At 53.0% G+C, this 53,388-nt stretch carries 50 protein-coding genes and 1 CRISPR repeat array (1 of these 51 cut by a window edge); of the genes, 10 read left to right on the forward strand and 40 right to left on the reverse strand.

All coding sequences use genetic code 11. From position 1 onward, the window contains the following. The 4 genes from ade to TY09_RS04450 all read right to left on the reverse strand — a co-directional run. A protein-coding gene (gene ade, locus TY09_RS04435) for an adenine deaminase (protein ID WP_042431527.1) crosses the window boundary here: on the reverse strand, positions 1 to 923 show its 5' portion. 784 nt of this gene lie to the left of the window's left edge; only the first 923 of its 1,707 coding nucleotides appear in the window; it begins with the start codon at positions 921 to 923; the stop codon falls past the left edge of the window. A gap of 191 nt (positions 924 to 1,114) precedes the next feature. Next, entirely contained in the window at positions 1,115 to 2,998 is a 1,884-nt protein-coding gene (gene htpG, locus TY09_RS04440; protein WP_042431586.1) for a molecular chaperone HtpG, read from the reverse strand. Between the two features lie 102 nt (positions 2,999 to 3,100). Further along, positions 3,101 to 4,285 carry a cation diffusion facilitator family transporter gene (locus TY09_RS04445; RefSeq protein WP_042431529.1) on the reverse strand — a complete coding sequence of 395 codons (1,185 nt, stop codon included), beginning with the start codon at positions 4,283 to 4,285 and terminating at the stop codon, positions 3,101 to 3,103. A 98-nt stretch (positions 4,286 to 4,383) separates the two neighbouring features. Further along, positions 4,384 to 4,917: a FumA C-terminus/TtdB family hydratase beta subunit gene (locus tag TY09_RS04450; protein WP_042431531.1), complete on the reverse strand. Its 534-nt coding sequence runs from the start codon at positions 4,915 to 4,917 to the stop codon at positions 4,384 to 4,386. Positions 4,918 to 5,230: 313 nt separating this feature from the next. Between TY09_RS04450 and TY09_RS04455 the strand changes: the two genes are divergently transcribed. Continuing rightward, positions 5,231 to 5,875 carry an HAD family hydrolase gene (locus TY09_RS04455; protein WP_009063000.1) on the forward strand — a complete coding sequence of 215 codons (645 nt, stop codon included), beginning with the start codon at positions 5,231 to 5,233 and terminating at the stop codon, positions 5,873 to 5,875. A 105-nt stretch (positions 5,876 to 5,980) separates the two neighbouring features. On the opposite strand, the gene TY09_RS04460 is transcribed toward TY09_RS04455, so the two are convergent. The 17 genes from TY09_RS04460 to TY09_RS04540 all read right to left on the reverse strand — a co-directional run bounded on the left by TY09_RS04460 (position 5,981) and on the right by TY09_RS04540 (position 23,290). After that, on the reverse strand, positions 5,981 to 6,904 hold the full coding sequence (locus TY09_RS04460) for a magnesium transporter CorA family protein (protein ID WP_009063105.1): 924 nt from the start codon (positions 6,902 to 6,904) through the stop codon (positions 5,981 to 5,983). A 290-nt stretch (positions 6,905 to 7,194) separates the two neighbouring features. After that, on the reverse strand, positions 7,195 to 7,635 hold the full coding sequence (locus TY09_RS04465) for a GNAT family N-acetyltransferase (RefSeq protein ID WP_042431534.1): 441 nt from the start codon (positions 7,633 to 7,635) through the stop codon (positions 7,195 to 7,197). 193 nt (positions 7,636 to 7,828) lie between these two features. Then, entirely contained in the window at positions 7,829 to 8,941 is a 1,113-nt protein-coding gene (gene ftsZ / locus TY09_RS04470) for a cell division protein FtsZ (protein ID WP_009062996.1), read from the reverse strand. Between the two features lie 221 nt (positions 8,942 to 9,162). Then, the gene (locus TY09_RS04475; protein WP_042431536.1) at positions 9,163 to 10,083 is read right to left on the reverse strand and encodes a cell division protein FtsQ/DivIB; all 921 of its coding nucleotides are present in this window, start codon (positions 10,081 to 10,083) and stop codon (positions 9,163 to 9,165) included. 42 nt (positions 10,084 to 10,125) lie between these two features. Further along, positions 10,126 to 11,391 (reverse strand): UDP-N-acetylglucosamine 1-carboxyvinyltransferase, encoded by a 1,266-nt coding sequence (gene murA, locus TY09_RS04480; protein ID WP_081759598.1) that lies wholly within the window; start codon positions 11,389 to 11,391, stop codon positions 10,126 to 10,128. Between the two features lie 65 nt (positions 11,392 to 11,456). After that, on the reverse strand, positions 11,457 to 12,578 hold the full coding sequence (gene murG / locus TY09_RS04485) for an undecaprenyldiphospho-muramoylpentapeptide beta-N-acetylglucosaminyltransferase (protein WP_042431538.1): 1,122 nt from the start codon (positions 12,576 to 12,578) through the stop codon (positions 11,457 to 11,459). Between the two features lie 14 nt (positions 12,579 to 12,592). Then, positions 12,593 to 13,855 carry a putative lipid II flippase FtsW gene (ftsW, locus tag TY09_RS04490; RefSeq protein WP_042431540.1) on the reverse strand — a complete coding sequence of 421 codons (1,263 nt, stop codon included), beginning with the start codon at positions 13,853 to 13,855 and terminating at the stop codon, positions 12,593 to 12,595. Positions 13,856 to 13,958: 103 nt separating this feature from the next. Continuing rightward, a complete protein-coding gene (gene mraY / locus TY09_RS04495; RefSeq protein ID WP_035316768.1) occupies positions 13,959 to 14,975 on the reverse strand; it encodes a phospho-N-acetylmuramoyl-pentapeptide-transferase in 1,017 nt (338 codons plus the stop codon). Between the two features lie 44 nt (positions 14,976 to 15,019). Continuing rightward, positions 15,020 to 15,571, reverse strand: a complete 552-nt coding sequence (locus TY09_RS04500) for a hypothetical protein (protein ID WP_042431543.1) — start codon at positions 15,569 to 15,571, stop codon at positions 15,020 to 15,022. 124 nt (positions 15,572 to 15,695) lie between these two features. After that, entirely contained in the window at positions 15,696 to 17,954 is a 2,259-nt protein-coding gene (locus TY09_RS04505; protein WP_009063124.1) for a penicillin-binding transpeptidase domain-containing protein, read from the reverse strand. 146 nt (positions 17,955 to 18,100) lie between these two features. Beyond that, positions 18,101 to 18,589: a hypothetical protein gene (locus TY09_RS04510; RefSeq protein WP_035316767.1), complete on the reverse strand. Its 489-nt coding sequence runs from the start codon at positions 18,587 to 18,589 to the stop codon at positions 18,101 to 18,103. A gap of 49 nt (positions 18,590 to 18,638) precedes the next feature. Then, positions 18,639 to 19,571, reverse strand: coding sequence for a 16S rRNA (cytosine(1402)-N(4))-methyltransferase RsmH (gene rsmH / locus TY09_RS04515; RefSeq protein ID WP_042431545.1), 933 nt, complete (start codon positions 19,569 to 19,571; stop codon positions 18,639 to 18,641). A gap of 77 nt (positions 19,572 to 19,648) precedes the next feature. Then, positions 19,649 to 20,068 carry a division/cell wall cluster transcriptional repressor MraZ gene (mraZ, locus tag TY09_RS04520; protein WP_035316795.1) on the reverse strand — a complete coding sequence of 140 codons (420 nt, stop codon included), beginning with the start codon at positions 20,066 to 20,068 and terminating at the stop codon, positions 19,649 to 19,651. Between the two features lie 287 nt (positions 20,069 to 20,355). Then, on the reverse strand, positions 20,356 to 21,012 hold the full coding sequence (locus tag TY09_RS04525; protein ID WP_009063119.1) for a sigma-70 family RNA polymerase sigma factor: 657 nt from the start codon (positions 21,010 to 21,012) through the stop codon (positions 20,356 to 20,358). Beyond that, on the reverse strand, positions 21,005 to 21,448 hold the full coding sequence (gene spoIIAB, locus TY09_RS04530) for an anti-sigma F factor (RefSeq protein WP_009062902.1): 444 nt from the start codon (positions 21,446 to 21,448) through the stop codon (positions 21,005 to 21,007). Before spoIIAB ends, TY09_RS04525 begins: the two co-directional genes overlap by 8 nt. Next, positions 21,432 to 21,770 (reverse strand): STAS domain-containing protein, encoded by a 339-nt coding sequence (locus tag TY09_RS04535; RefSeq protein WP_009063040.1) that lies wholly within the window; start codon positions 21,768 to 21,770, stop codon positions 21,432 to 21,434. Before TY09_RS04535 ends, spoIIAB begins: the two co-directional genes overlap by 17 nt. A gap of 218 nt (positions 21,771 to 21,988) precedes the next feature. After that, positions 21,989 to 23,290: a bifunctional folylpolyglutamate synthase/dihydrofolate synthase gene (locus tag TY09_RS04540; protein WP_042431547.1), complete on the reverse strand. Its 1,302-nt coding sequence runs from the start codon at positions 23,288 to 23,290 to the stop codon at positions 21,989 to 21,991. Positions 23,291 to 23,369: 79 nt separating this feature from the next. Between TY09_RS04540 and TY09_RS18245 the strand changes: the two genes are divergently transcribed. Continuing rightward, positions 23,370 to 23,528 (forward strand): hypothetical protein, encoded by a 159-nt coding sequence (locus tag TY09_RS18245; protein ID WP_157037044.1) that lies wholly within the window; start codon positions 23,370 to 23,372, stop codon positions 23,526 to 23,528. 13 nt (positions 23,529 to 23,541) lie between these two features. On the opposite strand, the gene TY09_RS04545 is transcribed toward TY09_RS18245, so the two are convergent. From TY09_RS04545 to TY09_RS04555, 3 genes are all read right to left on the reverse strand, one after another. Beyond that, positions 23,542 to 26,175, reverse strand: a complete 2,634-nt coding sequence (locus tag TY09_RS04545; RefSeq protein ID WP_042431550.1) for a valine--tRNA ligase — start codon at positions 26,173 to 26,175, stop codon at positions 23,542 to 23,544. Positions 26,176 to 26,406: 231 nt separating this feature from the next. Next, the gene (locus TY09_RS18550) at positions 26,407 to 26,901 is read right to left on the reverse strand and encodes an LURP-one-related/scramblase family protein (RefSeq protein ID WP_009063058.1); all 495 of its coding nucleotides are present in this window, start codon (positions 26,899 to 26,901) and stop codon (positions 26,407 to 26,409) included. Between the two features lie 39 nt (positions 26,902 to 26,940). After that, positions 26,941 to 28,725, reverse strand: coding sequence for a hypothetical protein (locus TY09_RS04555; RefSeq protein WP_242841434.1), 1,785 nt, complete (start codon positions 28,723 to 28,725; stop codon positions 26,941 to 26,943). Positions 28,726 to 29,224: 499 nt separating this feature from the next. Here TY09_RS04555 and TY09_RS04560 point away from each other — a divergent pair, with 499 nt between their 5' ends. Further along, a complete protein-coding gene (locus TY09_RS04560) occupies positions 29,225 to 29,626 on the forward strand; it encodes an HTH domain-containing protein (protein ID WP_081759600.1) in 402 nt (133 codons plus the stop codon). 45 nt (positions 29,627 to 29,671) lie between these two features. Continuing rightward, entirely contained in the window at positions 29,672 to 30,772 is a 1,101-nt protein-coding gene (locus tag TY09_RS04565; RefSeq protein ID WP_042431552.1) for a DUF3810 domain-containing protein, read from the forward strand. 227 nt (positions 30,773 to 30,999) lie between these two features. On the opposite strand, the gene TY09_RS04570 is transcribed toward TY09_RS04565, so the two are convergent. Beyond that, positions 31,000 to 31,695, reverse strand: a complete 696-nt coding sequence (locus TY09_RS04570; protein ID WP_242824575.1) for a polysaccharide deacetylase family protein — start codon at positions 31,693 to 31,695, stop codon at positions 31,000 to 31,002. Here TY09_RS04570 and TY09_RS04575 point away from each other — a divergent pair. Further along, a complete protein-coding gene (locus tag TY09_RS04575; RefSeq protein ID WP_042431555.1) occupies positions 31,676 to 31,942 on the forward strand; it encodes a hypothetical protein in 267 nt (88 codons plus the stop codon). The two genes, TY09_RS04570 and TY09_RS04575, sit on opposite strands and share 20 nt — an antisense overlap. 397 nt (positions 31,943 to 32,339) lie before the next feature. Here the strand turns inward: TY09_RS04575 and cysK are convergent, their stop codons facing one another. From cysK to TY09_RS04590, 4 genes are all read right to left on the reverse strand, one after another. Further along, positions 32,340 to 33,272 (reverse strand): cysteine synthase A, encoded by a 933-nt coding sequence (cysK, locus tag TY09_RS04580; protein WP_042431557.1) that lies wholly within the window; start codon positions 33,270 to 33,272, stop codon positions 32,340 to 32,342. 254 nt (positions 33,273 to 33,526) lie between these two features. Beyond that, on the reverse strand, positions 33,527 to 33,691 hold the full coding sequence (locus tag TY09_RS18555; RefSeq protein WP_009063017.1) for a hypothetical protein: 165 nt from the start codon (positions 33,689 to 33,691) through the stop codon (positions 33,527 to 33,529). A gap of 530 nt (positions 33,692 to 34,221) precedes the next feature. Continuing rightward, a CRISPR array of direct repeats spans positions 34,222 to 35,376; the repeat unit is 32 nt; unit sequence ATTTCAATCCACGCCCCCGCATGGGGAGCGAC. 523 nt (positions 35,377 to 35,899) lie between these two features. After that, on the reverse strand, positions 35,900 to 36,805 hold the full coding sequence (locus TY09_RS04585) for a fumarylacetoacetate hydrolase family protein (RefSeq protein ID WP_042431558.1): 906 nt from the start codon (positions 36,803 to 36,805) through the stop codon (positions 35,900 to 35,902). 158 nt (positions 36,806 to 36,963) lie between these two features. Beyond that, entirely contained in the window at positions 36,964 to 38,142 is a 1,179-nt protein-coding gene (locus TY09_RS04590; RefSeq protein ID WP_042431560.1) for a pyridoxal phosphate-dependent aminotransferase, read from the reverse strand. Positions 38,143 to 38,377: 235 nt separating this feature from the next. On the opposite strand from TY09_RS04590, the gene TY09_RS04595 reads away from it, so the two are divergent. After that, positions 38,378 to 39,376, forward strand: coding sequence for a LysR family transcriptional regulator (locus TY09_RS04595; protein WP_042431563.1), 999 nt, complete (start codon positions 38,378 to 38,380; stop codon positions 39,374 to 39,376). Here the strand turns inward: TY09_RS04595 and TY09_RS04600 are convergent. From TY09_RS04600 to TY09_RS04610, 3 genes are all read right to left on the reverse strand, one after another. After that, on the reverse strand, positions 39,373 to 40,164 hold the full coding sequence (locus TY09_RS04600; protein ID WP_242841435.1) for an SDR family oxidoreductase: 792 nt from the start codon (positions 40,162 to 40,164) through the stop codon (positions 39,373 to 39,375). The genes TY09_RS04595 and TY09_RS04600 overlap by 4 nt on opposite strands. 491 nt (positions 40,165 to 40,655) lie before the next feature. After that, positions 40,656 to 41,036, reverse strand: a complete 381-nt coding sequence (locus tag TY09_RS04605; RefSeq protein WP_009062995.1) for a DUF4363 family protein — start codon at positions 41,034 to 41,036, stop codon at positions 40,656 to 40,658. Then, complete coding sequence (locus TY09_RS04610; RefSeq protein ID WP_042431566.1) at positions 41,033 to 41,713, reverse strand: DUF421 domain-containing protein; 681 nt, start codon at positions 41,711 to 41,713, stop codon at positions 41,033 to 41,035. The genes TY09_RS04605 and TY09_RS04610 overlap by 4 nt, the downstream gene beginning before the upstream one ends. Before the next feature lie 231 nt (positions 41,714 to 41,944). Here TY09_RS04610 and TY09_RS04615 point away from each other — a divergent pair, with 231 nt between their 5' ends. Next, entirely contained in the window at positions 41,945 to 42,391 is a 447-nt protein-coding gene (locus TY09_RS04615; RefSeq protein ID WP_042431567.1) for a hypothetical protein, read from the forward strand. 102 nt (positions 42,392 to 42,493) lie between these two features. Here the strand turns inward: TY09_RS04615 and asnB are convergent, their stop codons facing one another. Continuing rightward, positions 42,494 to 44,347, reverse strand: a complete 1,854-nt coding sequence (gene asnB, locus TY09_RS04620) for an asparagine synthase (glutamine-hydrolyzing) (RefSeq protein ID WP_042431568.1) — start codon at positions 44,345 to 44,347, stop codon at positions 42,494 to 42,496. A gap of 228 nt (positions 44,348 to 44,575) precedes the next feature. After that, the gene (locus TY09_RS18560; RefSeq protein ID WP_187119578.1) at positions 44,576 to 44,749 is read right to left on the reverse strand and encodes a hypothetical protein; all 174 of its coding nucleotides are present in this window, start codon (positions 44,747 to 44,749) and stop codon (positions 44,576 to 44,578) included. A gap of 124 nt (positions 44,750 to 44,873) precedes the next feature. Here TY09_RS18560 and TY09_RS04625 point away from each other — a divergent pair, with 124 nt between their 5' ends. Then, complete coding sequence (locus TY09_RS04625) at positions 44,874 to 45,050, forward strand: hypothetical protein (RefSeq protein ID WP_009062944.1); 177 nt, start codon at positions 44,874 to 44,876, stop codon at positions 45,048 to 45,050. 402 nt (positions 45,051 to 45,452) lie between these two features. Here TY09_RS04625 and TY09_RS04630 read toward each other — a convergent pair whose 3' ends face one another. The 5 genes from TY09_RS04630 to TY09_RS04650 form a co-directional block, all read right to left on the reverse strand. Continuing rightward, on the reverse strand, positions 45,453 to 46,265 hold the full coding sequence (locus tag TY09_RS04630; protein WP_042431569.1) for an MBL fold metallo-hydrolase: 813 nt from the start codon (positions 46,263 to 46,265) through the stop codon (positions 45,453 to 45,455). Positions 46,266 to 46,397: 132 nt separating this feature from the next. Continuing rightward, on the reverse strand, positions 46,398 to 46,724 hold the full coding sequence (locus TY09_RS04635) for a hypothetical protein (RefSeq protein WP_009063165.1): 327 nt from the start codon (positions 46,722 to 46,724) through the stop codon (positions 46,398 to 46,400). Between the two features lie 67 nt (positions 46,725 to 46,791). Next, on the reverse strand, positions 46,792 to 47,091 hold the full coding sequence (locus TY09_RS04640; RefSeq protein WP_042431570.1) for a hypothetical protein: 300 nt from the start codon (positions 47,089 to 47,091) through the stop codon (positions 46,792 to 46,794). After that, positions 47,088 to 47,642 carry a DUF1836 domain-containing protein gene (locus TY09_RS04645; RefSeq protein ID WP_042431571.1) on the reverse strand — a complete coding sequence of 185 codons (555 nt, stop codon included), beginning with the start codon at positions 47,640 to 47,642 and terminating at the stop codon, positions 47,088 to 47,090. The genes TY09_RS04640 and TY09_RS04645 overlap by 4 nt, the downstream gene beginning before the upstream one ends. A gap of 4 nt (positions 47,643 to 47,646) precedes the next feature. Beyond that, entirely contained in the window at positions 47,647 to 48,495 is an 849-nt protein-coding gene (locus tag TY09_RS04650) for an AraC family transcriptional regulator (RefSeq protein ID WP_009062943.1), read from the reverse strand. Positions 48,496 to 48,768: 273 nt separating this feature from the next. Here TY09_RS04650 and TY09_RS04655 point away from each other — a divergent pair, with 273 nt between their 5' ends. Together TY09_RS04655 and TY09_RS04665 are read left to right on the forward strand one after the other, a co-directional pair. Further along, a complete protein-coding gene (locus TY09_RS04655) occupies positions 48,769 to 49,209 on the forward strand; it encodes a hypothetical protein (protein ID WP_242841436.1) in 441 nt (146 codons plus the stop codon). 698 nt (positions 49,210 to 49,907) lie between these two features. After that, positions 49,908 to 52,142, forward strand: coding sequence for an ATP-dependent helicase (locus tag TY09_RS04665; RefSeq protein WP_074432608.1), 2,235 nt, complete (start codon positions 49,908 to 49,910; stop codon positions 52,140 to 52,142). Positions 52,143 to 52,654: 512 nt separating this feature from the next. On the opposite strand, the gene TY09_RS04670 is transcribed toward TY09_RS04665, so the two are convergent. Then, positions 52,655 to 53,311, reverse strand: coding sequence for an undecaprenyl diphosphate synthase family protein (locus tag TY09_RS04670; RefSeq protein ID WP_035316764.1), 657 nt, complete (start codon positions 53,309 to 53,311; stop codon positions 52,655 to 52,657). Between the last annotated feature and the right edge of the window lie 77 nt (positions 53,312 to 53,388).

A 53,388-nucleotide genomic window follows, 5' to 3' on the forward strand; every position in this document is an offset into this window, starting at 1 on the left:
CGGGCCGGCTGAATGGTCGCGCAGCAAATCGCCGTGACCGGGTCAAGCCCCAGGCGGATGGATTTGCGGATGTTATGGTCAATATGACCCTGGCGCTTGACATCATCCAGATGCAGATCATCGGTGCAGAACGCGAAGCGGTCAAACGGCAGGCCGTCTTTTAACGCACCGGACACGATCGCTTCCAGATTCCGCGCGGCGGAACCTTCCCGAATCTGCACCAGAAATCCGGACTGCACCCGCTCCAGCGCTTCCTCATAGGTGGCGCATTCGTGGTCGGTATGAACCCCAGCCAGACGGTAGGCCTGCAGCTCATTCCCCCGAACCGACGGCGCGTGGCCGTCGATCACGCCGTGCCGCATCAGCTCGATTTTCTCGAGCAGGTCTGCTTTTCCGCTCAGCACGCCGGGGCAGTCCATCACTTCGCCAAGACCAAGCACGCGGGGATGACGGCACAGGCGTTCCATCTGAACGGCGTCGTACACAGCGCCGTTATGTTCCAGACTGTTGATGGGAACGCAGGAGGGCAGCATCAAATAAACGTTGACGGGGACATCCTCGCTCGCGCGAAGCATGTATTCCATTCCCCGCTCCCCCGCAACGTTGACAATTTCGTGCGGGTCGGCGATCACGGTGGTGGTGCCGTGCGGCAGTATCTGCCGCGAAAACAGGCCGGGCGAGGTCATAGAGGATTCGATATGTACATGGGCGTCGATCAAACCCGGGCACACATAGCGCCCGGCAAGGTTCACCTCACGCTTTCCGCGGTACTCCCCTACGCCGACGATCATGCCCTCCTGAATCGCCACATCTGCGATTCGCACGCGCTTGGAAAACACATCCACCACGTTTGCGTTTTTCAGCACCAGCTCCGGCAGCTCTTTTCCCAAAGCATACGAAATCCATTCTTTTTTCCATTTCATCACAGCCTGCCCCCTTTTCCGTTCGCCTGCATTCGTTTTTTATCTGTAAAAGTTTAAAATTTTCCTTCCCCTGCCATTGGCAGAGGAAGGAATTTTATTTTGTGAGATTCCATTTTCTTTTGCCCATGATAGCACAGACAAACAACTTTGACAAGCTGATTTCCCAAAAAACGGGAGAGAAAGAAAGGAGATTATTCGGACATCAGGCTGCAGACCTGATTGGAAAACGCTACAGGGTCTTCGATGCTGATGCCCTCGATCAGCAGGGCCTGCGTATACAGAAGCTGAGCGTATTCCTTGAGCTTGTCCTGATTCGTTTCGTGCAGCTTCTGCAAAACAGCGAACACCGGGTGGGTGGGGTTCAGCTCGAGCACGCGCTGGGCCTGCACACGCTCGGCGTTCGGCATAGCATTGAGCACCTTTTCCATCTCGAGGGAGATAGCCCCCTCGCTGGAGAGGCAGACCGGGTGGGATTTGAGACGCTGAGAAACGATGACGGATTTTACCTTGCCGTCAAGCGCATTCTGCAGGAATTCCAGCAGCTCTTTGTACTCTTCCTTCTGTTGCTCGGCAGCCTTCTTTTCCTCTTCGGTTTCAAGGCCCAGATCGTCAGAGGAGACGTTCTTGAACTCGTGGCCGTCGTAGGCATTCAGGATGCGCAGCGCAAATTCATCCACCTGATCGGTCAGATACAGCATCTCAAGGCCTTTTTCGCGCAGAAGCTCCGTCTGCGGCAGCTGCTCGATGCGCGCGACGCTCTCGCCGCTGATGAAATAAATATCCTTCTGATCTTCCTTCATCCGGCCGACATATTCCTTTAAAGTAACCGGCTTTTTCTCGCTGGACGAGTAGAACAGAAGCAGATCCTGCAATAAATCCTTATGCTGGCCATAATCGGAATACACGCCGTATTTCAGCTGCAGGCCGAAGCTTGCAAAGAACTTTTCGTAATCCTCGCGGCTGTTGTTCAGCATCGCTTCCAGCTCGGACTTGATCTTCTTTTCGAGCCGGCTTTCGATCAGCTTAAGCTGACGGTCGTGCTGCAGCATTTCGCGGGATATATTCAATGACAAGTCCTGAGAATCGACGAGACCGCGCACAAAGCTGAAATAATCCGGCAGCAGGTCGGCGCATTTCTCCATGATCATCACGCCGTTGGAATACAGCTGGAGTCCCTTCTCGAACTCCTTGGTATAGTAATCGTAGGGAGCCTTGGCCGGGATGAACAAAAGCGCGTTATAGGTAGCGGTTCCCTCCGCGCTGGTATGAATGATGCGCAGGGGCGCTTCATAATCGTAGAATTTATCGCGGTAGAACTGCTCGTATTCTTCCTTTGTGATTTCGTTCTTGTTCTTGCGCCACAGCGGAACCATGCTGTTCAGGGTTTCGTCCTCACGGTAGGTTTCCGTCTCGTTTTCGGCGCCTTCTTTCTGGCGGTGCTTTTCCACCTCCATATGGATGGGGTAACGGATGTAATCGGAATATTTCTTTACAATGGAGCGAATGCGGTACTGCTCCAGAAACTCATCGACGTTTTCTTCTTCGGTGGTGGGTTTGAGCTCCAAGACAATCTTTGTGCCGTGGCCCTCTTTCTCGCAGGGCTCGACGGTATAGCCTTCAACACCCTTCGACTGCCAGCGCCAGGCATCTTCGCTGCCATAGGCGCGGCTGTATACGGTCACGCAGTCGCTGACCATGAACGCGGAATAAAAGCCCACGCCGAACTGGCCGATAATCTCTACGTCATCCTTCTGCTCCATCTGCTGCTTAAAATTCAGCGAGCCGCTCTTTGCAATGACGCCCAGGTTATTTTCCAGCTCATCCTTCGTCATGCCGCAGCCGTTATCCTCAATGGTAAGGGTACGCGCCTCTTTGTCCGGCGTGATGCGGATGTAAAAATCGTCGCGGTTCAGGCCCGTGTCGCCGTCCTGCAGGGTTCTGTAATACAGCTTATCAATCGCATCGCTGGAGTTGGACAAAAGCTCGCGCAAAAAAATTTCGCGGTGCGTGTAAATGGAATGAATCATCAATTCCAGCAATCGTTTTGATTCCGCTTTAAATTGCTTCATAACGATTTTCCTTTCCGTACAAAAAAATAAATTTAGCACTCTGATAGCCAAAGTGCTAAATTTATAGTAATACAAAAACGGACAAAAAACAAGTCCAAAATGTAAATTTTACCGCTCGCGCGGGGGCGGCGAATCGTCGTGGTCCACCGTGATGATCGGCTCACACTGCGGCTCCTGCGATTTGATCTTCTCGCTCAGATATTCCGTCAGCCGCTCGTCGCTCCAGGAAAAGCGGTAGGGCACGACGATGTCGAAAATCACACGGGAGTCTTCGGGCTTCCACACCGCTTGAAAATCGTGCATCGTGATTTCATCTGAAACGGCCCGCAGACTTTCTTCCACATAGATTTTCAGCCGGTTGGCCCTCTCATCGCCCGTTACCACCGGGTCGAGATGAATCACCAGGTGAATGTTGCTGTCGGTGAGAAAATCGCGCTCGATCCGGTCAATGATCTCGTGGCTTTCCACAATATTGCGGTCGGCGCACATTTCGCAGTGAACCGAGGCAAAGCAGCGATCCGGCCCATAGTTGTGAATGTTCAGATCGTGCAGGCCGATGATGCCGGGGTAAGACAGAATCCTGCGGTAAATGTCGTCGACCATCTCTTTGCTGGGAGCAAGGCCGAGCAGGGGATTCGCTGTTTCGATCACCAGGCGGAAGCCGGCGACCAAAATGAATACCGCAACGCCAAGGCCGAGCCAGCCGTCGAGCTGCCAGCCAGTAAAATACGAAATCAAAAGACCGATCAGAACCGCGCCGGTAGAAAGCGCGTCGTTGCGGCTGTCTTGAGAGCTGGCAAGCAGCGCGGTGGAATCGATGGTACGGCTGATCTTGCGGTAAAACAGGCCCTGCCATACCTTGAGCAGCACCGACGCGATGAGCGCAATCAGCAGCGCCGTGCCGAATTCCGTGGGACGCGGGTCCAGAATTTTGCCGACAGACGTCTGCGCAAGCTGAAAGCCCACCATCACGACCAGAAAGGAAACCACCATGCCCGCAATGTATTCGATCCGCGCATGACCATAGGGATGCTCGGCATCCGCAGGCTTTGCGGAAAGGTGGAACCCGAACAGGGTCACCAGAGAAGAAGCAGAATCCGTCAGGTTGTTGAACGCATCCGCCATAATCGCGATACTGTGAAATACAAGCCCCGTAAGCAGCTTAATGAAAAACAGCACCAGGTTGGTCGCAACCCCGACCCATCCGGCCAGCTTGCCATACCGTTCCCGCAACTGGGATTGATTTCCGTTTTCCGGATCGCGGAGAAACAGACGGATCAGCAGCTTTGTCATCAAAAGGCCCCTTTCCTTTGTGCTTTAAGAAATTGACTTTACAATAGTATGAGCAGTATCTTCCCCCGCCTGCGGCGGGGGAAGATACTGACAACATTTTATATTCCTGAGAACAGGCTGTTCCCCTTGGAGTCGATCGCCACCACCAGTGGCAGATCGCACAGCTCCAGCCGTTTGACGGATTCACAGCCCAGATCGTCGAACGCCACCACCTGCAGCGACTGCACACACTGGGCGGCCAGCGCTCCGGCGCCGCCGATGGCGCACAGATAAAGCGCCCCGTTGCGGCGGATGGCATCGACGACCTCCTGCGAGCGGTTCCCTTTGCCGACCATCGCGGCAAGACCCATGTCGAGCAGGCGCGGCGCAAACGGGTCCATCCGGCCCGAGGTGGTCGGCCCGCAGGAGCCGATCGCCATACCCTCCGGCGTGGGGGTGGGGCCGGCATAGTAAATCACAGCGCCCTCCATCGAAAACGGCAGAGGTTCGCCCTCCTCCATCAGCGCAAAAATCCGCTTGTGCGCGGCGTCACGCGCCGTATATACCGTGCCGGAAAGCAAAACCTGATCCCCGGCCTTTAAATTCTTCGCCTGTTCCTTGAAGTCCTTTGTATTCAGCCTGATTTTTTCCAAAACAACTCTCTCCTTCTCTATGATGACCCATTCCCGTTACAATAAGTTTTACTGATAGATCTCTTTTTCCTCCGCACGAGGCGTGGGAGAAGACAACCGTTTTATTCAAGTAAACGCATCTGTCTGCGAAAGCACATTCTACGCCAAAGATACGGCAATTATTTTCTGATTTTTTGCGAATACGCCGAATTTGCGAAAGTGGTTTGTTTCCGAAATAAAATGCGGTATAATGACTGTATAAAGCCGCGAATCCGGCGGCACCTTCACATGCAGGCATTCTGCATCATTTCACACAACAGAAAGGACTGCAAGCATGGCAACACCAGAAAAACTGATTGTTTTTGATTTGGACGGCACTCTCCACCGCACCGACGCTTTCGCCGTGAAAATTCACCAGATCGTGCAGGGAGAAATGAAATACCCTGTACAGACACCGGATGAAATTCGGAGCACGTTCGGTATGCCCTCAAAGGAATATATGCCCCTCCTTCTGCCCGGCTCTGACGAAGAGGCGCAAAAACGCTATGGAAGGCGGGTAGTCGAGCTGGAAGATGAATATCTGCATCTGGCCGAAGCCTACGACGGAAGTGCAGAGATGCTCGAGCAGCTCCGCGGGGACGGATGGGTGACAGCGGTATGCTCGAATTCTTCCGTGCGGTATATCAGCGCTGTGCTGAAAGCCATTCACCTGGATGAGCTGATTGACGAAATTCAGCCGCTGGAAGCGAATTCGCGCGGAAAGGACGAAAGCCTTGCCTGTCTGTTGGAACGCGTGCAGCCCCAAAAGGCGCTGATGGTAGGCGACACCATCTTTGATCTGGACGCCGCCCGCAAAAACGACCTTCCGTTCATCGGCTGCCTTTATGGCTTCCGGCCCACAGAAATGGCCGCGGCCGACCGAAAGGTAGCCCTTGTGTCCGAAATCCCGGCCGCAGCGCAGGAGCTGCTGTTTTCCTGAGCCGCCGGCCATCGCGGTTCTGATATCTGAATACCTGATACTATACAAAGGGGAGCCGAAATCGGCTCCCTTCTTTTGTGCTGCCGGGAACACTCCGCGCGGCAACTAAAGCATATTCTTTTTGCGCAGGAAATATGCAGCGACCACCATGCAGACCATCGCCATCGCAACCGGGAACCAGAATTCCGGGATTGGCAGATCGTCGACGTTCATGCCGTACATACTCGAAATAACGGTCGGGATGGAAATAATCAGTGTGATGGAAGCCAGCACCTTCATCACGATGTTCAGGTTATTCGAAATGATCGAGGCAAACGCATCCATGGTACCCGACAGAATGTTCAGGTGGATGTTCGACATTTCAATGGCCTGCTTGACCTCAATCAGCACATCCTCGAGCAGGTCCTGATCCTCTTCGTAAAGGCGCACGGCACGGCCACGCATAATCTTTTCGATCGTGATCTCATTCGCTTTGAGCGAAGAAGAAAAGTAAACCAGCGATTTCTGGATGCTCAGCAAATGGAACAGCTCCGAGTTCTTCATCGATTTGCGAAGCTCCGCTTCCACCTGCATGCTGATCTTATCGATCTGCTTCAAATACTGCAAGTACCGGGTGGCAACCCGCAGCATGATATTCAAAATAAAACGGGTTTTCAGATTCGTCTGGACGCCCTTGACAACGCCCTCCGTAAACTCATTGAGAAGCGGGTTTTCCCGTGTCACCACCGTGATGACGCTCTTCTCCGTCATAATAATACCGAGCGGCATGGTGGTGTACACCAGCCCATCCTCGGTTTTTTCCACACTGGGAATATCGATGATAATCAGGGTATTGCCGTCTTCCGAATCGATATGCGAGGATTCCTCTTCATCGGTCGCAGCCCGGAAGAAATCCGGCTCGATGGAAAAATCACGGATCAGACCGTTGATTTCTTCATCCTTCGGTGCAATACAATGAATCCAGCAGCCCGGCTCGTATTCCGGAATCAGCTGAATCTTGCCGTCGATAGTTTTATAATAGGACAGCATTGGCACTCAACTCCTTACCGCGCGCAAATGCTCCCCTGCATCCATAAGCAAAGGCCGCACCGCACGTTACTTTTTCGTATGGGATAATCGCCCAAAGGGTCCGCTTTCACGATGCCGCCTCCTTTGTGAATGGAATTTTTTATTTGACCCAAAAGTAATTATAGCACAAAAAACCGAGATTGCAAGAGAAATCGGGTCTTTTCGGACAGTCTTGCCCTCAATTCCGTTAATTCGGCCTTTTTAGAGCTTTTTTGCCCGAATTTCATTAAATTTAGGGCAAAAATAACGAATTAAAGATTTGTGATAAAGCTGTACCCGTGCCGTTCAAAACCCAGGGATTCATAAAAATGGTGCGCCCGCCCGCGTTTTACATTACTGGAAAGCGCTACTTTATAACATCCGGCCTCTTTGCCGCACTCGAGCGCAAAGCGGATCATCTGCTCCCCGATGCCCTGCCCGCGGCAGTCCTCCCGCACAACCACATCTTCGATCACGCCGGCAAAATCGCCGCTCAGGCTCTGCAGGATGGCGAGAGAAAAGGTGCCCACAACACAGTCGCCGTCCAGCGCGACAAACACCTTGTAATATGGATATTTTTCGATTTCTTCCAGAATGCGCTCCGTCTGTTCCATCGGGATCGGTTCCCCATTATGGAAATCCGGCTGGTAATAGAGTTCCCGGATCGCCTGCAAATCATCACGCTGTACCTGCCGGATTGTTACTTTTCTCATGGATTCCGCCTCCTGTTTTCTCACAATATTTTCTACGGTACCGGGTTTCTATTGCCTTTCTCCCGCCAAAGGAGCGGGAAAGAAGCAGCCGCTTTTCCAATGATCTATATGAATCTTTTTGTGGTTTTACCCCACGAAAAACAGGACAGAGATGTTCACCCTGTCCTGTCAGATCATTGTTTTGAGAAACGGATTACCGGTTGAAGATAGACATGATATCCGTAAAGGTGTCGTCCTCATCGAGTCCGGTCGTCTTCTCTACACGCCCCTGCTGCGGACGGGCCGAGCTGCCGGGAGCGGAAACGCCGGTTTTTGCTGCCGCGGGGCTGACAGACTGCGCGGGTGTGCCGTCGTGCGTGGCAAAGCCGGTAGCAATCACCGTTACGCTCATTTCGTCCTCCATGGACTCATCGAACGCGGTACCCCATATGATATTGGCCTCTTCGTGGGCCTGCTCCTGAATCATGCTGGCCGCTGTTTCAATTTCGTCCAGTCCGATGTCGGGAGAAGATGTAATGTTGATGATAACGCCCTTCGCGCCGCTGATGGAGGTTTCGAGAAGCGGGCTGGAGATTGCCATGCTGGCAGCCAGCTGAGCCTTCTCTTTTCCGGAGGAACGTCCTACGCCCATATGCGCGTAGCCGGCGTCCTTCATGACAGCACAGATATCCGCGAAATCCAGGTTGACAAGACCGGGCAGCTTAATCAGGTCCGAAATACTCTGTACGCCCTGGCGCAGAACGTCGTCCGCGATGGTAAACGCGTTGAGAAGGGTAATCCGCTGCTCGCTGACCAGCTTGAGGCGCTCATTCGGAATCACAACAAGAGAATCAACATGCTCGCGCAGTGCGGAAATTCCGTTTTCTGCCTGCTCCATGCGGCGTTTTCCCTCAAAGCTGAAGGGCTTTGTCACAATGCCGATGGTCAGAATGCCCATGTCCCGCGCAATCTCCGCAACAATGGGAGCTGCGCCTGTGCCCGTGCCGCCGCCCATACCGGCAGTGATAAACACCATGTCGCTTCCGCGCAGAACAGCCGCAATCGCCTCGCGGCTCTCTTCCCCGGACTTCTGCCCGATTTCAGGCTTGGAACCGGCGCCCTTTCCGTGGGTAATTTTATCGCCGATCTGGATCTTCTGCATTGCCTTGGAACGGAACAGGGCCTGCTTGTCCGTATTGACCGTGATAAACTCAACACCCTGTACCCCCGAGACCACCATGCGATCAACCGCGTTGCCGCCGCCGCCGCCAACACCAATCACTTTTATCTGCACGATGTTATCTTCATTATCGATTTCAAAAGGCATCTGCTGCATCCTCCTGTCGTTTTATATAAAAAAAGAATTATAATCACATTGAAAAGCAAAAACAGCCCATTTATTCAGGCAGAAATACGATCTTTATTCCACTTCCAATTTGCTATCTTATATAATTTAACACCTTTCCGGCAAAATTTCAATAACTTGTCCCCTGTATTCACAGAAAATTAAGGGGTTTTTTCCTTGGAGCAGAACGATCTGTCAGAAAATCAGGCTCCGGAAGAAACCGATGACGATGAAGCCTGAGAGTTCGAGGCCGCCTGGGCCGGCGCACTGGAAAGCACCCCGTTGGGATCGAAGTAAGCGCGATCATCTTCTTTTGCGCTGCTCAGGTTCAGAACGCCTTTTTCGTCTTTACCAATATTATCCTCTCCCTCGTCGTTTTTGCCAGTCAATATTTCTTTCCCAAACCGTATTTTATAATCCAGATCGGCCGAGGAACCCAAATTCATCGTGACCCTGTCGTCGTACACCATCAGAATCCGGTAAGGGTCGCTGATGTCGATTTTGGTGATGGAAGCAAGCGAATGGGTTTTGATGAGTGACGCAAGCTGTTCATATAGCGCCTTGGAAGAGTCATCCTTATAAACAGCCTGCTTGCCCGGTGCTGCGGACGACAGGGCCAGTCCAACAATCATAGTTGTATTCTCGGGGGGCTGCTTTGTCTGCTCCAGCACCTTGCCCGAAGCGTTTAAAAGAACATAGCTCCCGTTCGTTTCCACTGCCCCGGCCACCTGCGCGGCCTCCACCTGAATCGAGATTTCGGCCGGGAGCCTGCGGGACACCTTCACACTCCCGATATAGGGAAGCTTCTGACCAATGGAGGCTTCCGCCTGCTTTGTTTTCGCCAGAAACAGATTCTCGCCCTTTTGAATGCCGCATGCGGAAATGATCTGCTCCTGGGAATAGCGGGAGGTGCCCGTTACCTGTATGGAATGGATCTGAAACAGCACGGTCAGCGAAAGCGTCACGGCCGCCCCCAGCACTACCAGGAACAAAAGAACATAGAATATTCGAAGCCTTCTCTTTCGTTTTTTGTGCCGTACCCGCGGGGCGCCGCTGCTTTCGGCATGGCGCGCCCGTTCCGTCTCCGGCCGGGTATCCGGTTTTCTGCGTCTTTTCTGATCCATTGTTTGAAACCTCCGGAAACCGGGGGCTTTGATAACCCCGCTTTAATCAATCCTTTGAATCGAGGCGCCCACTGCGGCAAGGCTCAGCTCCATTTGCTCGTAGCCTCTGTCAATGTGCCGCAGACCTTCCACCTGCGTGATTCCCTCCGCCGCAAGACCCGCGATCACAAGGGCGGCCCCTCCCCGCAGATCGGGGGATTCGACCGATGCGCCCGAAAGCCTCGGCACTCCCTGCACCACGGCCACGCGGCCTTCCACCTTTATGTTCGCGCCCAAACGCAAAAGTTCGCCGACATGCTTATACCGGCTCTCAAAAATATTTTCTACAAATACACTTGTTCCGTTCGCCAAAGCGGTCATCGCCATCACGGGGGCCTGCGCGTCGGTGGGGAATCCCGGGTACGGCATGGTGCGCACGCTTTTGACGGGTTGAAGCCGCTGGGGCGCCGTGATCTTGAGTTCGTCTTCACAGAACATCAGCCCGCAGCCGCTTTCCTCAAAGACCGGGATCATCGGCTCCAGATGACGGGGATCGATCCGGCTGATCAGGAGGGTGCTGCCCGTGACGGCTGCCGCCGCCATATAGGTTGCCGCTGCGATGCGGTCCGGAATGACGCTGTGCTCGCAGCCGGAAAGCTTTGCCACACCTTCAATCACGATCGTGCTCTCCCCCGCGCCGCGGATTTTGGCGCCGCACGCATTGAGGAAGTTTGCCAGATCACAAATCTCTGGCTCGCGCGCCGCGTTGGTAATAACAGTGGTTCCCTTGGCGCATACCGCGGCGATCATCACGTTCTCTGTAGCGCCAACACTGGGGAAGGAAAATCCGATCTTCGCCCCTTTCAGTCCGTCGGGAGCGCTGCAGTCCAGACACCCGTGATCCTCCTCAATTTCCACTCCCATTCGGCGGAGCGCCGCCAAATGCAGATCAATCGGGCGCGGCCCAAGTTCACAGCCGCCGGGGAACGAAAGCTTGGCGCGTCCGGTTCGGGCTACAATGGCCCCTAAAAACACTATGGAGGACCGCATCTCTCTCATCAGATAATCCGGAATATCGCTGTGGCTGATTCCTGAGGAATCAATCGTCACGTCTCCGCCGCTGCGGATGACCCGGCACCCCAGATATCGGAGTATCTTCGCACAGGTTTCCACATCTGACAAAACAGGGCAGTTATGTAACACTGTCTCTGTGTTACAGAGCATGGACGCCGCCAAAATGGGCAGAGTGCTGTTTTTTGCTCCATGGACAAGAATCTCCCCCTGTAACCTCTTGTGTCCTTCTATCAAAAATTTTGCCACATCAAACACCCTTTCTTGCCTATTGTGCTTTGCTATATTATGCAAAAGCAAGTCGGGTGTGTGACAGGGGACAATTATGTCGTTTGCACAGTTTCGAGCATAATTTTATAAATTCTTTCGTTGGCATCCAAAATTGCCATTTTTTTTGCGTTTCTTCCCAGCTCCTGTACGCCGCCGGCAGACGAAAACGCCTGTTCGACCATGCGCAGAAGCGCTTCGGAAGATAGGTCTTTTTCCTCTAAAAGCATCGCCGCCTTGTGGCGAACCAGCGCCATGGCGTTGTGATACTGATGATTTTCCGCCACATTCGGCGAGGGAATCAGAATAGACGCTTTGCCCTGCGCCTGCAGCTCGCTGAGCGTAATGGCTCCGGCCCGGCAGATGACAAGATCCGCCGCCGCCATGCAGTCCGGCATATTGCGTATGTATTCCTTCAGCTGAATGTTTTTCGCGGCCTTGGAATTCAGACCTTTTTCTCGCAGAAGCTCCGGCAGCCACCCGCCGTGCTGCCCATAACCGTGAATGTGCTGGTATTTTTGATTTTTCGCGCTGGAGAGCAACAGCTCCACCACCGCCTCATTGATGCTTCTTGCGCCGAGGCTGCCGCCAAACGACAGGATCACGGGACGTTCGTCCAATCCAAGCGCACGGCGGGCGCGTTCGCGGTCTGCCCGCAGAATCTCCTGCCGCACCGGGTTGCCGGTGACCGTACACTGAGCGCCGGAGGCCATGTACTGCTGCGCGTCCTCCACCGCCAGCATCACGCGGTCCACCTTGCCGGAAAGAACCTTGTTCGTCACGCCCGGGTATGCGTTCTGCTCATGGATCAGGGCCGGAATCCCCAATTTTACCGCCTCGCGGATGACCGGGCCGCTGACATAACCGCCCGTGCCGATGCACAGGTCGGGCTCGAATTCGCGCAGAATCCGCTTGGATTCCGCGGTGGAGGTCACGATGCGCACCAGCGTTTTCACGTTGCGGGCCATCGCCTTCACCGTCAGCCTGCGCTGAAAGCCGGAGATGGTAATGCTCTGGAACGGAAAGCCCGCTTCCGGCACCAGACGTTCCTCCATCCCGCCTTTGGCGCCCACATATAAAATCTGGGCATCCGGCTGCTGCTCACGCAGATAGCCGGCAATGGCAAGAGCGGGATTGATATGTCCGGCGGTTCCGCCGCCGGCAAATAAAACCTTCATTGTGGAAAAGCCCCCTAAGTTTTCTCGATCGCCGACGTTCGTGAAATAGACAGCACCACGCCCATCTGCGCCAAAAGCAGCACCAGCGACGTACCCCCATAGCTGAAAAACGGCAGGCTGATGCCGGTATTGGGGATCGTATTGGTGATAACCGCGATATTCAGAACCACCTGCAGGCCAACCTGCAGCGTAAGGCCGATGCCGAGCAGCATGCCGAACTTATCCTTCGCCTTGAGCGAAATCGTCACCCCGCGCCAAACCAGCAGCGCAAACAGGATCACAATAATGAGCGCGCCAATAAACCCCAGCTCCTCACAGACGATGGCAAAGATAAAATCGTTCTGCGGCTCGGGCAAATACAGGTATTTCTGGCGCGACTGCCCAAGCCCGAGACCCAAAAGGCCCCCGGAGCCGATGGCATACAGCGACTGGCGCGTCTGCCAGGTATCTGCCAGCAGCGCCTTTTCTGTGGTAAACGGGTCCAGCCACGCGACGACGCGGTCATTTGCATAGCTGAACTCCGACGTAAACAAGACAAGGTAAGCGATTCCGGCCAGGGCGACGCCGAAGGCCGCGCCGAACCAGCGCAGCGGCACACCGCCGATAAACAGCATCATTCCCGCCAGAGCGATGATGATGACCGCAGCGGACACATGCGGCTCACGAATGAGCAGCAGCACGGTAACGGCCAGCAGAAGCACATACGGGAGCACGCCGTAACGGGCCGTATCCATGCGCTTGAAGTTGATCGAAATCAGATGCGCAAAGCACAGCGTCATGGCAAACTTGGCGATTTCAGACGGCTGAAAGCCGAACAGACCCAGGTTGATCCAGCGGTGCACCCCCTTGACGGCGGGCAGAAACAGCACGATCACCAGAAACGCATAGCTCACCAGCAGCAGTGGAATCGCAAACCGGTGCAAATGATGATAGTCAAAGTACGAGATCAGCAGCATCAGGATCACGCCCAGTATGGCAAACGCCACCTGGCGGATAATGAAGTAGTAGCTGTTTCCATAATTATAATAGGCGTAGGCGTAACTGGCGGAAAACAGCATCACAAGACCGATCACGACCAGCACCAGCACCAGAAATAAAAATGGCATATCCAGACCGGAGCGTACAGAAAACACCCGGAACTTTTTTCTGACCCGTTTGGTTAAGGGCGTCATTTTTGCGGCCGCCGGCTGCTTCTGTTCCGGCACATTTCTTCCCGCGTACGGTTTTCTCGGCTGACGCGGCTGCGGTACCGGATTTCTTCTGCTTTCTCCGGACATCGACACCCCTCCTTTTTCACGAAATACATCTTAGCACATCTGCACGCCGCAATCTGTCAAAGCGTGCCGACGAACTGAACGCCATCCATCCTGACGTTGGCGCTCACAGTCCCTTGAGCACGCTGTACAGGGCCAGAGCCCCGCCGGCGAGCGTCACCAGAGAGAACACCAGGCAGATTTTGATTTCGCTCCACCCGCACATTTCAAAATGGTGATGAATCGGACTCATTTTAAACAGGCGCTTGCCATGTGTCGCCTTAAAATAGCTGACCTGCAGCACCACGGAAAGAATCTCGCAAAGATATACGATCCCGATCGGGACAAGAAGAATCGGCAGGTTCAGGCCAAAGCCGAGCACACAGATCATCCCGCCCAAAAACAGGGAGCCGGTATCGCCCATAAAAACCTTCGCCGGGTTAAAGTTCCAGAGCAAAAAGCCGAGGCAGCCGCCCGCGAGCGCGCCCGCAACAATGCCAAGGCCGTTCAGAGCCAGTACACCGGAAATCACCAGAAAGGACAGAGCGGCGAAAAAGGTGACCGAAGCGTTCAGTCCGTCGATTCCGTCCGTAAAATTGACCGCGTTGACAACGCCGACGATCACCAGCAGCGCCAGCACCCAGTACAGCATGCCGAGATTGATGCTGCCGACAAAGGGGATCAGCGTGGAGGAACCGGCGCCGGAAAGATACAGCGCCGCAAGGTATGCACCGGCCGCCAGAAACTGCAGCACGAGCTTCTGCCGCGCGGTAAGGCCGAGATTGCGCTTCTTTACCACCTTGATATAGTCGTCAAAGAAGCCGATCGCGCCGAACGCCAGGGCCATCCCAAGCCCGCCGTAAACGCGCGTTCTCATATTCAGCGGCTCCAAAAGCGATTTGTCCGCGTTTCCATTGAAATAATAGACGGGGATAAAAATCGCGATCGCCGCCGTGATTCCCAGAATAAACATGATACCGCCCATTGTGGGAGTACCCTGCTTTTTTTTATGCCACTTCGGGCCATCCTCCAGGATTGTCTGCCCGAAATGGACCCGGCGCAAAAATGGGATCAACCATTTGCCCGATATTCCGGTAATGAGAAATGCCGTACCTGCCGCTGCTCCTATTTCAAACCCTGCCATCTGCTGTTCCACCTTTTGTATGTTCTCTTATTTTCTCCCGTTCGTCAGCCTAAATTCCGGCTCAGCTGCGGAATTTCATTGAGCGCATCCGTTACCCGCGCAAACGGAATCCCGCAGCGGATCGCCGCGAGCGCCGCCACAAGGGCCGGGCGGATTCCCTGCTCTTCGTCAAGCGCAACACGCCCCACGATTCCGCCGCTCTCCAGCTCAAACACGATCCCATATCCATTTTGACGGATATTCCGGGCGAAAACGTCCGCTTCGGGGCTGTGTACGGAATAGCTGACCCTCTGTGCTCCCGGCAGCACCGGGAGCGCCGTTTCATATTCTACCGCGTGATAGCGGAAAGGGCAAGAGATACTTTCCGTCATTCTTCCCGAATTTTCCAGAAGCATGTATTCCAGGCCCTCGGCTCGATTTGGCACGCAGCCGGGCGGCACCAGAAGGAAGTCCGCCTCCGGCAGCTCCGCCGGATCACACGCCACCCGGTAGCCGCAGCGTTCCAGCAGATATTGCAGGAGTCTCGCCGCTTCCGGGTTTTCAATCGCCAACAGCCGGGCCGGATATCTCTTTTGCTCAGACTGCCACTGTTTCATATGCTTCCTCCGCAAAGCGCCGTCTGTAAAAAACGCCGCCTTTCCAAAAAGCTCATTTTGTGTCTTTCCCCGCTTTACACGGGGAAAGATACAGTTGTTTGAAAGTGTTCAGGCAAGATTGGGATTACTGCACCTGGTCAAATTCGACGAACCCGACGTTGACCACCGTACCGGGAGATACCTTTGTTCCCGCGGCGATGCTCTGGGAATGCGACTGCGCTTTCCCGCCTGTCAGTGCCGCGCCGGAAACCGTGATATTGATTCCCGCTTCGGCTGCGGCGCTGTTGGCCTGCGTCAGCGTCATGCCCATCAGGTTCGGCACCGTCACCTGACGGCTCTCGCTCTCAGCATCCGTCATCAGCACCACCGTACCATTCTGCGGAATACTCTTCCCGGATTCGGGTATCTGCTTAAGCACGGTATCGCCGCTGCCGTACACCTTCTGCTTCAGGCTCAGCTTCTGCAGCGCCGCTTTGGCCACGTCGAGCTTCTTGCCGGTCACATCCGGTGTGGCTACATCGAGTTTTTCCATTTCCGCGTCGGTATATTTTCTCTCAACACCCAGATAGGGCAGAATTTCTTCCATCATTTTACCGAATACGGGGCCGGCTACCGCGCCGCCGTAGTAGCTGTCTCCAGCCGGCTCATCGAAGAACACCAGCAGTGCGATCTGCGGGTCGTCCGCCGGAGCAAAGCCGCAGTAAGAAGCGATGTATTCCATCTTTTTCTTGCCGCCCGCGATGTACTCCGCCACCTTTTCAGACGTACCTGTCTTACCGGCCACACGGTAGCCGGGCAGGTAACCGTTTTTCGCGGTACCTGTGGTGGCGTTCATCTGCAGAATCTTGCTCATGCGGCGGGACACATCCTCCGAAATGACCTGACGCTTGACCTTGGTATCCACAGACTGGACGATGTTGCCGTCGCTGTCGAGCACCTGGCTGACCAGATGGGGCTGCACCAGATAACCGCCGTTTGCGACCGCGGCTGCCGCGGTGACCATCTGAATCGGAGTAATACTGAAGTTCTGGCCGAACGATTCCGTCGCAAGCTCAACGGGGTTCAGCTGGCTGGCGGTATAATAAAGGCTCCCTGCCTCGCCGGGCAGATCGATCCCTGTTTTTTCGGTCAGGCCGAACGCCGCGAAGTATTTAAAGAAGCGCTCCGCGCCCAGCATTTCACCCACTTTGATAAATACCGGGTTGCAGGAGTTCATCAGGCCCTGCACAAAGGTTTCGCTGCCATGCCCGCCGGACTTCCAGCAATGGATGGTGGTGCCGGAAACAACCGCCGCGCCGTTGCAGAAGAACTGCGTGTTTTCGTTGACGACGCCCTCTTCCATGCCCGCGGAACCGACCACCATTTTAAAAACAGAGCCGGGGTAGTAAGTATCGCTGACCGCTTTGTTTCTCCACTGGGCCTGCTGGGCGACTACTTTTGCGTCGGATTTGGCCTTTTTGATTTTTTTACCCTCTTCGGTGGTGTCGTCGCCGTCCGGCATATTGGCTACACGCGCCGCCTCGGTGGGATCTGAAATAATCAGCGGGAAGTTGGGGTCAAAATCCCCCTTGACCGCAAGGCCGAGAATCGCGCCGGTTTTCACGTCCATTGCGATGGCCGTCGCGCGGTTCTTTACCTTGTTATTCACGACGCCTTCTTCCAGATATTTTTCGAGGAAATGCTGTACGATTTCATCGATGGTGAGCACCAGACTGTAACCGTCCTGCGCCTCTACCTTCTGTTCATATTGGAAGGGCATATCGGTGCCGATGGCGTTCTTCGCGGTAACCAGCCGCCCGGCGGTGCCGGTAAGCTGCTTATCATAGTACGCCTCCAGGCCGGAAAGACCCTGGTTGTCAGTGCCGGTAAAACCCAGCAGAGTCGCAGCAAAGCTGCCGAACGGATAATATCGTTTATAATCCTCAATCAGCCGGATGCCGTTGCCGATTTTTTTCTCTTCTTTAAATTTCAGGATTTCATCCTTTACTTCGGTTTCCACCTTACGCTTTAAGACATCATAGTAGCTTTTTTTCTTTGTATGCTCCAGAATTTCGTTTTTGTCCATGCCGAGAATTTGGGACAGGCCCTCGGCAATCGTTTCCCGCTGCTCATCGGTTGTGAGATAGGCAGGTTCCAGCACAACGGTCCATACCGTTGCGCTCTGTGCCAGCGGGCGCATGTTGCGGTCGTAAATTGCCCCGCGCATAGCCGGAATAGTCGTATCCTTCATCTGCTGCTCCACCGCGCGCTCCTGAAGGCTCTCGCCCTCCACCAGCTGCAGCTTGACCAAACTGAATATAATTGCCCCGAACCCCACTACCATAAATATGGCCAGCAGAAACAGCGTTCTGCGCCACATCCGGATGGTTGTTCCTTTTGCCATAACACATTCCCCCGCACTTTCCGGCTTGCCAGCTTCTTCGATAAGGTTCTTACAAAAACGAGAGTTAAGATTATCTCTCAACTCTCGGCTTTCCGTCCCCGGCCCATACAGTACCGGTATTCATACTTATTTGTGAGCCGCCATAATTATGACAGCAGGTTTTGAAGCGAATTCCACGCGGAAGTCCACCAGTTGCCCGCAGCGTTTGGATCGAGAACCTGACCCTTGTCGCCGGGCGACAGTTTGATGCACTCTACCTGAGCGTATGTAATCTTGCTCATTCCCAGTTGATCCTTGGCGTACACCTCAGCCGCCTGCAGGGTCATGCGGGAATCGGATTTCACTTTCAGCTGCGTATGTAGGCTTTTCTGCTCTTCCATCTGCTTGGTAGCGGAGTTCAGCTGCTCCGTCAGCTCTGTCAGCTGAACCTGGCCGTACACCAGGGTACCCAGGATGGAAACCATCAAAGCCATAAAACAGAAGGTAGCCACCAGCCCTAAAGATTTTCGCTTCGGACGTCGATTTTCCTCGAGCTGCTGCGAAGGAAGCTCGATAACGTTGCTTGGCTTTCTGGGCAGCTCTTTCTGCTGCGGCTCAAACAAAGAAAAATCGTATGCCGTGTTCTGCTTGCTCATTGACCGGTGCCACTCCTTCCTGATTGCCGTGATTCTTTTTCATTATAATTTAATCTAATTTCGTGCACACCCTCAGCCTGGAGCTGCGGCTGCGCGGATTTTCTTTCAGTTCTTCCTCCGACGGGGAAAGCCCTCTTTTATAGAGAAGCTCTGCCTTCGGCGTTCGGCCGCAGACACATACCGGAAAATCCGGCGGGCAGATGCAGCCCTGGCACCACTCGGCCATTCTTTTTTTCACGATCCGGTCTTCCAGCGAATGGAAGGTGATCACCGCAAGACGGCCGCCGGGCTTTAAAAGCGAGAACGCGGCATTGAGCCCCTCCGAAAGGCGGTCAAGCTCGCCGTTGACCTGAATCCGCAGCGCCTGAAAGGTTTTGCGGGCCGGGTGCCCCGGTTCCCTGCGGACAGCGGCCGGAACCGACTGCCGGACAACCTCTGCAAGCTGCAGCGTCGTGGTAATTGGGTTTTCTTCTCTGGCGGCTACAATGCCCTTGGCAATGCGGACCGCGCTTTTTTCTTCGCCGTACTGGCTCAGGATTCTGGCCAGCTCCTGCCATGTCAGCGTGTTCACCAGATCGGCTGCGCTTGTCCCCTGCTGGCTCATGCGCATATCGAGCGGCGCGTCCTGATGATAGGAAAAGCCGCGCTCCGCCGTATCGAGCTGATGGGAGGATACGCCGATGTCCATCAGCACCCCGTCGACCCCGGTAATCCCGCACTCTTCGGCCAGAAAATCCATCTGAGAAAAGTTGCCCCGCCGCACCAGCACATTGGGGTAATCCTTCAGACGTTTTTTTACGGCCTCGATCGCGTCCGGGTCCTGATCAATTGCCAAAAGTGTTCCCGCAGCGCCAAGGCGCTTTGCGATTGCTTCGGAATGACCGCCGCCGCCCGCGGTGCCGTCGATATAGATTCCATCCGGCTTGATGTTCAGGGAATCGATCGTCTCCTGAAACAGCACCGGGATGTGTTCAAAGCTCACAGACCGTCACCCACCTTTATCACGAAAATCGGAACGTTCTCCTCTTAGAGCGGCAGATATCTCCCGCTTTGAGGTTCTTATAATTCCAGGATATCCATCGCTTCCGCAATGCTCTCCTCCGTCAGGCCGGAATTGAATTCTGCCCAGCGGGCCGCGTCCCAAATTTCCGCACGGCTTGAAGCGCCGATCACTGCTACATCCTTCTGAATCTGAGCGTAATCCCGCAGCTGCTGCGGAATCAGCACTCGACCCTGCTTGTCCGGCTCAACCTCAGCCGCGCCGGAAAAGAAAAAGCGCTGAAGCCCTCTGGCTTTGGAAATCGGCATCTGCCGGATTTTCTCCTGCAGACGTTCCCATTCCACGCCCGAAAGCACAAAAAGGCATCCATCCAGGCCCTTGGTGATATAAAACCGTTCTCCCAAATCCTCACGGAATTTGGCGGGAACGATCACTCGGCCCTTCGGATCGATATTATGTTGGTATTCTCCAATCAACATAACAGCCTGTCCGGGGAGCAGCGGCAAACCACTTTGCTCTACTTCCCTCCACCTTTCACCACTTTTGTTTAAATTATACTGGATCGAAGCGGAAAAAGCAATCTTTTTTTTCGGCCTCTTGACAAAAGAAATCAAGCAATTTCGGGCAAAATCCAGTAATTCCTCAGTTAAATGGCAAAAAATTCCTTTTATTATTTCAATAATTTACCAATAATAAAATTATGAATTATTACTAAAAAAACACACAGAAGCCTGATCGTTGGCTTCTGTGTGTTTTTTCACTTTGATTATTCTAAAAGCTTCTCCCGCAGGCCCCGCAGAATCACTTTTTCTCTGCGGGAAACCTGCACCTGTGTCATCCCCAGGGCCTGTGCTGTTTGCGCCTGCGTCTGACTTTTAAAGTACCGGTATACAATAATACTGCGGTCTCTCGGCTCCAGCTCACCGACCACCTGCTGCAAAGACAGCAGCTCCGAAATCCGCTCATCGGGCGCCTCCACCGGCACATCGATCTGCCCGCCGCCCTCATCCTCCGCCGCGGTGAGCGAAAGAGGCTGCTGACCGGCATTCACCGCCTGCGCCGCTTCGGTGATTTCGACCCCGAGCTCCGCCGCAAGCTCCCCGATGGTGGGGGTCCTGCCGTGTATCCTGTTAAACTCTGCCGTGGCCCTCGTCGCTTTCAGCGAAAGCTCCTTGAGCGAGCGCCCCACCTTGATGCTGCCGCCGTCCCGGAACAGACGGCGCATTTCACCGAGGATGACCGGCACCGCGTAGGTGGAAAAACGCAGCCCGCGCTCCTCCTCAAAATGATCGACCGCCTTGACCAGCCCCATACATCCCGCCTGGAACAGATCTTCATACTCCACGCCGCGCGCCTTAAAGCGTTTGGCACACGCGTGCACCAGACCGATGTTCTCACTGATCATGCGGTCCCGGTCAATCATTGGAAGCCCGCCTGCGGGCCAGCTTCTTCTTGAGCGTGACGGTGGTGCCCTTCTGCACGCGGGACGTCACAAGGACGTCATCCATAAAGCTTTCCATCACCGCAAAGCCCAGTCCGGCACGCTCTTCCCCGCCGGTGGTAAACAGCGGCTCTCTGGCCTTCTGTACATCCTCGATACCGCAGCCCTTGTCGCGAATGCGGATTTGCACCCCGCCGTCCTCATACAGCCTGGCGGTTATGTAAATCATGCCCAGCGTATCGCGGTACGCATGGACAATGCAGTTTGTCACCGCCTCCGACACGGCCGTTTTAATATCGGAAATCTCGTCGATGGTCGGGTCCATCTGCGCTACAAACGCCGACACGACCGCCCGCGCAAAGCTCTCGTTTGCGGAACAGCTGAGAAAAGACACGTTCATTTCATTCATCGGTTTCACGGTATACCACTCCTTTTTCAAATTTCACCAGCTTGTCCAGCCCTGCCATGGAAACCACTTTTTCCACCTTCGGCGGCAGATTCGCAATGGTGACGGACCCCCCCAGCACCTGCATCAGCCGATAACGGCCCATGATCAGCCCCACGCCCGAGCTGTCCATAAACTGCACCCTGGAAAAATCCAGAATCAGCTCTTTGGGCTTCGTTTTACCGGCCGTTTCGTCAATGGCCTCACGAATCCCCCGGGCGTTATGATGGTCGATTTCGCCGCTGAGCAGAGCTGTCAGCGTGCCTTCCTTTAAAATCAGCCTGACATCATTCATTGTTCTTCCTCCCGGATTTTACCCGCATCTGTTTTCTTCCTTTATTTTTTCCAGAAATTTCCGATTATACATGCCTTTGCAAAGAATTCGACAAAATCGGAGCAAATTCCGAAAAATCCGTCGGGAAACAGCCTGTCCCATTCCCGGAAAAACGCTGCGGGAAATAAAAAAACCTCTACCCATTAGGATAGAGGTTTTCTGGTAAAATTTTACTCGAATTATGCGGATGGAGCCATTCCTTTTAAAATTTCGATGGCAATCGGGCGAATTTCGGCCGCAAGGTACAGTGAGCCGCACACGATGATCGCGCCGTCGCTCCCCGCGTGGGCAAGGGCCAGCTCTACCGCCTGCCGGGGCGACTGCGCCGCCTTGGCCGAAACTCCCATTTCCCGCCAGAGAGCAGCAAAATCCTCTGCCTGCATGGCGCGGGGATTATCGGGAGTGAGGGTGTAAACCTGATCGAGCAGGCCGTTCAGATAGCCGATCGAGGCATGACTGTCCTTATCGGCGAGCATGCCCATAATGGCCGTGATCCTCTTGCCGGAAAGATACTGCCGCAGCGCCACCGCCAGCGCCTGTACCCCGTTCGGGTTATGCGCGCCATCCAGCAGGAAGATCGGATTTTTGGAGAGCAGCTCCAGACGCGCCGGGAAGGATACCTGCGCAAAGCCCTCGGCTACCGCCTGCAAAGGAAGCTTGAAGCCCTTTCTGCGCAGAACGTCCAGCGCCGCCAGAACGGTGGCGGCGTTGAGCACCTGATGCTCGCCGATCAGCGGCATGTGCATCGGGGCGCCGCGATAGACAAAGCGGGTGCCGAGCAGATCGCTTTCCACCTGCTCCATCTCTTCCGGCTCCGCAATGCAGAAGCTGTTGTTCCGCTGCTGCGCCGCCTCGCGCATCACCTGCATGGCGCCGTAGTCCTGCCGCGAGAACACAACGGTATCGCCGCCCTCTTTGATGATGCCGGCCTTTTCAAACGCGATTTTCTCCACCGTATCGCCGAGAATTCCGGTGTGATCGAGCGAGATGGACATGATGACCGATACAAGCGGGGTTTTGATGATATTGGTCGCGTCGAAGCGGCCGCCGAGGCCGACCTCCAACACCACCACATCGCATTTGCTGCGGGCGAACCACTCCATTGCCAGAGCGGTGATGAACTCAAATTCCGTGAGGGCGTCGCCGTCCTGCTCCATCTCCTGAATGAGCGGCAGCAGCTCCTCGGTCAGCGCGGCCAGCTCCTCTTTCGGGATCATCTGCCCGCAGATCTGCATGCGCTCGCGGAATTCCAGAATATAGGGGGAAATATACAGGCCCGTTTTGTAGCCCGCCGCAGTCAGCACGGAAGAGAGCAACGCGCAGGTGGAGCCCTTGCCGTTGGTGCCGGCCACATGTACAAACTTCAGCCGGTCCTGCGGATTGCCCATTTTGTCGAGCAGCTTTATAATGCGTTCGAGACCCGGCTTAATGCCAAACTTTGCCTGAGAAGAGATTTGTTCCAGCGCTTCTTGATATGTCATGATCGCATCCCCTTTTCCGGCCATCCGTTTTGGGGCCTTGCCAGATCAATAAAGAACAACGGGTTTTCGAGATAAAACTGTGCCGAACAAAGAAGCAGCGCAGGAATACATTCCGCATTCCGAGCATTTTGATGCCGGGCAGTGCAATTTCAGCCGAAACAGAGAAGTCTCTTCATTTTTCAAACGAGGCCTGAATAAAAATCGTCAGCCGCCAAAAATGGCGGCGACGCTCGGATGAACCGGGTTACTTATTATTTGCTGAGATTTTGAATTGCCAAACGGATACCGGCGGCTTTTTCCGCCAGCTTCTCTGCGTTTTTACGCACACCGTCCACCACATTGTCGGGCGCTTTGGAGAGGAAGGTTTCGTTTTTGAGCTTCGCCTCGGCGGAATCCAACTGCTTTTGGATGGATTCCAGCTCTTTTTCGAGCCGGGCCAGCTCGGCCTTCTTATCCACCAGCTCGTCGGTGGGGATATACAGCGTCGCGGCATCGGCAACGATCGTCACAGCGTCCGGCAGGTTCCAGGAATCCGCGATCTCTACCTGGCTTGCGTATGCAAGGCGGGAGATCACGTCGACATTCGCGCGGAACGTATCTGCGGCCGTGCCTGTTACGGCGACAGAAAGATGCGCCTTGCGCGACGGCGGCACGTTCATTTCGGCACGGCGATTGCGCACGGCACGGATGGCATCCATCACGCGACGCATTTCAACGCGGTCCTGCTCAAAGCTGAGCGCCGCGTCGTATTCCGGCCATTGGGAGACCATGATGGAATCGCCCTCATGCGGCAGCGACTGCCAGATTTCTTCCGTAATAAACGGCATGAACGGATGCAGGAGCTTCAGCGTATTGGACATGACCCACACCAGCACCTGCCGGGCGCTCTGCGCGGTCTGCTCGTCCTCACCCTGCATGCGGATTTTGGCGATCTCGATATACCAGTCGCAGAAATCATCCCACAAAAAGTCATAGAGCTTCTGCACGGCGATGCCGAGCTCGAATTTCTCAAGATTCTCGGTGATCTCCTTTGCCACCTCGTGGAAGGTGCCGATGATCCAGCGGTCGGCCTGTGTGAGGTGCTCCGGCAGGCGGTTTTCCACCTCATGGCCTTCAATATTCATGCGGATAAAGCGGGCCGCGTTCCAGATTTTATTTGCAAAGTTGCGGCTGGCGCTGACCTTGTCGTCTGAAAAGCGCAGATCGTTGCCCGGGCTGTTGCCGGTCGCGAGCGTAAAGCGCAGCGCGTCCGCACCGAAGTCCGCGATGACCTCCAGCGGATCAATGCCGTTGCCGAGCGACTTGGACATTTTGCGTCCCTGCGCGTCGCGCACCAGACCGTGGATCAGTACGGTATCGAACGGCACCTGGCCGGTCTGCTCGATGGCAGAGAAGATCATGCGCGCCACCCAGAAGAAGATGATATCATAACCCGTTACCAGCGTGTTGGTCGGGTAGAAGTATTTCAGGTCCTCGGTGTTCTTCGGCCAGCCGAGTGTGGAGAACGGCCACAGCGCAGAAGAGAACCAGGTATCGAGCGTGTCGGGGTCCTGGTGCAGGTGATGGCTGCCGCATTTGGGGCAGGTATCGGGCTCTTCCTTCATAACGATCATTTCGCCGCAGTCCGCGCAGTACCACGCGGGAATGCGGTGACCCCACCACAGCTGGCGCGAAATGCACCAGTCGCGGATGTTTTCCATCCAATGATAATAGATTTTTTCAAAGCGCTCGGGAACGAATTTCACTTCGCCGTCCTTCACGCGGTCGATGGCGGGCTCAGCCAGCGGCTGCATCTTGACGAACCACTGCTTGGAAACGCGCGGCTCAACGATGGTGGAGCAGCGGTAGCAGGAGCCGACATTATGCTTGATCGGCTCTACCTTGAGCAGGTAGCCCTGCTCGTCCAGGTCTTTGACAATCTGTTTTCTCGCATCCAGACGGTCCATCCCCTGATATTTGCCGCCGTTTTCATTGATGATACCGGCCTCGTCCATCACATTGATGACGGGCAGACTGTGGCGCAGACCGACCTCGAAGTCGTTCGGGTCGTGGGCCGGTGTGATCTTCACCACGCCGGTTCCGAAATCCGGCTCTACATACGTATCCGCAACGATCGGAATCTCTTTGCCGACCAGCGGCAGAATCACGGTTTTGCCGATCAGGTGCCGGTAGCGCTCGTCGTCCGGATGCACCGCCACAGCGGTGTCGCCCAGCATGGTTTCGGGGCGGGTCGTCGCAAGGCGAATGTCGCCGGAGCCGTCGCTGAGCGGGTAGCGCAGGTGCCAGAAGCTGCCGTCGTGTTCGCTGAAGTCCACCTCCGCGTCGGAAATGGAAGTGCGGCAGTGAGGGCACCAGTTGATGATGCGCTCGCCGCGGTAAATCAGGCCCTTTTCATACAGGCGCACGAATACCTCGCGAACCGCTTCGGAGCAGCCTTCATCGAGTGTGAAACGCTCACGCTCCCAGTCGCAGGAACAGCCGAGCTTTTTGAGCTGGCCGATGATGGTTCCGCCGTATTTTTCTTTCCAGTCCCACGCGCGGCTCAAAAAGCCCTCGCGGCCGATTTCTTCCTTGGTGATGCCCTCTTTGCGCATGGCCTCCACGATCTTTGCCTCCGTCGCAATGGAGGCGTGGTCGGTACCCGGCAGCCACAGAGCCGAATAGCCCTGCATTCTGCGCCAGCGGATCAGAATATCCTGTAAGGTTTCGTCCAGCGCATGCCCCATGTGAAGCTGGCCGGTAATATTCGGCGGCGGAATGACAATGGTATACGGGTCCTTCTGCGGATCCGCCTCCGCGTGAAAATAGCCGCCGGAAAGCCAGAACTGATAAATTCTGTCCTCTACCTCCTGCGGCTCATACATCTTCGCAAGCTCCTTGCTCATTCTGTTTCCTCCTAAAAATCTATCCAAATCAAGCGGCGCTGCGGGGAGCGCCAGCCGGGCACAAAGCCCGGCCTTATTGGGTACAAATCACGCTGCGTTTACCGCCCGAAAAGCACAAAGCGCGGGGATTCCCACGCCCTGTTTTCCGCAATTTTCCGCACAAAGCGCGGCGATTCGCGGCTGTTCGCATCTGCCTCATATTATCCCATCGTACCGGGGCTTTGTCAATGATTAATTGGCCGGAACCGCACACCCCGGGCCGCACAGCGCGGCATTGTCCACAATCACGGCAAGGCACAGGGAAAGCGGCACATCCTGCTGCCGCTCTACGTGAATTCCGTAGCCATCGCCGTGGGCCGTCCAGCAGGGCGCGTGAGTCATGCGCACGTTGCCCCGGCCGTCCACCGCGTCGAAGCTGCGGGTGAGAAGATCGCCGCGGAGGCTCCAGTCCGTCTTACTCAGGCGCAGGCTGCCGCCCGATGACGCAAGGTTATACGTCACGCGCATGCGTTCTTTCTCCCCGATCTGCACGCTGTACTTGCACAGACCGTGGATTCCCACGCAGCTGATTTTCGCTGCCTCGGCTCCGGCGGCATCGCGCAGGTACAGTTTGCCCCCGAACGAGCCCCACTCGCCTTCTACGGTATAAAGACAGGTACCGGCTGTGTCGAATACATCAAACAGAGTCGAACCCGCCTCGGTATGTCTGTTCAGATAATAGTCCATCCGGATGTCCCCTTCGATATTCCATCGATTCTCTTACCCTTATTTTCTGGTAAATTGGTAAGAATATTCCGTTTCCTTCATAACGACCGGTCCGCCCAGAATGCGCTCCGCCGTGCGCTGCGTGACCGGCTCTGTGCCGTTGTTTACTCCGTAGGGCGCTTTGACCACATATAAAAGGGCCGGCCGGTTCTGCGGATTTTGGGTAAAGAACGCGTCGATCCGTTTCGACGGCAGCTCTGAGCGCCAGAGCGACGGCGGCGCGGGCCTCTGCTGGCCGCACAGATAGCCGAACGGCAGCAGTTCGTTAAACATCACTTTTCCGTCGCCCGAGGGCATGGCGTTTTGAATATCCTCCACCAGGCCGGTATAGCGGGCCGCCGCGGCCGGTGTGGTATAAAGGCCCTTGGCCGGGCCGGTCGTCAGCTGCGTGCGCAGGTACACGATCGGTTCATCGCGGTAAACGGCCTGAGCGCGCATGACCGTGTTGCACAGCACCAAAAGCACCAGAGAGCTGGCAAACGCCGCCCAAAGAGTTTTCAGCATCCTGCGGCGCGACGCGGGCGCCTCGCGCTCCGCCGTGTAAAAATCATATGCCGTTAAAACCAGCGCCAGCGAGGAAAGATTCAGGATATACGACGCGCCCGTCATCCCGTTATTGCTGGCCGCATACACCGCCCAGCTGAGCACCAGCGACGGTACGTACAAAACCCAGATCACAATCCGGCTGCGGCGCTGCGGCCGGTACGCCGTGAGAACCAGCGGCCAAAGCCCCGCGCAGGCCTGAATATAATTGACCTTAGAGGTAAAGGTCAGATCGGATTCCGACTGGATCAGCACCATACCCACATTAATAATCAGGCTCAGCGGCATGCAGATCCAGATCATCACTTCCAGCACCGGCGAAAGGTCGAGGTCTGTTTTCATCTGACGCGACAAAACGATGAGTACCAACAGCGTGATTTCGAGCAGGGAAAGAATTGTGAGCAGCTGGTAATCCTGCAAAAACAGCGAGGTTTTGACGAGCAGGTTCTGGTACGGATGCTCCGGGTCCTGAAACAGATACCTCATATTATTGACGATTCCCCAAATCCCGCTTACCGCCAGCAGATACCCTGCTGCCAGAAGCAGAGTGACCGCCCCGCCGCAGAGCATCCCGAACAGCGGCGCGCGCGATTCGGGCTCGAGGCCGTTTTTCCGCACACGCGGGCGAATCCGGAACAGCGCCAGCAGAAAAATCGGCACCATCACAATGAAAAACGGGTAGGAAATACACGCAAACGCCAAAAGGGCTCCCGAAAGCGCCCCGATGCCAAAGGCCACCGGCACCGAAAAGGAATCCCCATAAAGGAAAAACAGAAGCATGGCGGCTGACGTTGTAAACAGATACCCCATACTATTATAGGAAAAATTATTGATCCCGAACGGGGTAAACGAAAAAAACAGGCCCGCGCAGATCAACGCCGGAAGCCTGCGCCGGAACAGACGGAACACCGCCCGGTATACCAGAAGAGCCACAACGGCATCCACACAGATATACAGAGTGCGCATGAACAGGAGGATTCCCGTCATGTCCCCCACGGCCAGCCGGTACAGCCATAAAATCGGTGCAATCAGCAGGGCCCCGGTCTGATGAATATCCCAGGAATCCAGAAATGGGCGATCGCCCAACGAAAACCGGTAAGGCAGGGCCAGATAATACGTTTCGTCGGACCAATCGAATCCAAAAACGGAACGGACCAGAAACAAAACCGTCATCCCTGCGATGACAACATAGGGCAATATGTGAAGCAGCTTCGAACGAGATTGCAAAAGAGATTTCAGCATGGCCGACTCCCGTAAATGATGTCTGAACAGCGCCGATTCAAATCCACCATAAATATAGAATCGCGACCGGTATTTTTCCCCGCCGAAAGCGAGCAGAAATACCATGGCTTCCATTTTTCATTTGCAGATTTTAGCAGAACGCAAATCAGATCGTTATTGGGTTTATTGTATCACAATCGACCAGCATTTGCCAAGCACAGAAAGCGGTTTGCAGAGAAAAGAAACGCCGTTTTTATACCCGATTGACCATTGTGGACGAAAAAAAGACAATTTTCTTTTACTTGTAATATTTCATGTTATATAATAACCTCATATGGGCAGTATCATAGCCGTTCTTTGGCTATCATGAATCACCAGGCTGATGATTCAATGTTTTCCCTGAAATGGAAGGCCTTGCTTTCGATTCTGCTGTAAGATATGCTGCAACATGTATTGCGCCAGTGGTATATTTAAATGGAAAGATAAATTCAGGAACGTTAGTATCGGGAGGTTGATCGTTATGAGTGTCGCCGATGTCTCACTTTGCCTAAAAAAGCTATTGGAAGAGTATCATTTTAATGTGGAAACTTTGGCGAAATATCTTTCCCTCAGCGTTGAAAGTGTGTATCAGATTGCCCAAGGAAACATGCAAGTTCTTCCTGATGGTTTCATGGAAAGAACAAAAACTTTAGATAAAATGATGTTTTTAGCCATGATACCGGAAGGACTGCCTGACCTGAAGGTAAAAGCCTTTTTGGAAATAGTATTGTCTTATCATCAGCTTTCAAAAGAAACCATTGCAAAAATGGCAGGAATTGAAATCGCTGATGTAGACTTGTTTCTAAGTGACCAATGTGAAAAAACCAATGCCGAAATCAAGTATAAAATAGCGGCTGTCACAATGGCGCTCCGATTTTTCTGAAAGGACAATGAGCCTGAACAATAATCTAAGATATGAGGAATACTTATGAAATCCCTGCTTTCGTTTAAACGAATCTGGCTTTTTCTGCTGCTGCCGCTTTCTCTGGCCACTTCGTATGCTGCTTCTATGAGGCCGGAGTGGGCGGAGTGGTACGCCGTAACGCTTTACCCTGTATTTTCTTTAGGAGAAAACCGCATCACCTCTCTGGTTCCCTTTTCCATCATGGAGCTGCTGCTGGCGATTTTGATCGTGCTTCTCCCCGCTCTGCTCATCCGCCTGATTGTCCGGCTGATCCGCCGCAGACAGGAGAGAAAAACGCTTTTGCTGCGCGCGCTGGCTTCTCTGCTCTGCGCGGCGGGTGTGATCGCCTTTTGGTTCACGATCAACTGCGGAATCAACTACTCCCGTTACCCGTTCGCGCAGGTTTCAGGGCTGACAGTGCGCCCCTCCTCTGCTGAAGAACTGAAAGCGCTGTGCACAGAGCTAGCCCAAGACGCCAACCGCGACCGGACGGGAATTGAAACGGACAGCCAGGGAGTCGCCGTTCTCCCCGACCGGAAAGAGGCTGCCGAAACAGCACGCAACGTGATGGACTCTATGGAAGCACGATACCCCACCTTAAAAAGCGGCTACGGAGCGCCAAAAGCCGTGATGGCTTCGCGGCTGATGTCATACCTGGACATTACCGGAATCTATTTTCCTTTTACCATGGAGGCAAACGTCAACGTGGACGCCCCGGCTTACGGCATCCCCGCCACCATGCTGCACGAGCTGAGCCATGTGCGGGGCTACATGCGCGAAGACGAAGCCAACTTCATCGCGTATTTGGCCAGCCGGAACAGTACAAATCCCTCGTTTTCCTATTCCGGCACCATGCTGGCTTTTATTTATGCAAACAACGCCCTGTATTCCGCCGACCAGAAAGCCGGACAGGAAACCTATGGTCTTCTGGATGCCGGCGCGCAAAAAGACCTTGCCGCGGCCAGCGCTTACTGGAAGCAGTTTGAAGGCCCGGCGGCAAAGGTGGCGGCAAAGGTCAACGACAGCTACCTGAAATCAAACCGTCAGGAGGACGGCGTAAAAAGCTACGGCCGAATGGTCGATCTTCTGCTGGCGGATTACCGGCAGCGCCACGGCCTGAAATAGCCCTCATCGACCACGCTTCCGCTGTTGTGAATAAAGGCTGGCCCTCCATCTGTCCGCTTTTACTGTCTGAATTCGCCCGGCAAGGGTAAAATGCCTTTGGGACGAAACAATATGGCCTCTTCTAATGAAAAAAGATTCGGACATCATCTCTGCTTATCGCAGAAGAGATGTCCGAAAATTTTTTCGTTGGTTCTCAGGAAAACGAGCAAGGCTGCCGCCCGCCGGCATCAATGGGCCGGAAGCTTAAAGATGATCGGTTTGACGGAGGGATCCAGCTTATCAAAGCGATAGCCGTTCTTTTTCAGCGTCTCGATGATCTTGGGGAGTTCCTTGACCGTATCGTGTTTGGTGGAAGCGTCGTGAAACAGAATGACCGCCTTTTCAAACTGAAGGGTTTCATTGACGGTGTTCTGGTAAATCGACTGCGCTGTTGCGCCCTTTTCCGCATCGCCCGCGCTGACGTTCCAGTCAAAATACGTGTATCCTCTGCGCGTCAGCTCATCTGCAACCGGGCGTGCAATGGCTTTATTGTAGCTGTTCACGCTGCCGCCGGCAAACCGCACGATCTGCGGCTTTACTCCGGTGGCCTCGGTGATCAGATCATTCAACTTCGATAAATCGGTGAAAAACGCGGTGGGCGACGCATAAATCTGCTTGTAATTGTGAGTGTATGTGTGCATCCCGATGGTATGGCCCTGATCGACGATCTCTTTCATCCATTTTTTGGATTGCTCATCACTGCGCCCTATCACAAAGAAGGTCGCTTTCACATCGTTGTCCGCCAGTATTTTCAACACCTGCGGAGTCAGCGCAGACGGTCCGTCGTCAAAGGTGAGGTAAGCCACTTTATCCCCGGCCTTATGTGCGATTTTCTCTGTTGGATCCACATAAAAATTCGGGAACATGGCCTGGATTGCTTCCATCTCTTTTGCGATCGCCGCCGAATTCGGCGAAGAAGACGCTTTGGAGGAAGACGAAGACGACGAAGGAACAGAAGTGGGGCGCGAAACCGCCGAAGAAACAGGTTTTGAGGACGGAATTTCTGAAATTTCCGCAGCAGACGAAACCGGTTGCTCTGAGACAGGCTGTGACGTGACCAATTGCGAGAGATCTTCGCCAATCGACGCCTCGGAGGAAGGAGTATTCACAAAAGCAGACTTCGTAACATAACCGGCGACAGACCCTATAATCACCCCAATACAAATCGCAACAGCAAGCATTGAGGCAGCAATAATAACACGTTTTTTCCCGACAGACACGATCAGCACTTCCCTTTTTTTAACTTTTCTCATTATAGCACAAGCGCTTTTAAAAAGGATGCTGTTTAACAGGATTGTAACCTTTATTTTGTTTCCAAATTACCCCAACGCCACAATATCCGGGATTTTTGGATCAGAACGAGAAAAACCCATCATCTTAACCAACAACTGTTTTATACTGCTATAAACCGCCGTTTATAGGTTCCTATTACATACTTAAAAAAGCAATTTTGTATGAATTCCTGTTCCTCACAAAAAAGCAGGCTGCGTGTTTTTAGCACGCAGCCTGTTTCAAAATTTTTTGAAAATTAATCAGAGAACAAAGGAGTGGAGAGATAACGCTCGCCGGTATCCGGAAGGAGCGCTACGATCGTTTTCCCTGCGTTTTCGGGGCGTTTTGCCAGCTGTTCCGCCGCCCAAAGCGCCGCACCCGCGGAGATACCCACCAGCAACCCCTCTGTTTTGGCGACCTCTTTGCTTTTTGCAAACGCGTTTTCGTTCTCTACCGGAATGATCTCGTCGTAAATCTTGGTGTCCAGAACATCCGGAACAAATCCGGCACCGATTCCCTGAATCTGGTGCGGGCCCGGGGTTCCCTTCGACAAAACGGGAGAACTCGCGGGTTCCACCGCAATAATCTTCACATCGGGGTTCTGGCTTCTCAGATATTCACCAACACCCGTGATGGTGCCGCCGGTTCCGATACCCGCCACAAAGAAGTCAACCTTTCCGTCCGTATCCTGCCAGATTTCGGGGCCGGTGGTCGCCTGATGTGCCGCCGGATTTGCAGGATTTTCAAACTGCCCCGGAATATACGCATTCGGGATTTCTTTTGCAAGCTCAGTCGCTTTGACAATTGCGCCCCTCATGCCCTTGGAACCATCGGTCAAAACGACCTCTGCTCCATAGGCCTTCAGCAGATTTCTTCTTTCAATGCTCATGGTTTCCGGCATGGTGAGGATAATCCGGTAGCCCCTGGCCGCTGCGACCGATGCAAGGCCGATACCGGTATTGCCGCTGGTCGGCTCGATAATCACAGAGCCCGCTTTGAGCAGACCCTTTTGCTCTGCGTCATCCACCATGGCCTTTGCGATGCGATCCTTTACACTGCCCGCGGGATTGAAATATTCCAATTTCGCGAGGATCGTTGCCTTTAAATCATATTTTTTCTCAAAGTTTGTCAGTTCCAGCAAAGGAGTTTTTCCTATCAGTTCCGTAATATTTTTTGCAATTTTCGCCATAACCGCAATCTCCTTCTCCAAATAATCAATCTGAATGAACGATCATTATTAGAACGCACCGATTCCCGGAAGATGAGAATACCGATCTCCCGAAGCCGCACGCTCTAATAATTCATATCTATTTTGTATGGTTTTATTATATCACGCCATTCTTCCTTGTCAATAGAAAGGGGCCCCATCTTACAAGGTGCGCCTTCGTATGTAACCGGCTATTTTCATGCAAAAGGGATCCGCCAACAAGACGGACCCCTTTTTCAGCATTTTGGGATTGCCTGTACGACCCTGTCGTAAAATTCGCCGTAGGAGCTGCAGCCCTGCATCAGCCGCAGCTGATCCTGCTCCGGAAGAGAATCAAAAAACTCTTTCAGCTTGCGATCTTCAGACAGAGCCTGAGGAAAAGAAAAGTCGGAATAATCCATACAAAATCACCTCGGGGATAGTGTATGGAAAATCCATGTGTTCATACAGTCCTGCACACAATCGATCTTTAAATCAGACTCGATTGCCGCACTCGTTTCTTAATCATACCACGGGATACAGTGGCCGTTATAGCAGAACCACCAATGACAATGATACCAAGCCCACATATCAAACCCTCCTTTTTGATAGGTGCTTCATTATATGTAGAAAGGACAAGGTGGGACAATCAGCCGCCAGAGAATCCCATACCGGATTTTCGCGGCCGATTGCCCAAAAATTTTATGGAAGGATGCAATTCTGCTACTACACGAACCAAGATTGCATGTAATTTCAATCCACGCTTCCCGTACGGGAAGCGACGGTCTTTCATCTCGCGCGGAGTCTTGTCCTTACCATTTCAATCCACGCTCCCCGCATGGGGAGCGACAATCCGCCAGCCCTATGCTGATTGCAGAGATGCAGATTTCAATCCACGCCCCACATGGGGAGCGACGGCGCGAACGGTGTGAATATTGCCCACGAAATCCGTATTTCAATCCACGCCCCCACATGGGGAGCGACCGTAAAAGCTCTCGGATATGAAAAGGTTCGAGTAATTTCAATCCACGCCCCCGCATGGGGAGCGACCATGCACTCTTAGATTATCAACTTTCCCTGGAATATTTCAATCCACGCCCCCGCATGGGGAGCGACATTATGGTTGTAGTTCCAATATAGGTAAAACCGATTTCAATCCACGCCCCCGCATGGGGAGCGACCCGGGAAAATCAGCCTCGCTGACGGCTCTGCCGTGATTTCAATCCACGCCCCCGCATGGGGAGCGACCAGATCACCGTTGGCGCGGTGAGCTGTAATTTGTCATTTCAATCCACGCCCCCGCATGGGGAGCGACGCCGCTGCGGATGCCGCAAAGGCTTTCGTGAGCGATTTCAATCCACGCCCCCGCATGGGGAGCGACCTTTTACACAGAATGCCGGTTTATCCGATCAGTGATTTCAATCCACGCCCCCGCATGGGGAGCGACGCTTTGTATTGATCTTCAGTGAGAGAATTTTGCAATTTCAATCCACGCCCCCGCATGGGGAGCGACTTGGAAAGTACCGGGAATCGTTTCTGATGGGACGGATTTCAATCCACGCCCCCGCATGGGGAGCGACAATGTTACTCTATAATGTGTTACTATTTACTTATAATTTCAATCCACGCCCCCGCATGGGGAGCGACAGCTAACTCGCCATCATACACGCCATTACTGATAATTTCAATCCACGCCCCCGCATGGGGAGCGACGATGCCAACGGAACGGCGAGAAACACTTGCTCAATTTCAATCCACGCCCCCGCATGGGGAGCGACGGCTAAAAGAAAAATCCCCAATGGTTACATTGGAATTTCAATCCACGCCCCCGCATGGGGAGCGACGCCGGGCGCACCTTGCGCTGATAGGCCTGCCCAATTTCAATCCACGCCCCCGCATGGGGAGCGACCGATCCTGAAATCCAGAACATCAAAAAGGTGCTATTTCAATCCACGCCCCCGCATGGGGAGCGACCTACGCTCGAAAGCCGGAACAGGAGGAATAATCATATTTCAATCCACGCCCCCGCATGGGGAGCGACTCTGCCCATTTTCCAAAAGTATCACGGTCGGCGGATTTCAATCCACGCCCCCGCATGGGGAGCGACTGCAAAAACAGACAAAGCCGAACGGATAGAATAAGAGTCTTTACACAAGCTTTTATTCAGACATCAATTTCGCATCTGCTAATCATGCAATGATTATTCTGAAAAATAATTAAATTACCAAAAATCAGCGCGAATACCCCTGCTGTTTTCTGTTCGCTGATGGTTCGCACTGCATAATCAAAACCGTTCCACAGAACAGCTGATTTTTGCACCCATGTGTTCTATTTTAGACAGATAATTTTTCAAAATTGAATCCGAAGCCCACTGCCCCACCAGATTCCAGAATTTTTAATTATTTTTATTTTACTCCGCAAACCAACAAAGCTCAACAGGTATTGTATTCTTTTCGATCAGAATATAAATTTTTTTGTTATGATATCCGCAGCAATTTGCTCCACATGTTCCAATCACCTTTCACAAAGCGAAGCAGGGTACCGCATAACGGTACCCTGCTTTTATAAAATGAAAGGAAAAAGGGATAAGTATCATTAAAACCGGTGGATTCCGAAAATGGAACACCGGCTTACTCCGGCTGACGCAGCTTTAAATCCACCACCGGGTTGATCAGCGGCTCCATGGAGAATCCGTTCGGGCCATAGATGCGGCACTCGATGGTATCGCCGTCTTCAATATGCACGGCCCGCGGCGTTCCGGTGGAGAGGATGTCACCCGGCAGCCAGCCCTGCAGGTGCGATACCAGCGAAACCAGACGCGCCGGCTTATGGGTCATGTTGTTGACGATATTTTTCGCGTGAACCTCGCCGTTATGGACGGTCTGAACCTCGAGCTGCAGAACATCGTCCACCTCATCGGGGGTAACGAGCTGCGGGCCGAAGCTGAAGAAGGTATCAAAGCCCTTGACGAGCGTGAGGAAACGCGGGTTCTGGCGCAGAATGGATTCCTCGGTCATATCGAGAATCGTGGTGTAGCCGACGATGTAATCCATCCAGTGCTCTTCATCGATGAACTTGCACTTTTTGCCGAGGATGATGCCGAGCTCGGCCTCGCCGGTGGTTTTCTGCGCTTCGGGCAGGGCGGGGATGCACACGTCGTCCCCCGGGCCGACAATGCAGGAAGCAGGCTTATAGAAGCTGCCCGGGAAGCCAACCGGGGCGTTTTCTCCCAGATCGCCCGCGTGGTCCACATAGTTCAGGCCGATTCCGAAAATGCGGGGCGGGTTGCGGTACAGCGGAGCGTATACTACCTGATCGGCGGGGACAAGACCTGGAATGCTTTCGAGCTCTTCTTTTCCGCCTGCATTGTACCAGGCGGTGAGGCCGGGAATCTGCTCTGCGCAGATCAGATCATACAGCTCGGTTTTCCACGCCGTGCCCTTCCATTGATTGATGCGGGAAACCGGCAGGGCTCCTTTCGAGGTTACTACGGCAGCGACCTCCTGTTCCTCCAGGCGAATGGTTACAAATCTCATGTTTTGTCTTCCTTTCCCATATTGAATTGCAGTTTTATGGCTGCGATGCTTCTTTCAGATAAAATCTATCTCATCTTAGATTAGATTCATTTTTTGTATCCCTCCCGCTTTTGATGAGAGAGGATACAGCTGTTTTTCCTGCGCTTCCAATGGCATTCTCATCCGCGCAGCTCTTCTACCGCCTTGCGCAGACGTTCACAGCCTTCGATAATATTTTCATAGCTGTTCGCGAAGGACATCCGCAGATAGCCCTCGCCGCCGGGGCCGAACACGTCGCCGGGAACCATCGCGATTTTCGCGTGATCCAGCAGATAATCCGCGAGCTGTGCGGAGGACATGCCGAGCTCCTTTGCATTGATGAAGATGTAGAACGCGCCCTTTGGGGTCTGGCAGCTCAGGCCAGGGATCTCGTTGATCGCACGCACCGCATAATCCCGGCGGCGGCTGTATTCCGCTACCATCTTCTCCACCTCGTCGGTTTCGTCGCGCAGTGCGACGATCGAGGCTGTCTGCACAAAGGACGGCGCACAGGTTGTGTTGTGCTGATGAATTTTATTCAGCACGGCAATATACTCCTCGGGCGCCGCCACGTAGCCAAGGCGCCAGCCAGTCATGGAATACGCTTTGGAAAGGCCGTTCATCGTGAAGGTGCGCTCTTTCATTCCCGGCAGCGACGCAATGGAAATGTGGCGTTCACCGTCAAACACCAGGCGCTCATACACTTCATCCGCAATGACCATCAGGTCGTTTTCGATGGCAATTTCCGCAAGGCCGCGCAGGGTTTCTTCCGAAAGAACGCCGCCGGTCGGATTGTTCGGGGAAATCAGCACAAGGGCCTTTGTCTTGCCGGTCACTTTAGAACGAACCTCATCCAGATCAATCTGGAATCCGGTCTCTTCGTTAAGACCAAACGTGACCGGCACCGCGCCCAGCAGGCGGGGAACATTCATGTAGTTGATCCACACCGGGTCTGGCACCAGAATTTCATCCCCTTCATCCAAAATGGAGCAGAGAACGTCGAACACGGCTTCGGAAAGCCCAACTGTAACAAGAATCTCTGTGGGCTTGTAATCGATATGGTTCTGCTTTCTGAGCTTTTCTGCGATCGCGGTGCGAAGCTCCATAGAGCCGAAGTTTGAGGTATAGAATACATCCCCCGATTCCAGGCTCTTTTCACAGGCTTTTTTGATGTACTCCGGCGTATCGAAATCCGGGCGGCCAATTTCAAAATGGAGAACTTTTTCTCCGGCCCGCTCCATGGCCAGCGCCTTTTCATTCACTTTACGAATTCCGGAGGGCGCCAGCATATCCATACGGGCGGCAATTTTTTTGTTCATCCCGATTCATCCTCTCATAAATGATTTTATAGTAACGCCGCTTGAAACAAATGATTGATTTTCCACCGCCTGCGGCGGAGAAGAAATCCACTGTACTTGCATCAGACTATTTTATAGTGAATTGACTATACCTTTGTCGTATTTTGTTTTATAATGGAACAAATAAAACCGTCGGCTTTCTGCCGTACTGCCGCCCGCCACCACACTGTGGATTGATCCAAAGGAGCGAAGCGCCATGATGTCTTACATGAAATATGTTTATGCCGTGTATCAGGAACGCAGCTTTTCCAAAGCAGCCCGCAAGCTGTATGTTTCTCAGCCCTGGCTGAGCTCTGCCGTAAAAAAGGCGGAGCAGGAACTGCAAACCCCTTTGTTTAACCGCAGCACCAATCCGATCAGCCTGACGGAGGCCGGGCAGTACTATATTGAACAGGTAGAGAAGATCATGGCGATTGAAGAAGAAATGCAGCGGCATTTTGAAACGATGGCTCATTCTCTCGAAACCCAGCTGCGCATTGGCAGCTCCATGTTTTTCTGCACCTATGTGCTGCCCAACATGCTGGCGGAATTCCGCGAGAAGTACCCCAATGTCGTCGTCACCTTTTCCGAGGGCAGCAGCCCCATGCTGACCGAACGCCTGCTGGAGGGCAAGCTGGATTTTCTTCTGGAGGCGGAAGGCCCCGATAAAAACCTGCTCAATTCGATACCGTGGTCAACAGAAGAGATCATTCTGGCGGTGCCGGCCGAGTACGAAATCAACGATCGGCTGAAAGAATTCGGCTACACCTTCGATGAATTTCTACTGCGCCGCGAGGAAGGGCACCAGAAGCCGCCTGTTCCCCTTTCGGTGTTTTCTGAGGAAGAGTTCATTATGCTGACGCCGGGGAATGATATTTATAAGAGGAGCATCGCCCTTTGCAAAAACGCTGACTTTGTTCCCAAAACCTCTTTGTACCTGACTCAGATGATGACCACCTATTACCTGGTTTGTGAGGGGCGGGGCGTTTCGTTTCTGCGTTCTACCATTCCTGAATATGTGACGCATACGGACAAGGTGGTTTTTTATCAGCTCGATGATCCGCTTGCCACGCGGAACATCTTTCTCTCTTACCGGAAAAAACAGTCGAGCGAGGTGCAGAAAAAGCTGATCGCCTTTATGAAGAACCAGACACTGGCCCCCAAAAAGGCTGACTCCGGCGTGCTGTTCAGCAGCGAGACGCAGAATGAGTTTTAAAAAGCCTTGACCATGCCGCCGTCTACCAGAACGGTCTGCCCGGTGATGAAGGTATTGGCTTCGGAGCAAAGGAACGCCGCAAGCTTTCCGTATTCCTCGGGCTTGCCGTAGCGGCCCATCGGAATGGTTTGATAGGTCTGCTGTTGCACTTCGTCTACGGTGATCCCTTGCTTCTGCGCGCGGATCGCATCGAGCTGATCGATTCTGGCCGTGCCGATGCGGCCGGGGCCGATCACGTTGACGAGAATATGATCCTTGCCCAGCTCCTGCGAAAGCGTTTTGGCAAGGCCCATGACGCCCATGCGGAAGGTGTTGGACAGAATCAGATTATCCAGCACCGCCTTGACTGAGGACGAGGTCGAGCAAAGAATGCGCCCGGCACCGTTCTGGCGCATGGAAGGCAGAACCGCGCGGATGGTGCGGATGTACGAGAGCAGGCAGAGCTCGTAGGCGTCCTGCCAGTCCTGATCGGAAAAGACATCGAACACACCGGGCTTTGGGCCGCCCGTATTGTTGACCAAAGCAAAGATCGGGCCGCATTTTTCTACGGTGGTTTGAACCAGATTTTCAATATCCTGCGCATTGGTGATGCTGCCGGTGAAGAATTCCGGCTGATTGCCGGTCTCCTTCGCGATTTCGGCCTGCGTCTCCCTGAGCTGCTCTTCAAACGGACTGAACAGCATTACTTTTGCACCCTCCCGGCACAGCTCCAGCGCAATCGCTTTCCCCAGCCCGCTGCTGGAAGCCATGACCAGTGCTCCTTTTCCCTTGAGCCCGAGTTCCATCATCCATCTCTCCTTTTTGTATTGGTTTCACATGGTTTCTTTGGACATCTCCGTGCAAAAACCACCGATCTGCCCCCGAAATCTTCGGCGGTTTCGCGCTGCCCGGATCGATTCGTTTTCCCTTCTTTATCATACCAAGGATAAAATGCGCCGTAAAATACGTAACACTGTATAAAACTATTCTCTTTGAAATATGAAGCTTTTAGAAAAACAATGCCAAAAGAAACAGGCCCGCCAATGATTTGGCGGGCCTGTTTTTTCAAATGGGAGTACAGCCGACGCAGCTGCCCCCCAGAAATACACGATTCAATTTTGATCTTCTCTTTTCCAGAATAAGAAAGATCGGCTATTCTGACGTACGGCGGCTGACAATATGAAAGACCTCACGCCATAAACGTCGGCAGACTGCCGACGACTGGAAGAGCCTTGAAGCCTGAGACAGATAAAATATTTGGCTTCTGACGCCTGTCAAGACGAAGACATCTAAATTCTTGTCATAATATATTGTTCATATTTGGCAATTCGGTATCCATCAACGTGTGGAGCTGATTCAGCGCACGGTTGCACTCTGCCCGCGCTTCATCCTCGGTTCCGCTTTTTAAAAAAGACTGTGTGGTGGAAAGAGTTTGGCTGACTGATTCAAGACGTTCATGGGGAATAAAATAAGACATCAAATGATGATAACCGTGCCAGGTATCGACCGCATCTTTAATCAGAGCCCTGGATTGCTCGGTATCCCCACCATCCATGGTATCCTGAACCTGTACCAGTATTTCGGAAACCTCGGTGGTCATGCGCTCCACCTCTCTCATTCCCCAGATACTGCCCCCGAAAAGGATCACCAGAATCGCCAGCGCTGCCCAGATACGATTCATTGTGTTTTCCCTTCCTTTTTAATGATTTGAAAATCCCCCGCCGTGTTTGCGGTCATCAAAAACACCTGATCGGCGGTCAGATTTTTGCCTTTTAACACGCCTTCTACCCACGCGACAGATTTTTTGCACAGCTTGGCGGAGGTCTCGGAAATCACACCGTCGCTGATCACAACGGTTTCAATTCCGGTATCGGGAACCACCAGCTGGAGCATATCCGGCGTGACGGAATCCTTACCGGGCTTTTTGACCACGCTCAGTTTGCCGTTCGTTTCCACAATGGCATAGGCGACGTCTGAAATGGAAACAATACTGTTCTGACGCAGGTCTTCAAAAAGATCCTCGGTCGTCATGCGCAGGCGGCGCAGCTCACTCTGCTGAATTTTTCCGTCATTGATCACAACGATCGGCCGCCCGCAGATCACCTTGCGGAAACGGCCGCTTTTTAGCATCATGACAGACAGAATGATTTCAATCGCAACCAGCGTAAAAATAGGCACCAGCCCGCTGACTAGGGGCTGGCCTGTGTTCTGCATCGGGATGGATGCAATGTCTGAAATGAGAAGCGTCACCACCAGCTCTGACGTTTGCAGCTCGCTGATCTGACGCTTTCCCATCAATCTGACGGCAAATATGATGACAATATACAACAGAAAAGTTCGAATCAAAGAAATGATCATTTTTTATCACCTGGCATCTATTTTGGCCTTCCAGACCTGTTTTATACAGCGGCGCGGCTTGTCCAAAAGACGGAAAAGCCTCGCTTTCAAACACCTGAATATACACGCACACTCCTGAAAATCTGTTTGTCTGCCGGATTGCCGGTATGAATACAGCAAACGCTTGACACTGTATCCGGCCGGATGCTACACTGTGATCATATCTATATTATATCGGCAATGGAGAACGATATGGAGTTTGCAAAATTATATCAAAAACTTGAAACAACAGATATATGTGCTTTCTACCAAGTGGATGCTGATTTCCTGCTGGAGACCCTTCAAATGGGAAAGGACGATCTTCCCGATTGTCTTCGAATATACAGTACAATCTCTCAATGGTTCGGAACTTCTCTGCGAAGCGGGGTATGGACTTATTATGAAATTGAAGACATGCGGGAATTACAATTAACAGCACAATATTTATCCGGCGATTCGTGGAAAGAGCTATACCGTATGTTTTGCCTGGGTATCCATGCATATCAGTCTCCCCAATTCATTGGGAATTTTAACTATCCTTGTGAATGGATCGATGAATCGTCTTCCATTGACGAATGGATTATGAAAAACGAGCACAAGCTGTACGAGTGGCAAAGAGAATTTTTGCTTGAGCACAGAGATGAAATTTGCGCTTTGTAACACCGCAACAATGAGCGGGGTCTGCGGAATCACTTGATTCCACAGACCCCGCTGTTATTCCTTATGAAGCGTATCGCTTCGGAGCGGCTTTTGCCGGCTGCGTCAGAGCTGAATGCTGATATCGTAGCGCTTGAGCCAGAAATTGATCTGAAGCAGATAGGCCATCAGCTGCGGGCCGGCCATCAGCTGCCCGAACCACGGCTTGCCGTAGTCGGATTTTTCGGCCAGCAGCTCCCTTGCGGCGCTTTCGTTGATCAGCTGGTGGATCGGTTCGACCGGGTCCTCAATAATCCTGGTCAGGCGGTGGCGCACCAGCGCTTCATAAGACGGATTGTGCGTTTTGGGGTAAGGGCTTTTCCTGCGCATCAGAATATCTTCGGGCAACCAGTCTTTGGCTGCGTCGCGTAGCAGCCCCTTTGATACGCCGCCGTGGGTTTTGTATTCCCAGGGAGTATTGAACACATACTGCACCAGCCGGTGATCGGCGTAGGGCACGCGAACCTCCAGCCCGCTGGCCATGCTGCAGCGATCCTTGCGATCGAGCAGCGTAGACATGAACCAGTGAATGTTCAGATAGCTGATCTCTCTGCGGCGGCGCTCCTCGGCACTTTCGCCTGCAAGGCACGGCGTGGCCTCGACGGATTCGATATAGCGGCGATCCACATATTCATCAAGGCCCAGCTCATTGAGAATTTCGGGTTTGATCAGCGCCTTGCGGATACTCAGATCGGGAGACCATGGGAAGGTTTTGCCCTCAAAGGCTTCTTTTTTATGGAACCAGGGATATCCGCCAAAAATTTCGTCGGAGCATTCGCCCGATAAAGCGACCACGTGGCCTGTCTTTACCTGCGAGCAGAAGTGCAGCAGAGAGGAATCCACATCGGCCATGCCGGGCAGATCCTTCGCGATCACCGCGTCGTACAGGCGATCTGCCAGTGTTTCGGTATCGCACACCAAAAAATGGTGCTGCGTTCCGAACTCCTCAACCATACGGTCTACCCAGGGGCGGTCCTCATCCGGCTGGAATGCCGACGGTTTGAAATACTTTTCGTTATTCTTATAGTCAAAGGAATAGGTGTCGAGAAGCCTGCCTTCCTTTTTGTACTGAACGGCGGCCAGCGCCGTGATGATGCTCGAATCCAGCCCGCCGGAAAGAAAGGTGCACAGGGGCACATCCGAAACCAGCTGGCGGCTCACGGTATCTGACAGCAGCTCGCGCACACGCACCACGGTGTCTTCGTAGCTGTCGGGGTGTTCGTAGCTTTCCAGCTCAAAGTACGGATACGCCCGCAGCCCTTCGCGGTTGAACACGGCGGAATAGCCGGGCTTTAACTCCCGGATTCCCTGAAACACGCCGCACCCCGCCGTTCTGGCAGGCCCCAGGCCGAACAGCTCGCACAGGCTTGTTTTGTCCAGTATGGGATTGATTCCCGGATACTCGAACAGAGCCTTCATTTCGGAGCCGAATACCAGACGGTCGTTCACTGTGGTATAAAACAACGGCTTTACGCCAAAACGGTCGCGGCACAAAAAGGTGCAGTTCCGCCGCTCGTCGTCGATTGCAAACGCATAGATTCCGTTGAGCTTTTCCGCACAGAACGGCCCGAAGTGAATATAGCAGTAAAGAAGCACCTCGGTGTCGCTGTGCGACTGGAACTGGCAGCCCAAAAGGCGCAGCTCCTGCCGCAGCTCTTCCGTATTGTACAGCTCACCGTTGTAGGTGATCGTATAGCGATATCCATCCTGCACACGGGTCATGGGTTGTTTTCCGCCCTCAATGTCGACTACCGCAAGCCGCGCATGGGCAAAGGCCGCATGGCTCGAAACATGTACTCCGGCGTCATCCGGGCCCCGGTGTCTGAGCCGGTTGCCCATCCGTTTGGCCAGCGCGCCCCATAGCGGGGCTTCTTCCATTAGTGTGTCGTGATAATCGCAAAATCCCGCAATTCCACACATAGTATTCCCTCATTTCTGTAACAGCATCGTTTTTCGTCTTTTGCTATAATATGAGGAAACATTATTCTGGTTAACCAAATTCAGGGGTTTCGTGCATCAGGGGATTTCCTCCTGCATCAAAAACACTATGCACGGAAAAGCTTCCCCGGTAGATTTAGACATGTTCCGGACATCGTGAACCGGATGCTGTTCTCCGTTGACTTGAGAGTCTTGCAGAACGGTTATCCTTTATTCTCCACCTGTGGTCCCATCTTCTTTTGGCGAAAATGAAATCACCTTGAGTTCGGGCGAGGAATCCGCGATAAAAAGCTCTTCGCATTCCTGCTGTACAGTCAGGATCAAAGCAAGAGCTTTCTCTGAAGCGTGAAACATCTTAAAGTACATTGTTTTATAATCCGGCATTCCTTTCTCCTCCATCTTTTATTCGTCACATTTTCACCATTTTACCACCATTTTCGTCATGACGCAATATTTTCACTATAATTGAATCAAAATAACATCAAATTGGTGAAGTGAAGGAGGAACTATGGAAGATAAAGTATTGAGATACACCCTGCGGGTAGATCGTATACTGTTTCAAAAGTTTCGCTATATTGCAGAATCGGAAGGCCGTTCCGCCAACAAAGAGATTGAACAATACATTAAAAAACGTGTTTCCGAATTTGAAACCGTTTACGGTAAAATTGAAACAAGCGGCGAATAGTAACCCCCCGGCACAGCCGAGGATTCTTCCTATGCGGGCAAAGCCCTGTTTTACTGGCTGCGTCTCAAGGCGCTCGGGGGTTTCTTACACTTGCAACGGTACTTCTCACCCCTGCCCCCTCCCGCACAGTAAGCAAACTGAAAATCGAAAGCAATCTTTGTGCAGAAGAGAATCAATACGGGAGGGGGCTGCGCCCCTTCCCTACCAAATCCTTCACATTTCATGGAAGCCCCCTATGTTGCTTTGAAAACGCAGTCAACAGGATTGTGTATCAGGTTTAGCTTACATTTTTGCTCATCGCTAAAGCTTTTTTGAACTCCCGGCATAGCCGGGAGTTTTCCCACTATAAAAAGAGTAACAGGGAATGAAAATTCCCTGTTACTCTTTTTTCGTATTATCTTCCTAATTTTTGAGAATCTCATCACTCATTGTCCGAAAAACCTGAAAATACTTTTGGATTCCGTTCGACCCAATGATATAGATGTTAGGCATATAGGATAATCTTTTTCTGGAGTATGCGATACGTTCCAAACCATTGTCGATCGCCGTGTGATTGCTTAAAACCACATCCACATTTTTGCGCATTGCCGCGTCAACGAAATAATCCAATGATTTTAAGTATTGATTCACCCCATCCTTTTCCCATGGAGGTGTCGTGCCGCCCCATAAGGCTGCCATGTGGATATCCCCGTCTTCTTCTACAGGGAATATATAACTAAGGCATCCGGGCGTATGACCGGGTGTACTGTAGACATAGATCGTCTTTTCCCCTAAGGTTATGGTATCCCCATCCTTGAGAAAATGGTCAATCTCATAGTCCTTCCACGTTTCGGGCCTGTCCGGCTTTGCCGGATGTTCCTTCCAGAAAATCTCATCTTCTTTTGAAAGGTATGTGTCAACATGATACTGTTCAACAAACCACCTACCGCAGCCCGTATGGTCGACATGGCCATGCGTTAAAACCAGCTTTTGAATGGTATCCGGATTCCATTTTACCTCTTTTACTGCATTCACGATGGCGTCAAAAGCCCTTTGGTCCGGCCAAATGGCATCCATAACAATCAGCCCATCCTCGGTCTTCAGCACAAAGCAGTTCGTTTCTTTTTGCGCCACAATCAGCAAATCGTCAAAAATGAGAGAATGGGTAAAAAACGACATATCCTCCATCGCCCTGATGGTATCACCCGTAATGTCCGGCATATCTAATCGATTCATTTATTTTACACTCCTCTGCACAATTTCCATCTTATCTTTGCACAGAGGAAAAACGGTTCTTGGGAGGCATATCATCACTTCCTCGTTACTCTTTCTATGTATTCTGCCCGTAATCTCCTGATGAACAGAAATTTATTCTTTTCTCAATATTTCTTTCGGCGGCTCAATTTCATAGGAAATGGTATGTTCGGTCAGTTCTGACAGCAGCTTGATTTTTTGATTGATCATCGGCCTCATGCAATTGGGAACATGCTCCTGGTGCGCCCTGTGAATGGCAACGCACTCTTTGCAGTTCCCATGATAACGGCACGCTTTTTTGCATGGACAGTGATCTTTGTTTTTATACTCTTCCCGAAACTCCGAAGCAAACTCTTCCTGTAACCGTAAGCCCTCTTGTCTGTCCCCGCGGTGAAATGCTTCCATTGCTTCTAATTCTTTCGGGTTATTATCAATGATCATTTGAAACCTCCACAAAGTTTAATACCGGAAAATCCCACAAGTTCCTGACCTGCTGTACGTCCGGCTGTCACGCGACAAAATAGGTGACAACGGTATATACCGTCAGCAAAAATGCAGCCACCAGCGCGAACAGATCGCGCACGATGAAGGAAGCCCGCGTATGTTTGTTCCGGTAGCTGCCGCTCCGAACGCTGTCTGTGATGAGCACGGCCGTGGACGCCCAGAAGCAGGCGCACATCAGGACAAAAGAAGTAGCCATGACGGTCGGATTGTTCCAGCCGCTGGCCAGCCACGAAAAAATGGCAAGGGCGATGACAATAAAATTCAGCACCGTAGAAATACGGTTTAAAAGACTTAGCTGTTTCAAGACGGTTTCTCCTCCGTTTCCTCTTTTGAGCGGGAAAGCTCACTTAAAATCCGTTCCGCGGCGATTCGCCGGGCAGAAGCCTCAACGGCCAGAGCGCAGGCCAGGGTGCGCAGCTCCTCTTCCCCCTGCCCGGCCGCCTGCCCTACCCGTTCGCAGACTCCGGCCAGTTCCCGCTCCTGCGCGATCCGGAAGCTCTCGTAAATCTCTTTCTGGTAGTCCTCCCCAGAGCTATAATTCAGCACGGAAGAAATATCCTGAATCGACAGCACCTGCTTTAACAGGCAGACCACCGTCAGCATGGCCAGATGCTCGCGGCTGTACTTTTTCTTATCGGGGCGGGGCAAGACCCGATCTTTCACATAGTTGTTGATCATGCTGGGTGTCAGCAGCACGCTTTCGTCGTCCCGCCCGAACAGGTGCAGCTGGCGTTCCATATAATTGATGACCTGATCCATATAAAGATAAATCTCCGGCAGGGAATCCCAGCCGGCGGTGCGGTGCTCCTGCACCTGCTGCACCCAGTCCTGTATTTTATCACAAGCATTGTTCATATGATTACTCCTTCTCCGCCTTTCGTGCGGACTCGGCAAATTTGCTGGGAGGAACTCCTTTGAGCTTCCGGAACACCCGCGAAAAGTACAGCTGATCGGAAAAACCGGAGGAATACGCTGCCTCCCCCACCGAAAGATTCTCGTTTTTCAGCAGATCGGCCGCCTTATTGATGCGGTATTTGGTCAGGTACTCGTTCGGGGTCATATCCGTATGCTGCAAAAACAGCCGGTACAGGTGGCTGCGGCTGATTCCCGCGTTGGCCGCGATCTGCGTAATATCCAGATCCTCGCGCGAATAGTTGAAATCAATAAACTGGATCGAGCGCTGCACGTAGGCATAGCCGGTATCCTTGCGGCAGTTGTGGTCGCCGTGCAGCACCATCAGCGCCGCGAGAAAGCGAAGCAGCGCCGCCGTCATCTGGGCCTCGTTGCTGGGATTCGGCCCCGTTGCGGTGTAAATGTCGTTGAGCATATTCTCCATGGCGCTGTCTTGATCGTAATGGAACAGCGGCGATTCCTCCGAAAGTCCGGTCTCTTTGACAAGGCGGCTGGCATCCGCGCCGTTGAAGCCCACCCAGCAGTATTCCCACGGCTCATTGTGATCGGCCTGGTATGAAGAGATCACCCCGGGAACCACAAGAAAGCCGTCCCCGGCGGAAAGCGTGTATTTTCGTTTTCCGCTGTCAAACGTTCCTTTTCCGGAAAGAATATAATGGATCAGATAATGATCGCGGACTCCCGGACCCCAGGAATGATCGGGCGCACAGCGCTGCAATCCGGAGCGGTATACGGCCAGACCCAGACTGTTCTGAAAAGGAGTGCGGAAAGAACGCTTAAACTTTTCGTTTTCCACCGTACGGCCCCTCCTCTGCCGGAATGATTTTCACATTTATTATAAAGCCTGCCACCTAAGGATGCAACGATAAACTTTGCGAAAAGCTGTGATTGCTTTCTGTGAAAAAGAATTGAAATCACGCAGAAGATCGGGTATAATAACTTTAATTGGGATTTTATTCTACGTCAGGATACAGGACAACCTCCTGACATCGGCCTGAAACCGAGCCATGCGCCCGAATGACGGCACCCTCCCGAACAGAATACTTATTAAGAAATGGGGATGTTTTTGATGGAGGCTACACAGCTTCAGATTTTCACCGTAATATCGGCAGTCGCAGCAATTGCGGCACTGGCCGTGCTGATCGTTTTGCGCGGTACCCTGCAAAAGCTGAATGAATTGAATGAAAAACGCGAAATGGCATTGCGTCAGGCACAGGCCGCGCCCACGGCGCCCGCAGCCGCTCCCGTTTTGAGCCAGCAGACTGCCGTTCCGGCACCCGCGCCGATGGCTGCTCCGGTTCCGGCAGCTGCGGCTGCGCAGGGAATTACCGGTGAAATTCTGGCTGTCATCGCGGCGGCGGCTTACACGCTGTACGATGTACCGGCCTCCGCAATTCAGTCGGTTACTCTGGCAGAGCCCGCTCCGCTTGCAGTTGCCGCTGCTCCGGCTCCCCGCACCCGTTCCACATGGGCTACTGCCGGTTTGCTGGAGAACACCCGCCCATTCTGATTTGGGTCCTGTTTCGGAGGCACCCGGGCCGAAAGGCTCGGGTGCTTTTTTGGAATCGGTGATTTGCTATTCACTGCAAAATAGAGTATACTGAATATTATAGCGTAAACGAACGCAGCGCTTTCAACACCCGAGAAAGCATTGAATCATCTGCCTTGTGGTTCCGGCCGCTTGAGCAGCTTTTTTTGTGGGCGTTCTTTCAAATTTTATGATATAATAAATTTACGCCGCAAACAAAAGTAATGCCTTTGGCGGCTAAGAGCGCATTGAATCATCAGTTGAGTGATTCTGAGAATTTAGATAAAATTTTCGTAAGCTTTTTGATGATTTATGATATAATAACCTTACGGCATGAGCGAAAGCAAAGCTTTGGCTGCCTGAGAGAGCATTGAATCATCAGCTTGCTGATTTCAGGATCTGCGGTTTGCATGTTTGTCAGCTTGCTTGATGTTTTATGATATAATAATTTTAGAAATCGGCCAGAGCGCCAAAACAGCCGGCATGCAAAACGGAGCTCCCGCCCTGCAGGCTGCCGAAAACCATGGCGGAACCGGCCCGATGAAAGGGCAGGCTCCCTTTTTCTGTGCCTTCCGTTTCAGGAGTATGCACAGCCACGGCGATTTGGGGATTGCCAAAGGAATGCTAAGGCGCGGGATTTCCCGCCGGTACAGGAACGAAATAGGAGGATTGTATTGAATATGTCTATACAGAATGAATCGCTGCTTGCGCAGAATTTTTCTAAGATGAATCCCAGACAGCAGGAGGCCATCCGGCACAAAGATGGACCTCTTTTGATTTTGGCGGGAGCCGGCAGCGGAAAAACGACCGTTCTGGTCAACCGTGTTGCGTATCTGATTCAGGAAGGGTGCGACCCTTACCGGATCATGACCATCACCTTCACGAACAAAGCGGCGGGCGAACTGAAAGACCGCCTGGTTGCCATGCTCGGCGAACACGGCAGTCAGGTGTGGGCCTCTACGTTCCATTCCACCTGCGCGCGCATGCTGCGCCGCGATGCGGACAGACTGGGATATACTCCTCACTTCACCATTTACGATACCGACGATTCCCGCAGGGTGATGAAGGACTGCCTGAAGGCTCTGCAGATCGACGAAAAGGAACTGCCGGTCAAATCTGTTTTGGGTGAAATCGGGCGCGCAAAGGATTCTCTGGTAGACGCGGAGGAATTCGCGGGTAGGGCTGGGGATGATTTCCGCCTCAAGCGGATCGCGGAAGCATACCGGATGTACCAGAACCGCCTGAAAACCTCTGATGCGATGGACTTTGACGACCTGATCTTCAACACGGTCGAGCTGTTCCGCGCCTGCCCGGACGTGCTGGAATACTACCAGAACCGCTTCCACTACTACATGGTGGACGAGTACCAGGACACTAACCATGCCCAATATCTGTTTGTGTCGCTGCTGGCGCAGAAAAATAAGAATCTGTGCGTTGTCGGCGATGACGACCAGAGCATTTATAAATTCCGCGGCGCAACCATTGAAAACATTCTGAGCTTTGAAAAAACGTTCCCGGGCACGAAAGTGATCCGGCTGGAGCAGAACTACCGCTCGACCAAAAACATTCTGGACGCGGCCAACGCTGTGATTGAAAACAATACCCAGCGCAAGGGAAAATCGCTGTGGACGGAAAACGCACAGGGCTGCCCGCTGTACCTGCACACCTCGTTCAGCGAGCAGGATGAAGCGGATTATGTCGCGACGCATATTCTGGAGGGAGTGGCAAAGGGACGCAAGTACTCTGACTTTGCCGTTTTGTACCGGATGAACTCACAGTCGAACTCCCTGGAAAAAATGATGGTGAAATCGGGTATCCCCTACCGGATCGTCGGCGGTGTGCGCTTTTACGACCGCAAGGAAATCCGTGATATGCTGGCATACCTGAGCGTGATCAACAACCCCTCGGACGAGGTTCGTCTGCGCCGCATCATCAACCAGCCCAAGCGCTCCATCGGTGAAAAGACGATCGCGCAGGCGGTGGAAATTGCGCGTGAAACCGGCATGCTTCTCTTCGACGTGATCAACAGCGCCGAGGATTTTGAGCCGCTGCGCCGTTCCGCGGCAAAGCTGCAGACCTTCGCTCACCTGATTCAGGAGCTGATCGAAGCATCGAACCATTCCGAGGTTTCTTTAAATGATCTGTACCAGCTGATTCTGGAAAAGACCGATTACATTGCTTCCCTGCGCGCGGAAGAAGATGACGCGCAGGACCGCGTAGACAATATCAACGAGCTTTCTTCCAGCCTGATCAAATATCAGGAAGAGAATCCCGATGCTTCTCTCTCCGGATTTTTGGAGGAAGTTTCGCTGTTTACCGACATCGATCAGCTTGATTCGAACACCGACCAGGTGGTGCTGATGACGATGCACTCCGCAAAGGGTCTGGAATTCCCCGTGGTATTCCTGCCCGGTCTGGAGGATGGCCTCTTCCCCGGGATGCAGGCGATCTACAATCCCTCCGAAATTGAGGAAGAACGCCGGCTGGCCTATGTGGCCATCACCCGTGCCCGCGAGGAGCTGCACCTAACGAACGCGGAAAGCCGCATGATCTTCGGCTCCACCTCGCGCAATAAGCCGTCGCGCTTTTTGAATGAGATTCCGGAGGAGCTTGTGGAACGCACCCGTTCCAGATCGTGGAAAAAGCCGGAGCCCGGCACGGATCTGCCGACCTCGGCTTATGAAGCCCGCACGATCTCCATCCACGCCGCGCGCCAGTTCGGCCCCGTGGATATCCCCGCACAGAAATCCACCCAGTGCTACCAGACGGGCGACCGCGTGGAACACAAGACCTTTGGCGTCGGACAGATTCTCTCCGTCACGCCCATGGGCAACGATAATCTGCTGGAGATTGAGTTTCAGCAGGTCGGCACCAAAAAGCTGATGTCTAATTTTGCCCGTCTGACAAAGCTGTAAGCGCCGCGCAAAAGACGGAACCGATCTTCCCGAGCGGGTGGAAAAGCCCGCGGCGGGACAACGGGAAAATGCCGCTGGAGCAATATTGTCCATGCCGCTGTTCTTTGTGATAATTACCCTGTAACAAAATTGAATCTGAGCCATAAAATGTTATAGAGAACATGGGAAATTAACCTGTTAGGAGGAACATTTTATGGCTCAAGATTTTAATATTGCGTCCGAAGAGCGCGGAACAGGATGCTTTAAAGAAGCTGTTTGCATTGACGCCATGCGTATCTATGATTCGTGCAGCGAATAAGAGTGTGCATCGTATAGAACGGCCCACCCCTGCCGGGATAACCGGCGAGGGTGGGCCTGTTTGATTTTTATCTTGGGTTTGAACAGTGTTCCTTCCGCCCTCCCCAGCCTTTGATCAATGAGAGGCCGGTTCTTCGGAGTGTATTCGGGTTTTGCCAGATCGTTTGAGAACCCCCTATTTCAAACCATTTTGTACACTCACCAAAGGACAGAGTTTATCCTCCCAATGTCACATCCTGATTCTGGTACCAGTCCAGCGCCTGGTATAAATCATCCGGACTAAAATCCGGCCACATTTTATCCAGGACATAAAAGTCGGCGTAAATGGACTGCACCGGCAGAAAACCGCTCAATCGCCTTCGATCTCCCCAGCGGATGATCAGGTCAATTCTTGAAATATCGGAAGAGGCGATTCTTTGGCTCAGCTTCTTGTTCCCCAAAGAGCGGTCCTCCAAAGAATGATTCAAATCCCATTCCCACCCGTAATTGACCAGAAAATTGACATTGATCAGTCCCTGCCCCAAAGTGACGCGCTTGGTATAAGGAATCAACTCGCTCGGAAACAACGGGGAGTCGGTATTCCCGATCACCAGCAAGTTTGCATCGCACTGAGAAAGCTCTAAAACCGCGTCAACACAGGCCTTCTGAAAAGCCTGTGTCTGCACCGAGGGGCGCTTCGTGTTATCCTGTGTAAATCCGTAAAAGGTGATTTCTTTGATCCCTAAGTCGACACATTGCCGGTAAAGCTCGAAGCCCGGTTTGATTCCGTGGGAATACCCGTCCTGCTTCTGCAATCCGTTGCTTTGCGCCCATCGCCTGTTTCCGTCTGGAATAATGCCGATATGTTGAGGTAATCTTTGAAACGTCCGCATACTGCAAATCCCTTTCCCCTACTAAAATATAGCATTATAATTGAACAAATAAAAGCAAACTATTCTCCGCGAAAGGT

It is taken from the genome of Faecalispora jeddahensis (assembly GCF_000577335.1).
Taxonomy (GTDB): Bacteria; Bacillota; Clostridia; order Oscillospirales; family Acutalibacteraceae; genus Faecalispora; species Faecalispora jeddahensis.

Coding starts and splice junctions, on each gene's coding strand:
- TY09_RS04445 (WP_042431529.1), bottom strand. CDS start 4,285: ATGACAAAGCTGCTGATCCGTCTGTTTCTCCGCGATCCGGAAAACGGA.
- TY09_RS04455 (WP_009063000.1), top strand. CDS start 5,231: ATGGCAACACCAGAAAAACTGATTGTTTTTGATTTGGACGGCACTCTC.
- TY09_RS04460 (WP_009063105.1), bottom strand. CDS start 6,904: ATGCTGTCCTATTATAAAACTATCGACGGCAAGATTCAGCTGATTCCG.
- TY09_RS04465 (WP_042431534.1), bottom strand. CDS start 7,635: ATGAGAAAAGTAACAATCCGGCAGGTACAGCGTGATGATTTGCAGGCG.
- ftsZ (WP_009062996.1), bottom strand. CDS start 8,941: ATGCCTTTTGAAATCGATAATGAAGATAACATCGTGCAGATAAAAGTG.
- TY09_RS04475 (WP_042431536.1), bottom strand. CDS start 10,083: ATGGATCAGAAAAGACGCAGAAAACCGGATACCCGGCCGGAGACGGAA.
- murG (WP_042431538.1), bottom strand. CDS start 12,578: ATGAAGGTTTTATTTGCCGGCGGCGGAACCGCCGGACATATCAATCCC.
- ftsW (WP_042431540.1), bottom strand. CDS start 13,855: ATGTCCGGAGAAAGCAGAAGAAATCCGGTACCGCAGCCGCGTCAGCCG.
- mraY (WP_035316768.1), bottom strand. CDS start 14,975: ATGGCAGGGTTTGAAATAGGAGCAGCGGCAGGTACGGCATTTCTCATT.
- TY09_RS04500 (WP_042431543.1), bottom strand. CDS start 15,571: ATGAAACAGTGGCAGTCTGAGCAAAAGAGATATCCGGCCCGGCTGTTG.
- TY09_RS04505 (WP_009063124.1), bottom strand. CDS start 17,954: ATGGCAAAAGGAACAACCATCCGGATGTGGCGCAGAACGCTGTTTCTG.
- TY09_RS04510 (WP_035316767.1), bottom strand. CDS start 18,589: ATGAGCAAGCAGAACACGGCATACGATTTTTCTTTGTTTGAGCCGCAG.
- mraZ (WP_035316795.1), bottom strand. CDS start 20,068: ATGTTGATTGGAGAATACCAACATAATATCGATCCGAAGGGCCGAGTG.
- TY09_RS04525 (WP_009063119.1), bottom strand. CDS start 21,012: ATGATTGACCGGGACCGCATGATCAGTGAGAACATCGGTCTGGTGCAC.
- TY09_RS04535 (WP_009063040.1), bottom strand. CDS start 21,770: ATGAATGATGTCAGGCTGATTTTAAAGGAAGGCACGCTGACAGCTCTG.
- TY09_RS04540 (WP_042431547.1), bottom strand. CDS start 23,290: ATGACATATCAAGAAGCGCTGGAACAAATCTCTTCTCAGGCAAAGTTT.
- TY09_RS04545 (WP_042431550.1), bottom strand. CDS start 26,175: ATGAGCAAGGAGCTTGCGAAGATGTATGAGCCGCAGGAGGTAGAGGAC.
- TY09_RS18550 (WP_009063058.1), bottom strand. CDS start 26,901: ATGGACTATTATCTGAACAGACATACCGAGGCGGGTTCGACTCTGTTT.
- TY09_RS04555 (WP_242841434.1), bottom strand. CDS start 28,725: ATGCTGAAATCTCTTTTGCAATCTCGTTCGAAGCTGCTTCACATATTG.
- TY09_RS04560 (WP_081759600.1), top strand. CDS start 29,225: ATGAGTGTCGCCGATGTCTCACTTTGCCTAAAAAAGCTATTGGAAGAG.
- TY09_RS04565 (WP_042431552.1), top strand. CDS start 29,672: ATGAAATCCCTGCTTTCGTTTAAACGAATCTGGCTTTTTCTGCTGCTG.
- TY09_RS04575 (WP_042431555.1), top strand. CDS start 31,676: ATGGCCTGGATTGCTTCCATCTCTTTTGCGATCGCCGCCGAATTCGGC.
- TY09_RS04570 (WP_242824575.1), bottom strand. CDS start 31,695: ATGGAAGCAATCCAGGCCATGTTCCCGAATTTTTATGTGGATCCAACA.
- cysK (WP_042431557.1), bottom strand. CDS start 33,272: ATGGCGAAAATTGCAAAAAATATTACGGAACTGATAGGAAAAACTCCT.
- TY09_RS18555 (WP_009063017.1), bottom strand. CDS start 33,691: ATGGATTATTCCGACTTTTCTTTTCCTCAGGCTCTGTCTGAAGATCGC.
- TY09_RS04585 (WP_042431558.1), bottom strand. CDS start 36,805: ATGAGATTTGTAACCATTCGCCTGGAGGAACAGGAGGTCGCTGCCGTA.
- TY09_RS04590 (WP_042431560.1), bottom strand. CDS start 38,142: ATGAACAAAAAAATTGCCGCCCGTATGGATATGCTGGCGCCCTCCGGA.
- TY09_RS04595 (WP_042431563.1), top strand. CDS start 38,378: ATGATGTCTTACATGAAATATGTTTATGCCGTGTATCAGGAACGCAGC.
- TY09_RS04600 (WP_242841435.1), bottom strand. CDS start 40,164: ATGATGGAACTCGGGCTCAAGGGAAAAGGAGCACTGGTCATGGCTTCC.
- TY09_RS04605 (WP_009062995.1), bottom strand. CDS start 41,036: ATGAATCGTATCTGGGCAGCGCTGGCGATTCTGGTGATCCTTTTCGGG.
- TY09_RS04610 (WP_042431566.1), bottom strand. CDS start 41,713: ATGATCATTTCTTTGATTCGAACTTTTCTGTTGTATATTGTCATCATA.
- TY09_RS04615 (WP_042431567.1), top strand. CDS start 41,945: ATGGAGTTTGCAAAATTATATCAAAAACTTGAAACAACAGATATATGT.
- asnB (WP_042431568.1), bottom strand. CDS start 44,347: ATGTGTGGAATTGCGGGATTTTGCGATTATCACGACACACTAATGGAA.
- TY09_RS18560 (WP_187119578.1), bottom strand. CDS start 44,749: ATGCCGGATTATAAAACAATGTACTTTAAGATGTTTCACGCTTCAGAG.
- TY09_RS04625 (WP_009062944.1), top strand. CDS start 44,874: ATGGAAGATAAAGTATTGAGATACACCCTGCGGGTAGATCGTATACTG.
- TY09_RS04630 (WP_042431569.1), bottom strand. CDS start 46,265: ATGAATCGATTAGATATGCCGGACATTACGGGTGATACCATCAGGGCG.
- TY09_RS04635 (WP_009063165.1), bottom strand. CDS start 46,724: ATGATCATTGATAATAACCCGAAAGAATTAGAAGCAATGGAAGCATTT.
- TY09_RS04645 (WP_042431571.1), bottom strand. CDS start 47,642: ATGAACAATGCTTGTGATAAAATACAGGACTGGGTGCAGCAGGTGCAG.
- TY09_RS04655 (WP_242841436.1), top strand. CDS start 48,769: ATGGAGGCTACACAGCTTCAGATTTTCACCGTAATATCGGCAGTCGCA.
- TY09_RS04665 (WP_074432608.1), top strand. CDS start 49,908: ATGTCTATACAGAATGAATCGCTGCTTGCGCAGAATTTTTCTAAGATG.
- TY09_RS04670 (WP_035316764.1), bottom strand. CDS start 53,311: ATGCGGACGTTTCAAAGATTACCTCAACATATCGGCATTATTCCAGAC.